Here is a 55,190-nt window from a genome sequence, read left to right as displayed (position 1 = left end):
AGTTCTACGGCAATGCACTGCTGGAGTACGACAACCAGGACATCCGCGTCCTGCCCGCCAAGCAGGAAGACCCCGAGCGCACCAGCGTCGGCATGGAAGTGAAGGACAGCAAGGGCACCGTCTACCCCGTCTCCTACACCATGGTGAACATCGACGGTCAGTGGATGCTGCGTAACGTGATTATCAACGGCATCAACATCGGCAAGCTGTTCCGCGATCAGTTCGCCGACGCCATGCAGAAGAACGGCAACGACCTCAACAAGACCATCGACGGCTGGGCCGAGATCGTGGCGAAGGCCAAGCAGTCCGAGGAAGGCCAGAAGGCTGCCGGTCATGAGTGAGGCGTCTCTGGTCGCGGGGAGCGGCGGGGAGCTCAAGCTCCTCGGCGTCCTCGACTACAGCAGCGGCCCCGCCTTGCGTGAAACCGGTGCCAGGCTGATCCGCGAGCAGGCCGCCGCTGCCCTGGTGGTCGACTGTTCCGGCGTGGAGAAGTCCAGCAGCGTCGGGCTTTCCCTGTTGCTGGCCTTCATGCGTGATGCCCGCAAGGCCGGCAAGACCCTCAGCATCCGCGCGTTGCCCGAGGACATGCGGCAGATTGCCGGTGTATCCGGGCTCGACGCGTTGTTGCCCCTCGAGCACTGATGCCCGAAAGCCCTCCGTCAGGCCCCGCATGCGCGGGGTTCGCAGGCGGGGGGCTTTTTTGTATCATTGCCGACCCGCGCGCACAGGGCGCCGATAGAGGTTGAGCATGCAGGCCGTAGAAGTGAAAAGCCTCCTGGAGGCGAAGTTGCCCGGTACCCAGGTCGAAGTGGAAGGCGAAGGTTGCAACTTCCAGCTGAACCTGATCAGCGACGAACTGGCCGCACTCAGCCCGGTCAAGCGCCAGCAGCAGGTCTATTCGCACCTGAATCCCTGGATCGCCGACGGCAGCATCCACGCTGTCACCATGAAATTCTTCAGCCGCGCCGGCTGGGCCGAGCGTTCCTGACCCCCCGGCGACGAGACTCCCAATGGACAAACTGATTATCACCGGCGGCCAACGCCTCGATGGCGAAATCCGCGTTTCCGGCGCCAAGAACTCGGCCCTGCCGATCCTGGCTGCCACGCTGCTGGCCGATACCCCGGTCACCGTCTGCAACCTGCCGCACCTGCACGACATCACCACCATGATCGAGCTGTTCGGCCGCATGGGCGTGCAGCCGGTCATCGACGAGAAACTCAGCGTCGAAGTGGACGCCAGCACCATCAAGACCCTGGTCGCGCCCTATGAACTGGTGAAGACCATGCGCGCCTCGATCCTGGTGCTCGGCCCCATGGTCGCGCGCTTCGGCCAGGCCGAAGTGGCACTGCCCGGTGGCTGCGCCATCGGCTCGCGCCCGGTCGACCTGCACATCCGCGGCCTTGAGGCCATGGGCGCGCTGATCGACGTCGACGGCGGCTATATCAAGGCCCGTGCTCCGGCCGGTGGCCTGCGTGGTGCGCACTTCTTCTTCGATACCGTCAGCGTGACCGGTACCGAGAACATCATGATGGCCGCCACCCTGGCCAACGGCCGTACCGTGCTGGAAAACGCCGCCCGCGAACCGGAGGTGGTCGACCTGGCCAACTGCCTCATCGCCATGGGTGCGCAGATCCAGGGCGCCGGCACCGACACCATCATCATCGACGGCGTGAAGCGCCTCGGCGGTGCGCGCTACAGCGTGATGCCCGACCGTATCGAGACCGGCACCTACCTGGTCGCCGCGGCCTCCACCGGCGGTCGCGTCAAGCTGAAGGACACCGATCCAACCATCCTCGAGTCCGTGCTGCTCAAGCTGGAAGAAGCAGGTGCCCACATCAGCACCGGCAACAACTGGATCGAGCTGGACATGAAGGGCAACCGCCCGAAAGCCGTCAACGTGCGCACCGCGCCGTACCCGGCATTCCCCACCGACATGCAGGCCCAGTTCATCTCCATGAACGCCGTGGCCGAAGGCACCGGTGCGGTCATCGAGACGGTGTTCGAGAACCGCTTCATGCACGTCTACGAGATGAACCGCATGGGCGCCCAGATCCTGGTCGAGGGCAACACCGCCATCGTCACCGGCGTGCCGAAGCTCAAGGGCGCCCCGGTGATGGCCACCGACCTGCGTGCATCCGCCAGCCTGGTGATCGCCGGCCTGGTCGCCGAGGGCGACACGCTGATCGACCGCATCTACCACATCGACCGTGGCTACGAATGCATCGAGGAAAAACTCCAGCTGCTCGGCGCCAAGATCCGCCGCGTGCCGGGCTAACAAGGGAACCCCATGCTCACCATCGCGCTGTCCAAGGGCCGCATTCTCGATGACACCCTGCCGCTGCTGGCAGAGGCAGGCATCGTGCCCACCGAGAATCCGGACAAGAGCCGCAAGCTCATCATCCCGACCACCCAGGATGACGTTCGCCTGCTGATCGTCCGCGCCACCGACGTGCCGACCTACGTCGAACACGGCGCTGCCGACCTCGGCGTGGCGGGCAAGGACGTGCTGATGGAGTACGGCGGGCAGGGGCTCTACGAGCCCCTCGACCTGAAGATCGCCAACTGCAAGCTGATGACCGCCGGTGCGGTCGGCGCGCCGGAGCCCAAGGGGCGCCTGCGCGTGGCCACCAAGTTCGTCAACGTCGCCAAGCGCTACTACGCCGAACAGGGTCGCCAGGTCGACGTGATCAAGCTCTACGGCTCCATGGAGCTGGCCCCGCTGGTCGGTCTGGCCGACAAGATCATCGACGTGGTGGACACCGGCAACACCCTGCGCGCCAATGGCCTGGAACCCCAGGAACTCATCGCCACCGTCAGCTCCCGCCTGGTGGTCAACAAGGCCTCGATGAAGATGCAGCACGCACGCATCCAGGCCCTCATCGACACGCTGCGCGAAGCGGTCGAGAAGCGACACCGTCACTGATACCCGTTGCCCTCCAGGCCCGTTTCCCGCTCGGGAGCCGGCCTGGCGTGCAGCTCCGGCCCTATCCGTGTCATAGCGAATTTTCTCGGGTGCCCGCACGGTGGGCTTGGTAGTCTAGCGGCGCCCGAGTTAACGCCATTCTTACAAGAGGCTCGCTATGACTGCTCCCATTGCTATCCGTCGTCTCAATGCCGCTGATCCGGACTTCGGTCGACACCTGGATCATCTGCTGAGCTGGGAAAGCGTTTCCGACGAGGCGGTCAACCAGCGCGTCCTCGACATCATCCAGGCCGTGCGTGAGCGTGGCGATGCCGCCGTGGTCGAGTTCACCCAGCGCTTCGATGGCGTGCAGGCCACCACCATGGCGGAGCTGATCCTTCCTCGCGAGCGTCTGGAACTGGCCCTGACCCGCATCACTGCCGAACAGCGCCAGGCGCTGGAGAAGGCCGCCGAGCGGGTGCGCTTGTACCACGAGAAGCAGAAGCAGGACTCCTGGACCTACACCGAGGCCGACGGCACCGTGCTGGGCCAGCAAGTCACCCCGCTGGACCGCGCCGGCCTGTACGTACCGGGCGGCAAGGCGTCCTACCCGTCTTCCGTGCTGATGAATGCCATCCCGGCCAAGGTCGCCGGCGTGGCCGAAGTGGTGATGGTGGTGCCGACCCCCCGTGGCGAGATCAACGAGATCGTCCTCGCCGCCGCCTGCGTGGCCGGCGTCGACCGCGTCTTCACCATTGGTGGCGCCCAGGCCGTGGCCGCGCTGGCCTACGGCACCGAGAGCGTGCCGCGTGTCGACAAGATCGTCGGCCCCGGCAACATCTACGTGGCCACTGCCAAGCGCCACGTCTTCGGCCAGGTGGGCATCGACATGATCGCCGGCCCCTCGGAGATCCTGGTGGTCTGCGACGGTGACACCGACCCGGACTGGATCGCCATGGACCTGTTCTCCCAGGCCGAGCACGACGAGGATGCCCAGGCCATCCTGGTCAGCCCCGATGCCGCGTTCCTCGACAAGGTGGCTGCCAGCATCGACAAGCTGTTGCCGACCATGGAGCGTGCCGAGATCATCCGCACGTCCCTCAGCAACCGCGGCGCGCTGATCCAGGTCACCGACCAGGCCCAGGCCTGCGTGGTGGCCAACCGCATCGCCCCGGAACACCTGGAGCTGTCTGTGGCCGAGCCCGAGGCCTGGCTGCCGCACATCCGCCACGCCGGCGCCATCTTCATGGGCCGCTACACCGCCGAGGCCCTGGGCGACTACTGCGCCGGCCCGAACCACGTGCTGCCGACGTCCGGCACCGCGCGTTTCTCCTCGCCGCTGGGCGTGTATGACTTCCAGAAGCGTTCGTCGATCATCTACTGTTCCGCTGATGGCGCGTCCGAGCTGGGCAAGACCGCTTCCGTACTGGCCCGTGGCGAGTCGCTGACCGCCCACGCCCGCAGTGCCGAATACCGGATCAAGGGGGAGTGAGCATGAGCAAGTTCTGGAGTCCCTTCGTCAAGGAACTGGTGCCCTACGTACCGGGTGAACAGCCGAAGATCGCAAACCTGGTGAAACTGAACACCAACGAGAACCCCTACGGCCCTTCGCCGAAGGCCATCGCCGCGATGCAGGCGGAGCTGGGCGATAGCCTGCGCCTCTACCCGGACCCGAACAGCGACCGCCTCAAGCAGTCCGTTGCCGACCACTACGGTGTGACCACAGCCCAGGTGTTCGTCGGCAACGGCTCGGACGAGGTGCTCGCGCACATCTTCCACGGCCTGTTCCAGCACGGTCGCCCGCTGCTGTTCCCCGACGTGACCTACAGCTTCTACCCGGTCTACTGCGGCCTCTATGGCATTCCCTTCGAGGCGGTGCCGCTGGACGAGCAGTTCCAGATCCGTGTGGAGGACTACGCACGTCCCAACGGCGGCATCATCTTCCCCAACCCGAACGCGCCCACCGGCTGCCTGCTGACCCTGGACGCCGTGGAGGCCCTGCTGAACGGCAGCCCGGACTCGGTGGTGGTGGTCGACGAGGCCTACATCGACTTCGGCGGAGAGAGCGCCATCGCCCTGGTCGACCGCTACCCGAACCTGCTGGTGACCCAGACCCTGTCCAAGTCCCGCTCCCTGGCCGGCCTGCGTGTGGGCCTGGCGGTGGGGCACCCGGACCTGATCGAGGCCCTGGAGCGGATCAAGAACAGCTTCAACTCCTACCCGCTGGATCGCATGGCGATTGCCGGCGCGGCGGCGGCCTTCGATGACCGCGCCTGGTTCGATGAAACCCGCCGGCGCGTCATCCACAGCCGCGAGCAACTGGTGGCGGCGCTCGAAGCCCGTGGCTTCGAGGTGCTGCCGTCAGCAGCGAACTTCGTCTTCGCCCGGCACCCGGGCAAGGATGCCGCGGGCATCGCGGCGGGGCTGCGGGAAAAGGGCGTGATCGTGCGCCATTTCAAGCAGGCGCGCATCGCTCAGTTCCTGCGCATCACCATCGGTACGCCGGAGCAGAACCAGGCGCTGCTGGATGCCCTGGACGCGAGCTGATCGCGAAGCGGTAACGAAAAAGCCGAGGCATGACCTCGGCTTTTTCATGGGCGGACGCTGGCGGCCTCAGTCGTTCTCCGCCGGTGCCACCTGCTGGGGCGGGCGCAGGCCCACCTCCGCCACCAGTTCCAGCAACTTGCCGTTGCGCATCACCTGGATGCTGACCTTCTCGCCGGGCTTGGTGCGGGCCACCTGGTTCATCGAGCGGCGGCCATCGCCTGCCGGCTCACCGTCGATGGCGAGGATGATGTCCCCCGGCAGCAGGTTGGCGCGCTGGGCCGGGCTGTCTCGGTAGATGCCGGCAACCACGATGCCGGGGCGGCCGGTGAGGCCGAAGGACTCCGCCAGCTCCGGTGTCAGCGGCTGCACCTCGATGCCCAGCCAGCCACGGATCACCTGGCCGTGCTCGATGATGGCCTTCATCACCTCCAGGGCCAGCTTGGTGGGGATGGCGAAACCGATGCCCTGGGAGCCGCCGGTGCGGGAGAAAATCGCGGTGTTGATGCCCACCAGATTGCCGGCGGCATCCACCAGCGCGCCCCCCGAGTTGCCCGGGTTGATGGCCGCGTCGGTCTGGATGAAGTCCTCGTAGGTGTTCAGGCCCAACTGGTTGCGGCCCGTGGCGCTGATGATGCCCATGGTCACCGTCTGGCCGACCCCGAACGGGTTGCCGATGGCCAGGGCGACGTCGCCGATGCGGATGGCGTCGGAACGCCCGAGGGTGATGGCCGGCAGGTTGTCGAGGTCGATCTTGAGAACCGCCAGGTCCGTTTCCGGGTCGCTGCCCACCAGGCGGGCCAGGGTTTCGCGGCCATCCTTGAGGGCGACGACGATCTGCTCGGCACCGGCGGTGACGTGGTTGTTGGTCAGCAGGTAGCCCTCGGGACTCATGATCACCGCCGAGCCCAGGCTGGACTCCATGCGGCGCTGGCGAGGCAGGTTGTCGCCGAAGAAGCGGCGGAACTGCGGGTCGTCGAACAGCGGGTGCGCCGGTTTGCTCACCACTTTGGTGGTGTAGAGGTTGACTACGGCGGGCGATGCGCTGTCCACCGCCTCGGCGTAGGACTCGGGGCCGGGGCGCGAGACGCTGTAGCGGGGTGCTTCCTGAAGGTGGACTTCCTGGCGGGGCAGGCCCACCAGCTCGGGGTACTGCTGGATGATCAACAGGGCGACCAGTACGCCGACAAGCAGGGGCCAGCCGAAGAAACGCAGGGCCTTGGACATCGAGGGGAATCCTGAGGGTTGCGAGGGGGGAGAGGCCCCCTTAAGGTGGCGGCCATTATACGGGGCGGCGACGAAGAAAATAGCCGCGCGAAACAGCTTGTGAGGAGAGGCGGATGGCCATCGCACTGACCACCCTGGTGGAAGAAGCGGATCGTTACCTGGGCGCGTCGCGCATCAGCGACTACTGCCCCAACGGGCTGCAGGTGGAGGGGCGCCCCCAGGTACGGCGCATCGTCAGCGGCGTCACGGCCAGCCAGGCCCTGCTGGATGCGGCGGTGGAGGCCGATGCGGACGTGGTGCTGGTGCACCACGGCTATTTCTGGAAGGGCGAGAGCCCCTGTGTCACCGGCATCAAGCAACGCCGGTTGAAGACGCTGCTCACCCACGACATCAGCCTGCTGGCCTATCACCTGCCGCTCGATGTCCACCCTGAGGTGGGCAACAACGTGCAGCTGGCACGGCAGCTCGACATCACCGTGGAAGGCCCCCTCGACCCGAACGATGCCAAGGTGGTCGGCCTGGTCGGCTCGTTGTCCGAGCCGATGGCGGCGCTGGACTTCGCCCGGCGCGTGCGCGACGTGCTCGGCCGCGAACCGCTGCTGGTGGAGGGATCGCGGTCGATCCAGCGCATCGGCTGGTGCACCGGCGGCGGCCAGGGCTACATCGACACGGCCATCGCGGCAGGCGTCGATCTCTACCTCACCGGCGAGGCATCCGAGCAGACCTTCCATAGCGCGCGGGAAAACGATGTCGGTTTCATCGCGGCCGGCCACCACGCCACCGAGCGCTACGGCGTGCAGGCGCTGGGCGAATACCTGGCTCGGCGCTTCGCAATCGAGCACCTGTTCATCGACTGTCCCAACCCGGTTTGAGGTGCTTTCGGCGCCCATTTCCGCGGCTATATAACTAGATCGTTTCGTTCTAACAGGGCGCCTCAATATAAGGAGGCGCTGTGCTAGAGTGCGCGCTCGTCCACGGCCCGAAGGCCGTCGTATAAGACCGAAATCCGTGAGTAGCCATGCTCGATAAACTGACGCACCTGAAACAGCTGGAGGCGGAAAGTATCCACATCATTCGTGAGGTGGCCGCCGAATTCGACAACCCGGTGATGCTCTACTCCATCGGCAAGGACTCTGCCGTGATGCTCCACCTGGCACGCAAGGCCTTCTTCCCGGGCAAGCTGCCGTTCCCGGTGATGCATGTGGACACCCAGTGGAAGTTCCAGGAGATGTACCAGTTCCGCGACAAGATGGTCAGCGAACTGGGACTCGAGCTGATTACCCACGTGAACCCCGAGGGCAAGGCCCAGGGCATCAACCCCTTCACCCACGGCAGTGCCAAGCACACCGACATCATGAAGACCGAGGGCCTCAAGCAGGCGCTCGACAAGTACGGCTTCGATGCCGCCTTCGGTGGCGCCCGCCGTGACGAGGAGAAGTCCCGCGCCAAGGAGCGGGTGTATTCCTTCCGCGACAGCAAACACCGATGGGACCCGAAGAACCAGCGCCCCGAGCTGTGGAACGTCTACAACGGCAAGGTGAAGAAGGGCGAGTCGATCCGCGTGTTCCCGCTGTCCAACTGGACCGAGCTGGACATCTGGCAATACATCTACCTCGAGCAGATCCCGATCGTCCCGCTGTACTTCGCCGCCGAGCGCGAAGTGATCGAGATGAACGGCGCGCTGATCATGATCGACGATGAGCGCATCCTCGAGCACCTGACGCCCGAGCAGAAGGCCAGCATCCAGAAGAAGATGGTGCGTTTCCGCACCCTGGGCTGCTACCCGCTCACCGGTGCGGTGGAGTCCACCGCCCAGTCGCTGCCGGAAATCATCCAGGAAATGCTCCTGACCCGTACCTCCGAACGCCAGGGCCGTGTCATCGACCATGACCAGGCCGGTTCGATGGAAGAGAAGAAACGTCAGGGCTACTTCTAAGGATTCCGCACCATGAGCCACCAATCCGATCTGATCAGCCAGGACATCCTCGCCTACCTGGCCCAGCACGAGCGCAAGGAACTGCTGCGCTTCCTCACCTGCGGCAACGTCGACGACGGCAAGAGCACCCTGATCGGGCGCCTGCTGCATGACTCCAAGATGATCTACGAGGACCACCTCGAAGCCATCACCCGTGATTCCAAGAAGGTCGGCACCACCGGTGACGACGTCGACCTCGCCCTGCTGGTGGATGGCCTCCAGGCCGAGCGCGAGCAGGGCATCACCATCGACGTTGCCTACCGCTACTTCAGCACCGCCAAGCGCAAGTTCATCATCGCCGACACCCCCGGCCACGAGCAGTACACCCGCAACATGGCCACCGGGGCCTCCACCTGCGACCTGGCGATCATCCTGGTGGATGCCCGCTACGGCGTGCAGACCCAGACCCGCCGCCACAGCTACATCGCGTCCCTGCTGGGCATCCGCCACATCGTCGTGGCGATCAACAAGATGGACCTCAAGGACTTCGACCAGGGTGTGTTCGAGTCTATCAAGGCGGACTACCTGCAGTTCGCCGAGCGCATCGGCCTCAAGCCCAGCTCCCTGCACTTCGTGCCGATGTCGGCGCTGAAGGGCGACAACGTGGTCAACCGCAGCGAGCGTTCGCCCTGGTACACCGGCCAGCCGCTGATGGAGATCCTCGAGAGCGTCGAGATCAGTGGCGACCGCAACCTCGATGACATGCGCTTCCCCGTGCAGTACGTGAACCGCCCCAACCTGAACTTCCGTGGCTTCTCCGGCACCCTCGCCAGTGGTGTGGTGCACAAGGGCGACGAAGTGGTGGCGTTGCCGTCGGGCAAGGGCAGCCGTGTCAAGTCCATCGTCACCTTCGAAGGCGAGCTGGAGCAGGCCGGCCCGGGCCAGGCGATCACCCTGACCCTGGAAGACGAGATCGACGTGTCCCGTGGCGACATGCTGGTGCATGCCGACAATCGCCCGCTGGTCAGCGATGCGTTCGACGCGATGCTGGTGTGGATGTCCGAGGAGCCGATGCTCCCGGGCAAGAAGTACGACATCAAGCGCGCCACCAGCTACGTGCCGGGCTCCATCCCCAGCATCACCCACAAGGTGGACGTGAATACCCTGGAGCAGGCCGCTGCCAGCAGCCTGCAGCTGAACGAGATTGCCCGGGTCAAGGTCAGCCTCGACGCCCCCATCGCCCTCGATGGCTACGAGCAGAACCGCACCACCGGTGCCTTCATCGTCATCGACCGCCTGACCAACGGCACCGTCGGCGCCGGCATGATCATCGCCGAGCCTCAGTCCGGCGCGGGCCATCGTGACCCCCTTGGTCACGTCAGCAGCGAGGAGCGCGCCGCGCGCTTCGGCCAGCAGCCGGCCACCGTGCTGTTCACCGGCCTTTCCGGCGCGGGCAAGAGCACCCTGGCCTATGCCGTGGAACGCAAGCTGTTCGATGCGGGACGTGCCGTCTACGTGCTGGATGGCCAGAACCTGCGCCACGACCTGAACAAGGGGCTACCGCAGGATCGTGCAGGCCGCACCGAGAACTGGCGTCGCGCCGCCCACGTGGCGCGCCAGTTCAACGAAGCCGGCCTGCTCACCCTGGCCGCCTTCGTCGCGCCGGATGCCGAAGGCCGCGAGCAGGCCAAGTCGCTCATCGGTCCCGAGCGGCTGATCACCGTCTACGTGCAGGCCTCGCCGCAGGCATGCCGCGAGCGTGATCCCCAGGGACTCTACGCGGCCGGCCAGGACAACATCCCGGGCGAGTCCTTCCCCTACGACATCCCGCTGAATGCCGACCTGGTGGTCGACACCCAGAGCCTGTCGGTGGAGGAGGGGGCCAAGGCAGTCCTCGACCTGCTGCGCAGCCGCGGCCTGATCTAAGCGCCGCTCCACGAAAATGCCCCGCTCAGGCGGGGCATTTTCTTTGGAGCGGGCGTTGAGCTTTGCCCCATGAAGAAGGCCCCGCATGTGCGGGGCCTTCTGTTTGCGGTGCGTTGGATCAGTACTTGCCCTTGAGGCCGAAGCTCTCGTCCAGCGTACCGGGTGAGTCCGGAGCTTTCGGGGCGTAGTCCTTGGGCGCCTCGTTGCTGCGCGGCGGTGTCAGGCGCTCGCGGGTGCCGGGGGCGTCGTCGGCGTGCAGGGCAGCCAGCAGGCGCTGGCGGGTCAGCTCGTCGAGGGCAAGGCGGTTGGCGCCTTCGGACAGGTGTTCCTGGACCTCCTGATAGCTCTGGGTGAGTTTCTTGACCAGGCTGGCGGTGGTGTTGAAGTGGGTGACCACTTCGCTCTGGTAGGTGTCGAAGCGGGCCTGCAGGTCGTCCAGCTGGCGCTGGGTGCGATTGGGGGAGGTGCCCGGCAGCACGCGGGCCACCAGGAAACCGATGCCGATGCCGGCGAGCAGGGCGAGGGCCGGTAACAACCAGGCCGTGAGCGACTGTTCCACGAGTCCTTCCTCTATAAGCGGCTTTGCTTTACGTTAACGGCTCGAATCTGCGCTGTATACCGCGACGCAAGCCCTATGTGGTGCCTAACCAAGACGAGTCGACCCGGCCTGGGGTCACGGAGTTCCCGTTGTCCAATCGTGAAAATCCCATCCTGCTCCAGGGGCCTTGCGGGTCGCTGGAGGCACTTCACCTCGACCTGCCCGACGCCCGTGGGCTGGCGCTGATCTGCCACCCGAACCCCGTGCAGGGCGGGACCATGCTCAACAAGGTGGTCTCCACCCTCCAGCGCACCGCGCGTGATGCAGGCGACGCCACGTTGCGCTTCAACTACCGGGGCGTAGGCGCCAGCGCCGGCAGCCACGACATGATCACCGGCGAGGTGGACGATGCCGAGGCGGCTGCCCGCTGGTTCATCGAGCAGCATCCCAGCCAGCCGTTGACGCTGCTGGGCTTCTCCTTCGGCGGTTTCGTGGCGGCGAGCCTGGCAGGGCGGCTGGAACGCGAGGGTGTCGAAGTACCTCGATTGGTGATGGTGGCCCCGGCGGTGATGCGCCTTGCCGATCCGGCCGAGCTGCCCGAGCGCGCGGCGCTGACGGTGATCCAGCCCGAGGCCGACGAGGTGGTTCCACCCCAGGCGGTGTATGACTGGTGCGCGAGCCTGACACGCCCCCACGAGTTGCTGAAAGTGGCAGAATGCGGCCACTTCTTCCACGGCAAGCTGACCGATCTGAAGGACCTGGTCCTGCCGCGTCTCTGATTCCGAACGAAGTCCGACAAGCGAAAACCATGACCACTCGTATCCTCACCGGTATCACCACCACCGGCACGCCCCACCTGGGCAACTACGCCGGCGCCATCCGTCCCGCCATCGTCGCCAGCCGCGCCAGCGATGTGGATTCGTTCTACTTCCTGGCCGACTACCATGCGCTGATCAAGTGCGACGACCCCGCGCGCATCCAGCGTTCCCGCCTGGAGATCGCCGCCACCTGGCTGGCCTGCGGGCTGGATACCGACAAGGCGACTTTCTACCGCCAGTCCGACATTCCCGAGATCCCCGAACTCACCTGGCTGCTCACCTGCGTCAGCGCCAAGGGCCTGCTGAACCGTGCCCATGCCTACAAGGCCTCGGTGGACAAGAACGTCGAGGCCGGCGAAGACCCGGACGCCGGCGTCACCATGGGTCTGTATAGCTACCCGGTGCTGATGGCGGCGGACATCCTCATGTTCAACGCCCACAAGGTGCCGGTCGGCCGCGACCAGATCCAGCACGTGGAGATGGCACGTGACATCGGCCAGCGCTTCAACCACCTGTTCGGCGCCGGTCGCGAGCTGTTCACCCTGCCCGAGGCGGTGATCGAGGAAGAGGTGGCCACGCTGCCCGGCCTCGATGGTCGCAAGATGTCCAAGAGCTACGACAACACCATCCCGTTGTTCGGCAGCGCCAAGCAGCTCAAGGATGCGATTGCCCGCATCGTCACCGACTCCCGCGCGCCGGGCGAGCCGAAGGACCCGGACAGCGCTCACCTGTTCACCCTCTACCAGGCCTTCGCCACGCCGGAGCAGCTGGCCGCGTTCCGTGCCGAACTGCTTGACGGCCTGGCCTGGGGCGAGGCCAAGCAGCGCCTGTTCCAGTTGCTGGACAACGAGCTGGGCGAGGCCCGCGAGCGTTACCACGCACTGATCGAGCGCCCGGCGGATCTGGAGGACATCCTCCTGGCCGGTGCCGCCAAGGCCCGCAAGACCGCGACGCCCTTCCTCAACGAACTGCGTGAAGCGGTCGGCCTGCGTTCCTTCCGCAGCGCGGTGCAGGGCAATGAAGGCGGCAAGAAGAAGGCGACCAAGAGCGCGCGCTTCGTCAGCTTCCGCGAGGACGACGGCAGCTTCCGCTTCCGCCTGCTGGATGCCGCGGGCGAGCAACTGCTGCTCTCCAGCGCCTTTGCCGACGGCAAGGCAGCCGGCCAGGTGACCAAGCGCCTGCAGGCCGGCGAGACCTTGGATATTCGCGTGGACGGCAATGCCTTCGCGGTGTGGCTGGACGGTGCGGCCGTGGCACAGAGCCCGGCCTTCGCCGACGTTCAGGCCTGCAAGCAGGCCATCGAGCGGCTGCGCGAGGCGCTTGCACCGCAAGACTGAATGCCCGGCGCAAGCCCGCATTCCGGCTGATTGCCAATCAACGGGGCCGTCACTAAAGTGACGGCCCCGTTTTTCCTTGCCTTGCTATCGATCATGACCCCCCTCGAGCGCTATCAGGCCGACCTCAAGCGGCCGGACTTCTTCCACGACGCGGCGCAGGAAAATGCCGTGCGTCATCTGCAGCGGCTCTACGACGATCTGATCGCCGATGAGCGAGCCAAGCCCGGGCTGTTCGGCGGCCTGTTCGGCAAGAAACGCCAGGGACCGGTGAAAGGCCTCTACTTCTGGGGTGGGGTCGGCCGCGGCAAGACCTACCTGGTGGACACCTTCTTCGATGCGCTGCCCTTCAAGCAGAAGATGCGCACGCACTTCCACCGCTTCATGAAGCGCGTCCACGAGGAAATGAAGACCCTCAAGGGCGAGAAGAACCCGCTGACCATCATCGGCAAGCGCTTTGCCGATGAGGCCCGGGTCATCTGCTTCGATGAGTTCTTCGTCTCCGACATCACCGACGCGATGATCCTTGCCACGCTGCTGGAAGAGCTGTTCAAGAACGGCGTTTCGCTGGTGGCCACTTCCAACATCGTCCCGGACGGCCTCTACAAGGACGGCCTGCAGCGCGCGCGCTTCCTGCCGGCCATTGCGCTGCTCAAGGAGCACACCGAGATCGTCAACGTCGACAGCGGCGTGGACTACCGCCTGCGTGCCCTGGAGCAGGCGGAGCTCTACCACTGGCCGCTGGGCCCGGCCTCCGAGGCCAGCCTGAAGGCCAGCTTCAAGAGCCTGCTGCCGGACTGCACCCATGCGCAGGAGGGCGAGATACTGATGGTGGAGAACCGCGAGATCCGTGCCGTGCGCGTCTGCGAAGACGTCGCCTGGTTCGAGTTCCGCGAGCTGTGCGATGGCCCGCGCAGCCAGAACGACTACATCGAGCTGGGCAAGATCTTCCACGCGATCATCCTAGCCAACGTGGAGCAGATGGGGGTGGCCAAGGACGACATGGCGCGTCGCTTCATCAACCTGGTGGACGAGTTCTACGACCGCAACGTGAAGCTGATCATTTCCGCCGAGGTGGAGCTGAAGGACCTCTACAGCGGTGGCCGCCTGAACTTCGAGTTCCAGCGCACCCTGAGCCGCCTGCTGGAGATGCAGTCCCACGAGTTCCTCTCCCGCCCGCACAAGCCCTGAGGCGTGCAGGCATGAAAAAGGGCAGGTCTCGGACCTGCCCTTCTTTCATTTCCGCCTTTCGCGCTCAGCGTTGGGCCACTTCCTTCTCGTATTGCTTGAGCAGTTGCTGCGCGTGGGCCACTTCGAGCGCCTCCATGGCGTTGATGGGCTTGATGGCCACCGCCTTGCGCAGATGTTCCAGCACCTTTTCCTGCTCGTCTTCGCCGTACACGTAGACCAGGGCGTTGGCGTATTCGTAGTGGCCGATGGGCAGGTCGTCCTTGGCGGTGAAGGAGCGGGTGAAGTACTGCTCCATCTTGTCCGCGCTGACCCCGTAGGTCATCTTGCCCACCAGCTTGCCGACCTTGCGGATCACCCCGGCTTCATAGCCGCCATACAGGGCGAGGGCGAAGGGCTGGCGAGGCTGCTTCTTCAGCAGGGCGTCCAGTTCCTCGGGGATCTGGCTGGTGTAGCCGCGTTTGAGCACCACCGGCACCGACAGCTCCTCGCCCAGGCGTGCCTTGGCGTAGACGCGGCCGAACTGGGCCACGGTGTCAGCCTGGACCAGATCGCCGGCCTCGTCGGTGTACGTGATGACTTCCTCCAGCAGGCGGTGTTTCTCGGCCTGGTCGGGGGCGAGGAACATGGCGTAGATCACCTGGGCGAACATCGCCGGCACCTGGCCGCCCACGCCCAGTTCCAGGCCCTTCTTCTTCGCCTGTTCGAAGTCGCCACGGAACATCAGTCGCCAGACGTCCTGCAGGCGCGCGGCGTAGGCCTCTGCTTCCTCGGGCTTGCCGGTGAAGCCGGTGTTGCCGGCTACGGTCATCTCCAGTGCCTTGGGGTTCTGAGTGGCCATGGTCACCACCCAGTCGGCATCGGGGAACGGGTAGTCGGGGCCGAAGCCACGCGTCAGCTGGGGCCAGGCCTGGCGCAGCTTGTCGCCGGAATAGTCGTAGGCGGACTGGTCGTAGGGGAAGGGTTTCCAGCTGTCGTCGGCAGTGGCATGAAGGCTGGCGGCGGCCAGCAGGGCGAGCAGGTAGCGGCGCATGGGAGAGTACCTTTCTTGTTGTTCTGCGCATCCGCCCTCGGGCGGCGAAGGGTCGAGAGCCCGCTAGGGCCTGGCGCGGATCATAAGATGCTCACCCCGGGGGCCAACCCATCCTTGGGATGGCCGCGTCAGTCGCCTTTGTGCTGGAACTGCCGGCGGTACTGGTTGGGCGACAGGGTCGTGTGCTGGCGGAACAGTCGGGCGAAGAAGCTGGCGTCGTCGTAGCCCACTTCGTAGCTGATGGTCTTGATGCTCTTGCGGGTGGCGGAGAGCAGGCCCTTGGCTGTTTCGATGCGTAACCGTTGCAGGTAGTGCAGCGGTTTGTCACCGGTGGCGGCCTGGAAGCGCCGCATGAAGTTGCGGATGCTCATGCCGTGATCCCGGGCCACGTCCTCGAAGCGGAACTTGTCGGCGTAGTGCTCCTCGAGCCAATGTTGGATCTGCAGGATGGTGACGTCCTGGTGCAGCTTCTGTCCGCCGAAGCCGATGCGCCCGGGCGAGTAGCTGCGCTGGACCTCGTAGAGGATGTCGCGGGAGACCGCCTGGGCGATGGAGGCGCCGCAGAAGCGCTCGATCATGTAGATGTAAAGGTCGCAGGCGGAGGTGACGCCGCCGGCGCAATAGAGGTTGTCGGCGTCGGAGAGGTGCTTGTCCTGGTTGAGCTGGACCTTGGGGAAGCGCTCGGCGAACTCACGGAAGAAGCGCCAGTAGGTGGTCGCCTCCTTGCCGTCCAGCAGCCCGGCCTGGGCCATCCAGAACACGCCGGTCGCTTCGCCGCAGATCATGCTGCCGGCGCCGTGCCGCTCGCGCAGCCAGGGCAGTATCTGGGGGTAGCGCGCGCACTGGGCGTCGAAGTCGTCCCAGAACGCGGGGAGGATGATGACGTCGGCGGCATCCAGGGGGCCGTCCACCGGCATGGTCACTTCGCTGAAGCTGCGCACCGGCTGCCCGTCCGGGCTGACCAAGTTGATCTGGAACGCGGGCCTCAGCCCCTGGCCCTGCAGCTTGCTGTAGCGCAGGCTGGCCATGTGGAAGAAGTCCTTGGCCTGCATGAGGGTGGAGGCGAAGACGCCGTCGGTGGCGAGGATGCTCACCCGCCTTAGGGTGGGGGACTGCTGAATGGTCATGGTCTTGTTCTTATTAGGGGAAAGCGGTCATTAGGCGGCTGGATCGTCTTATTTTTTGTCGCAAGTGTCCAGTGTGTGCCAGCGCAGGCCTGTCCTACAGTCGGGGCCTTCTTCGACCGACTGCCCGTGAAGGTGACGCGATGATCCCCAGAACGCTCTTCAGCCCCGAACATGAACTCTTCCGTGACAGCGTGCGCCGTTTCCTCGAAGAGGAGGCCGTGCCTTTCCATCACCAGTGGGAGAAGGATGGGCACGTGGACCGGGCCTTGTGGAACAAGGCGGGGGAGGCGGGGCTGCTCTGCTCCCACATTCCCGAGGCCTATGGCGGCGTCGGGGCCGACTTCCTCTACAGCACGGTGGTGATCGAGGAGATCGGTCGCCTGGGTCTCACCGGTATCGGCTTCTCGTTGCATTCGGACATCGTGGCGCCCTACATCCTTCATTACGGCAGCGAGGAGCAGAAGGAGAAGTACCTGCCGCGCCTGGTCAGCGGCGAACTGGTGACGGCCATCGCCATGACCGAGCCCGGGGCGGGGTCCGACCTGCAGGGGGTGAAGACCACGGCGGTGCTGGATGGCGACTACTACGTGATCAACGGCTCCAAGACCTTCATCACCAACGGGTTCCTGGCCGATCTGGTCATCGTGGTTGCCAAGACCGATCCCAAGGCGGGGGCCAAGGGCACCAGCCTGTTCCTGGTGGAGGCGGATACGCCCGGCTTTTCCAAGGGCAAGCGCCTGGAAAAGGTGGGGATGAAGGCCCAGGACACCTCCGAGCTGTTCTTCCAGGACGTCCGGGTGCCCAAGGAGAACCTGCTGGGCCAGGCAGGCATGGGCTTCGCCTACCTGATGCAGGAGCTGCCCCAGGAACGCCTGACGGTGGGCATCGGGGCACTGGCTTCGGCGGAGGCGGCGCTGAAGTGGACCCTCGACTACACCCGCGACCGCAAGGCGTTCGGCAAGGCCATCGCGGAGTTCCAGAACACCCGCTTCAAGCTGGCGGAGATGGCCACCGAGATCCAGATCGGCCGGGTCTTCGTTGACCGATGCCTGGAGCTGCACCTGCAGCGCAAGCTCGACGTTCCGACAGCCGCGATGCTCAAGTACTGGGGTACGGACCTGCAGTGCAAGGTGCTGGACGAGTGCGTGCAGCTGCACGGTGGCTATGGGTTCATGTGGGAGTACCCGGTAGCTCGCGCCTGGGCGGATGCTCGCGTGCAGCGCATCTATGCGGGCACCAACGAGATCATGAAGGAGATCATTGCCCGTTCGCTGTAAGGCCCCGGGGCCGCCGCCGGGCAGTGCGGCGGACCCTTCCCGCTGGCTCCGGGTCTACCCTGTGTCGATTTTCCGGAGCCTGTTCATGAGTACTTCCCCCTTCGATGACTGGGACGGCAGCGTCCGCCATGCCAAGCGCCTGCAGGGCGAACTGGCTGCGCGGGTGGTGCTGGTGGATGACTTCGCGCCGCTGAAGGTGGTGGCGGGCGTCGACGTCGGCTTCGAGGAGGGTGGACAGATCACCCGGGCCGCTGCGGTGTTGCTGGATGCCGATGACTACCGCCTGCTGGGCCAGGTGGTGGCGCGGGTGCCGACGTCCATGCCCTACGTGCCTGGGCTGTTGTCCTTCCGTGAACTGCCGGCGCTGTTGAAGGCGCTCGCTGGATTGCCGCAGCGGCCGGACTTGGTGTTCTGCGACGGGCAGGGGATCGCCCATCCGCGCCGGCTCGGTATTGCGTCGCACCTTGGCGTGGTGACCGGGTTGCCGACCATCGGCGTGGCGAAGAAGGTGCTGGTGGGGCATCACGCTGAGCCAGGCCTTGCCCGTGGCGAGCATGTGCCGCTGGAGCACGAGGGCGAACAGATCGGCTGGATGCTGCGCAGTCGGGACCGCGTGGCGCCGCTGGTGGTGTCGCCCGGGCACCGGGTGTCGATGAGCAGCGCGCTGGAGCTGGTCTTGCGTGGCTGCCGAGGTTATCGGCTGCCAGAGCCGACCCGGCTTGCGGATCGGCTGGCATCCCGGCGGGGCGACATGCCCGCTGCTGGAGCGGAGACGCTGCCGGGGTTGTTCGGCTAGGTCAGGGAGCGGGGTTCGGCTGGTCGCGATGAATCTCGGCAATCCCCTCCAGTACGGCATCGGGCAGCTTCAGTTCGCTGCTGGCGAGGTTGCTTTCCAGCTGTTCGAGGTCGGTCGCGCCGATGATGTTGCTGGTAACGAACGGCTGGGCGGTGACGAAGGCAAGGGCCATCTGCGCCGGGTCCAGTCCGTGCTCACGGGCCAGGGCGACATAGCGTGAGCAGGCCGCCTTCGCTTGCGGGTTGGTGTAGCGGGTGAAGCGACTGAACCGGGTGATGCGCGCCTGGGGCGGTTGTGCGCCGTTCTCGTACTTGCCGGAGAGCATGCCGAAGGCCAGGGGTGAATACGCCAGCAGGCCGCACTGTTCGCGGATGGCGACCTCCGCCAGGCCCACCTCGAAGGTGCGATTCAGCAGGTTGTAGGGATTCTGGATGGATACGGCGCGGGGGAGCCCGAGACGGTCGGCCAGTTGCAGGAAGGTCATGGTTCCCCAGGGCGTCTCGTTGGACAGGCCGACGTAGCGGATCTTGCCGGCCTTGACCTGCTCGGCGAGTGCTTCGAGGGTCTCCTGCAGGGGCGTGAAGTCTTCGTCCCGGTGGCGATAGCCCAGTTGGCCGAAGTAGTTGGTGCTGCGTTCGGGCCAGTGCAGCTGGTAGATGTCGATCCAGTCGGTCTGCAGGCGCTTGAGGCTGGCGTCGAGCGCAGCGGCGATGTGGTGCCGGTTGTGCTTCAGGTTGCCGTCACGGATGTGGGTGATGCCGTTGCCCGGCCCCGCGACCTTGCTCGCCAGGACCCAGTCAGCCCGATCCCGCCTGGCGGCGAACCAGTTGCCGATGATGGTTTCGGTGGCGCCGTAGGTCTCGGGGCGAGGAGGGACGGGGTACATCTCCGCCACGTCCATGAAGTTGATGCCGTAGGCCTTGGCGCGTTCGATCTGGGCGAATGCCTCGGTCTGGGAGTTCTGCTCGCCCCAGGTCATGGTGCCGAGGCAGAGGCTGCTAACCTTCACATCCGTGCGGCCGAGTTGACGGTATTGCATGGTGGCTCCTCGTCGGGCGAAAGATCGTTATCAAATCAGGTTGAAATTTTTCCTGCAATCGGCATAATTCCGCGGCTTTCTTTGCGGGGATGCCTAGCCTGCCGAGAAGGAAGGCGGGGATGCCTAGCCTGCCGAAAAACCTTTTGCCGTAGCGGACGCGCTGACCCGAGCCCCCGATAGCGTCTGTTTCCGGCTGCCCTGTGTTGCCAGGGCGAGCACTATTCAGTAAGATCCGCCGTCTTATTTTCAGGGCGGCCCCTGAGGCTATAGCGAATGAAGACTTTTACTGCAAAACCGGAAACTGTTAAGCGCGACTGGTATGTCGTCGACGCTGCCGGTCAGACCCTGGGTCGTCTGGCCACCGAAATTGCAAGCCGTCTGCGCGGCAAGCACAAGCCGGAATACACTCCGCACGTTGACACCGGCGACTACATCGTTGTCATCAACGCCGAGCAGATTCGTGTCACTGGTTCCAAGACCACCGACAAGAAGTACTACTCGCACTCCGGTTTCCCGGGTGGCATCAAGGAGATCAACTTCGAGAAGCTGATCGCCAAGGCGCCTGAGCGCGTGATCGAGACCGCGGTCAAAGGCATGCTGCCGAAGAACCCGCTGGGTCGCGACATGTATCGCAAGCTGAAGGTGTACAAGGGTGCCGTCCACCCGCACACCGCTCAGCAGCCCCAAGAACTGAAGATTTAACGGGATAGATTCATTATGTCGGCGACTCAAAATTACGGCACTGGCCGTCGCAAGACTGCAACCGCGCGCGTCTTCCTGCGCCCGGGTACTGGCAAGATCTCCATCAACAATCGCAGCCTGGAGCAGTTCTTCGGCCGCGAAACCGCTCGCATGGTCGTGCGTCAGCCGCTGGAGCTGACCGAGACCGTCGAGAAGTTCGACATCTATGTCACCGTTCTCGGTGGCGGTGTCAGCGGTCAGGCCGGTGCCATCCGTCATGGCATCACCCGCGCCCTGATCAGCTACGACGAGTCCCTGCGTAGCCCGCTGCGCAAGGCCGGCTACGTGACTCGCGATGCCCGCGAAGTCGAGCGTAAGAAAGTCGGTCTGCGTAAAGCGCGTAAGCGTCCGCAGTACTCCAAGCGCTAATACGGCGCTGCAAGAAACGCCCAGGTTCCTTTTGGCCTGGGCGTTTTTTTATGCCTGTGGAAAAGTGGGCTGCGACAGCTTGTCGCACTCCCGAATCCCTAGTGGTTCAAGGCTTTCAGCTGTTTTGTATCCGGCTATTACCTTGTCATCAGAGGGGGTTTTCTTTACCATTTGGCGAATTTTTTGCGCGGCTCGATTTTTACTTAGTAGAGGCCTGAACAACAGGCCGCAAAGCTGATGGGAGACGACTGAATGAGCAATGACGGCGTGAATGCAGGCCGGCGTCGCTTCCTTGTGGCAGCCACATCCGTGGTGGGTGCTGCAGGAGCGGTGGGTGCTGCGATCCCGTTTGTGGGGTCATGGCAACCCAGTGCCAAGGCCAAGGCCGCAGGTGCACCTGTGAAGGTGAACATCGGCAAGATCGACGCGGGCCAGCAGATTGTCGCCGAATGGCGCGGTCAGCCCGTGTTCATCGTGCGCCGCACGGAGGAAATCCTCGGCAATCTGGCCAAGATCCATGACCGCATGGCTGACCCGGAGTCCAAGGCATCCGTGCAACCGACCTACGTCGATCCGCAGAAGCGTTCGATCAAGCCGGAAATTCTGGTGTTGGTCGGTTTGTGCACCCACCTGGGCTGCTCGCCCTCCTTCCGTCCCGAGGTCGCCCCGGCTGACCTGGGTGCCGAGTGGGTCGGTGGTTACTTCTGCCCGTGCCACGGTTCCCGCTACGACCTCGCTGGCCGCGTCTACAAAGCGCAGCCTGCCCCCTTGAACCTGCCGGTGCCACCCCACTCCTACGAGTCGGATGATGTCATCATCATCGGCGTGGACCAGGAGAAGGCATGATGAGCAAATTCATGGAATGGATCGATGCGCGCTTCCCCGCCACCAAGATGTGGGAAGACCATCTGAGCAAGTACTACGCTCCCAAGAACTTCAACTTCTTCTATTTCTTCGGCTCGCTGGCTCTGCTGGTTCTGGTCAACCAGATCCTGACCGGCGTCTGGCTGACCATGAGCTTCACTCCGTCTGCGGAAGAAGCCTTCGCCTCCGTCGAATACATCATGCGCGACGTGGAATACGGGGTGATCATCCGTTACCTCCACTCCACGGGTGCGTCCGCGTTCTTCATCGTGGTCTACCTGCACATGTTCCGCGGCCTGCTCTACGGCTCCTATCAGAAACCCCGTGAGCTGGTGTGGATCTTCGGCATGCTGATCTACCTCGCCCTGATGGCCGAGGCCTTCATGGGCTACCTGCTGCCCTGGGGCCAGATGTCCTACTGGGGTGCACAGGTGATCATCTCGCTGTTCGGCGCGATCCCGGTCATTGGTGACGACCTCACCCAGTGGATCCGTGGTGACTACCTGATCTCCGGCATCACCCTGAACCGCTTCTTCGCCCTGCACGTGATCGCTCTGCCGATCGTGATCCTGGGTCTGGTGGTCCTGCACATCCTGGCGCTCCACGAAGTGGGCTCCAACAACCCGGATGGCGTGGATATCAAGAAGAAGAAGGACGAGAACGGCATTCCGCTGGACGGTATCGCCTTCCACCCCTACTACACCGTGAAGGACATTGTCGGTGTGGTGGTGTTCCTCTTCGTGTTCTGCTTCGTGGTGTTCTTCTTCCCGGAAATGGGTGGGTACTTCCTCGAGAAGCCGAACTTCGAACAGGCCAACCCGTTCAAGACGCCGGCACACATTGCTCCGGTCTGGTACTTCACCCCGTTCTACGCGATTCTGCGTGCGGTACCTGACAAGCTCATGGGCGTCATCGCCATGGGTGCAGCCATTGCGATTCTCTTCGTCCTGCCATGGCTGGATCGCAGCCCGGTGCGCTCCATGCGCTACAAGGGCTGGCTGAGCAAGATCTGGCTGCTGGTGTTCTGCGTTTCCTTCATCATCCTCGGCGTGCTGGGTGTTCTGGCGCCGACCCCGGGCCGTACGCTGGTATCGCAGGTGTGCACCATCCTGTACTTCGCGTACTTCATCCTGATGCCGTTCTACACCAGGATGGAAAAAACCAAACCGGTTCCGGAAAGGGTGACAGGCTGATGAAAAAGCTATTTGCTGCATTTGTTATCGCTCTCCTGCCGGTTGCCGTGTTCGCTTCCGGCGGCGAAGAGGTTGAACTGGATCATGTCGAAATCGACCTGACCGACAAGGCCGCCATGCAGGACGGTGCACGTACCTTCGCCAACTACTGCATGGGCTGCCACGGTGCCAAGTTCCAGCGCTATGAGCGCGTAGCCAAGGACCTGGGCATTTCCGAAGAGCTGATGATGCAAAACCTGGTGTTCACCGGTGCGAAGATCGGTGATCACATGCAGAGCGCCATGAAGCCGAACGACGCCAAGGTGTGGTTCGGTGCAGCTCCGCCGGACCTGACCCTGGTGGCTCGCGTCCGTGGCACTGACTGGCTGTACAGTTACCTGCGTGCCTTCTACGAAGACCCGGCCCGTCCGTGGGGTGTCAACAACAAGGTCTTCCCGAACGTGGGCATGCCCAACGTGCTGGTTGGCCTGCAGGGTCGCCAGGTTGTTGGCTGCAAGCAGGTCCAGGTCGTCGAGCATGGCAAGAAGCAGTTCGACCCGCTGACTGGTGCGCCGATCACCCATGAAGCGTGTGACCAACTGACCATCGTTCCGAAGACCGGCAAGCTGACCGAGGCCGAGTTCGACCAGAAGATCCAGAACCTGGTTACCTTCCTGGCCTACTCCGCTGACCCGAACAAGCTGCACATGCAGCGCATCGGGACCTACGTTCTGCTGTACCTGGCCTTCTTCTTCGTGTTCGCCTACCTGCTCAAACGTGAGTACTGGAAAGACGTTCACTGATCGAACGCTGATGCTGTAACGCGCGCGCCCTGATGGGCGCGCGCTTTTTTTGACCCCGCGTAACTTCAAGCGAGGAGGGCGCCATGGCGGCTATCACCAAGCTGACCTGTTACTCCGACCCCGCGGACCACTACTCCCATCGTGTACGTATCGTCCTTGCCGAGAAAGGCGTTGCCGTGGACATCATCGATGTCCTCAGCGGCCAGTGCCCGCCGAAGCTGATCGAGTCGAACCCCTACGGCACCGTGCCTACGCTTCTGGACCGTGATCTTGCGCTCTATGAGCCGACGGTGGTGATGGAGTACCTGGAAGAGCGCTATCCGCACCCGCCGCTGATGCCGGTCTATCCCGTTGCGCGGGGTAATACCCGGCTGCTCATGCACCGGGTTCAGCGCGATTGGTGTTCGCTGGTTGACCTTGTGCTGGATCCGAAGGCCAAGGACGCTGCCAAGGCGCAGGCCCGAAAGGAGCTTCGGGAAAGCCTTACCGGTGTATCCCCGTTGTTTGCCGACAAGCCTTTCTTTCTCAGTGAAGAGATGAGTCTTGTAGACTGCTGCCTGTTGCCCATCCTCTGGCGTTTGCCGAAGTTGGGTATCGAACTGCCTCGTCCGGCCAAGCCGCTTCTCGAGTATATGGATCGCCATTTCTCGCGGCCGGCTTTCCAGGCGAGTCTTTCGGACGTTGAGCGCGATATGCGTTGAGGTGAATCGATGAAATCCAGTCGTCCCTATCTGGTTCGTGCCCTGTATGAGTGGATCGTCGACAACGATTGCACGCCCCACCTGCTCGTCAATGCGGAGCACGCAGGCGTTCGTGTGCCGCCGGGTTATGCGAGCGACGGCCAGATCGTGTTGAACGTGTCGCCCAGCGCTGTCCGTCATCTGCACATGGACAACGAGGCGGTCAGCTTCGAAGGTCGCTTCGGAGGCGTTGCCCACAGTCTCTATATTCCGAGCGCCGCGGTCATGGCCATCTATGCACGTGAGAACGGGCAGGGAATGGTCTTCGACCTGGAGTCGCCGGTAATGGATGAAGGTGATGGACCTGAAGACGACGGCCCCTCTGGTGACGGCGCGCCGCCTTCGGCAGGTGGTGGTCGACCGGCCGGGCGGCCCAGCCTGAAAGTGGTGAAATAAAAAAAGGCGATCCGATTGGATCGCCTTTTTTAATAGTTGGCGGGTTCAGTTGGTGTATTCGAAGAGCTTGATGATCTTCTGCACGCCGGAAACCCCCTGTACCACGCTGGTGGCCAACCCTGCTTCCTGGCGGCTGACCAGGCCTAGCAGGTAGACGATCCCATTCTCGGTCACCACCTTGATGTTGGAGCTGGGGATCTGGCTGTTGGCGAGCAGTTGGGTGGTGATCTTGGTGGTGATGGCGCTGTCGTTCATGCGCGCCAAGGCCGACGAGTTGGCTCCGACCTGCAGTTCGTTATGAACCTTCTTGACGCCCTGCGCGGTGCGAGCAGCCTGCTCGGCGAGTGCCTTCAGGTTCTGGTTGGGGGTCTGTCCGGCCAGCAGCACCACGCCGTTGAAGCTTGTGACCACGATGTGCGAGTTGGTCTTGAGCTCGGGGCTTGCGGCGTCGATCTTGGCGCGCACCTTCGAGGGGGTGGACTGGTCATCGATGGTCTTGCCGATGGTTCGGCCACCGCAGCCGCCCAGCACGAGGGTGAAAGCCAGAAGGGCCAGGATCAGGGGGGAACGGGTCATTCTTCACTCCCAAACAATTGACGGTCGATCAGGTCGCAGAGGCAGTGGATGGCCAGGAGGTGCACCTCCTGGATGCGTGCGGTGACTTTGGAGGGCACGCGAATCTCGACATCTTCCGGCAGAAGCAGGGACGCCATGCCGCCGCCGTCGCGGCCGGTCAGGGCCACGATGGTCATCTCGCGGTCGTGCGCAGCCTGGATGGCCTGGATAACGTTGGCCGAGTTGCCGCTGGTGGAGATGGCGAGCAGCACGTCGCCCGGTTGACCAAGTGCGCGGATCTGCTTCGAGAAGATTTCGTTGTAGCTGTAGTCGTTGGCGATCGAGGTGATGGTGGAGCTGTCCGTGGTCAGTGCCAGGGCTGGCAGGCTGGGGCGCTCCCGCTCGAAGCGGTTGAGCAGCTCGGAGGAAAAGTGCTGGGCATCGCCAGCGGAACCGCCGTTGCCGCAGGCGAGGATCTTGCCCTCGTTCAGCAGCGCATTGACCATCACCATGCTGGCATGCTCGATGTGGGGGGCCACGACTTCCATGGCGAGCAGCTTGGTGTCGATGCTGGCCTGGAAGAGCTGGCGGATTCGGGGTTGCATGTCCATCGGTATGACCTTCAGTGGAAAGCGACTGTTCAGGTTTCGAAGGCGTTTTTCAGCCAGGTCAGTCGCACGGGTGAGTCGCCATCCATCGAGTCGATGGCGATCACGTCAAATCGGCAAGGGTGATTGGCCCAGCGGGATTCCTTCTGCAGGAAGTACTGCGCCGCACTGATGAGTTTTGCGCGCTTGCGCGCGTCCACGCTTTCCAGTGCTCCGCCCCAGGCTCTGTGCCGCCTGTAGCGGACTTCGGCGAATACTACTGTATCGCCGTCCAGCATGACCAGATCGAGCTCACCACGAGGGCAGCGCCAGTTGCTGGCGAGCAATCGCAGGCCATGCTTTTGAAGGTGTTGGCGGGCGGCGGCTTCCGCTTTTCGCCCGCTGTCTCCGCTCGCGGTCAAGAGTCGCTGTCGGGCAGGCGCTGGACCTGGCCGTCGCGGAATTCTGCCCACGGCAGCTGGCGCTCGACGCGCTGGGATGGCGTCAGGCTGAGTCGGCCGGAGAGGCCGTCGACGCGGCTTTCCGGCAGGGCCTTCAGCTCTGCGAGGCGGGGCGCCAGCCGGTAGGCGTCAACGCCCATGGCGTACAGGCGGCCGAGACTACCGCCGGCCTGGGGCCACTGGCGGTCGACCTGCTGGCGAAGTGGGTCGTCGCGGTTCAGCAGCCAGGGGGTTTCGCAGAAGCGGATACCGCTCAGATCCTGGTACTGGGCCACATCGTTGCCACCGGAATAGAGGTGGGACGTGGCGTAGACCGGCACATCCCCGGCGTACTGGAAGGCCAGCGTGGGTTTGATCTGCTGGGCTTGTTGCGGTGTGGCAGCGAGGAAAATGAAGTCGACGTCCTGGCGGCGGGTCGGCTGGGTGGCGATGGAGGTGCCGAGGGTGCTTTGCAGGCGCTTGGCGCGTGCTTCGCTCTGGCGAAGCTGGAACAGATCAGCGATCTGCTGTGCCAGCTGGACCGGCTGGTCCACGTGCTCGGCCGCTATCAGGCTGCCGCCGGCCTCCTGCCAGCTCTGGCGGAAGGCGGCCAGGACGCGGTCACCCCATTCGCCCCGTGGCACCATGGCGACGGCACGGCGCATGCCGTCCGCCCAGGCGCGGCGTGCCACTTCGCGTGCTTCATCCTCGGCCGCGAGACCGAACTGGAAGAGCTGCGCCGGGCCTTCCTGTCCGGCATCGCTGTAGTTCAGGGCCAGGGTGGTGATGGGCAGATGCTGACGCTCGTTCATCTGCTTGACCAGCGGCTTCTCCAGCGGGCCGACTACCAGTTGCACGCCATCGGCCTGGGCCTGGCGATAGAAGTCGTCGAGCGACGTCAGGTGGGCGCTGTCATAGATCTGGATGGCGGGCGGGTTCTGGCCCGCTTGCTGCGCCTGGTAGTGGGCGGCGAGGAAGCCATCGCGCAGCGCACGGGCTACCGAGGCCAGTGGTCCCTCCTGCGGCAGCAGCAGGGCGATCTTGGTCAGGGGCTGGTTGGCGAGCTCCTTCAACTTGGCCAGCGGTGCCGGCAGCTGTTCGGCTGCCGGGTGCTGCGGATGCTGGCTGCGCCAGGCTTCGATGGCCGCCTGCTGCTGGGAAAGGGTGCCGGCACTGCGAATCGCGCGTGCGAGCTCCATCCATCCTGCCAGGTCGGCGTCGCCGGTCGATTGCAATTGTTCCATGGGCAGGCCGGAGATCAGTGCCCAGATGGCCTCATGGTTCTGCTTCTCAGCTTCGCCATTGAGCAGCGGAGCGATGAAGACGCGCTCGCGTGCTGCGGCAAGGTTCTGCCCGTCCGCTTCCAGAGCGCGTGCGCGTACGAGTTGGGTGCGTACCTGTTGATCGACCGGGAGCTCCGCCAGGCGATCGAGGCTGGGATGACTCAGTGCTTTCAGGGCACTCTTGGGCTGGTTGCGAGCCATCGCCAGTTCGGCTGCAAGCGTGCTGGCGAACACCTGTTGCGCGGGCTTCAGGCCGTCCATCGGGACTTGCTCGAGAATGCGGGCTGCACGACCGATGTCCTGCTGGCGATAAGCCAGGTCCGCAGCCGAAAGTCGCAGCAGGGCGGCTTGTTCGGGTTTGCTCTCTCCGGCCTTTTGCAGGAGCTGCTCGATACTGGCCTGGGGAGTGCGTGGCAGTTCGCCGAGGTTGGACGTGGGCGAGCTGCCACAGGCGACAAGGAGGCCGGCGAGGCAGAGGGCGGAGAGCGGGCGCAGACGAGCGATCATTTAACGATCCCGGTACTAGATCAACGAAGCCCGCGATTGTACCGGAGGGGCGGGCGGGGTGCGATGTCGGTGGCTGGAAACGGGCTACAATGCGCGCCTTTCAGTTTATTCCGAGGTGACCTGTGACTCTTTCCACGTCTTCCGTTGCTGCCGCTCAGCCCGGCAAGCTCTACGTGGTCGCCACACCCATCGGTAACCTCGATGACATCAGCCCGAGAGCCTTGCGCACCCTGCGGGAAGTGGCCCTGATCGCAGCGGAGGATACGCGTCACTCGATCCGCCTCCTGCAGCATTTCGGAATCACCACGGCCCTCGCGGCCTGTCATGACCATAACGAACGTGAGCAGGGCGGCCGCTTCGTGGCTCGGTTGCTGGCGGGAGATGACGTCGCGCTGATTTCGGATGCGGGAACGCCCCTGATCTCAGACCCGGGCTATCACCTGGTACGACAGGTGCGCGCGGCCGGTATCGAGGTGGTACCAGTACCCGGACCCAGTGCGCTGATCGCAGCGCTATCGGCTGCTGGTCTGCCATCCGATCGTTTCATCTTCGAGGGTTTCCTGCCGGCGAAGGCGGCGGCGCGAAGGGGGCGGCTGGAACTATTAAAGGAAGAGCCGCGCACGCTCATCTTCTATGAGGCACCTCATCGCGTCCTGGAGTCGGTCCAGGACATGGCGTCGCTGTTTGGCAAGGATCGCCATGCCGTACTTGCCCGTGAACTCACCAAGACGTTCGAGACGCTGAGGGGGGCGCCGCTCGGTGAGTTGGCCGAATGGATCGCTGCCGACAGCAATCAGCAGCGAGGTGAATGCGTGCTGCTTGTAACCGGTTGGCAGGCTCCTGAAGGAGAAGATGCGATCAGTGGCGAGGCGTTGCGCGTACTGGATCTTCTGCTGGGCGAACTCCCGGTGAAGCGTGCGGCAGCCTTGGCCGCGGAGATCACCGGCGTGCGCAAGAACCTCCTTTATCAGGCCGCACTGGAGCGCCAGGCTGATTCCTGAGCTTGTGTCCTGGGCGGTCTGCCGCTAACCTTCGCGCCGGAGAGTCGATCGGACAGTCGCTGTCCCGTTTCGTTCGCGATTTCGGGAGGGAGGAAAGTCCGGGCTCCATAGGGCAGAGTGCCAGGTAACGCCTGGGAGGCGAGAGCCTACGGAAAGTGCCGCAGAAAATAACCGCCTAAGCGCGCAAGCGCCGGTAAGGGTGAAAAGGTGCGGTAAGAGCGCACCGCACGACTGGTAACAGTTCGTGGCTAGGTAAACCCCACTCGGAGCAAGACCAAATAGGAATCCTTGGCGTGGCCCGCGTCGGATTCGGGTAGGTTGCTAAAGGCTGTCAGTGATGGCAGCCGTAGATGAATGACTGTCCACGACAGAACCCGGCTTACAGATCGACTCTCCACTTTTCCCCACTTTCCCCTCAGAAATACCCCGCCTTGCCTCCTGTCTGAAATTTCAGAAACCCCAACTCTTAAGAAACTACTTTAAGTTTGCATATCAGGGTCATTGTTGGCGCTGATTTTTCATTCCGAAACACACTGAAAAACTCCCTCCGCTTCGCCAAAAAGTTCTCTAAATCACCGTCCCATAAGGAATTTTCCGTTCTGGCGCGCCTTGACGGTGGGGCGGAGCCATTTCTATAGTGTGCGCGAGTGGTGGAAAGTGGGTAGAAGTGGGATTAATTGGTACGGATAGCCTAATTCAGGGGAAGCGCAGCCGTGTTTCGCGGAGCAAATGCCATCAGTCTCGATGCCAAGGGGCGCATCGCGATGCCGAGTCGGTATCGCGACGAGCTTCTTTCGCGTTGTGCTGGGCAGCTCATCGTGACTATCGATGCGGTTGACCGTTGCTTGACCCTCTACCCCCTCCCCGAGTGGGAAATCATTGAAGCCAAGCTTCGCGAGTTGCCTTCCCTGCGTGAAGAAACGCGCCGCCTGCAGCGTTTGCTGATCGGCAACGCGGTTGATCTCGAACTGGATGGCAACGGCCGTTTCCTGGTTCCGCCCCGTCTGCGTGAGTACGCCGGGCTGGACAAGAAAGCGATGCTGGTGGGGCAACTGAACAAATTCCAGATCTGGGATGAAGACGCCTGGAACGCCGTTTCCGACGCTGATCTCCTGGCCATAAAACAACCCGGCGGCCTGCCGGACGAACTGCGTGACCTTATCCTGTGAGCATTGAAAGCAGCTTCCGCCACATCACTGTCCTGCTCGACGAGGCCGTTGAATGCCTCGCTGTGCGTGCGGACGGCTGCTACCTCGATGGCACCTTCGGGCGTGGCGGTCACAGTCGGCTCATCCTTCGGCATCTCGGTAGCGATGGGCGGCTTCTCGGATTCGACAAAGACCCCCAAGCCATCTCCACGGGGCAAGCGCTGGCGGCCGAAGACGGCCGCTTTGTCATTGTGCAGCGCAGCTTTGCCGAGCTTGGCGAGGAGCTCGCCGAGCGCGGGCTGGTCGGCCAGGTCGATGGCGTCCTGCTGGACCTCGGGGTCTCGTCTCCGCAGCTGGATGATGCCGAGCGCGGCTTCAGCTTCCTCAACGATGGCCCGCTGGACATGCGCATGGATCCCGAGCGTGGTCAGAGCGCAGCGCAGTGGATCGCCACGGCGAGCGAAGACGAGATCAGCCACGTGCTCAAGGAGTACGGTGAGGAGCGCTTCGCCCGCCGCATGGCCCGTGCCATCGTGCAGCGACGTGCCGAGCGCCCCTTCGAACGTACCGCCGACCTGGCGGCCGTGATCGCCGCTGCCAACCCGGCCTGGGAGAAGGGCAAGAACCCTGCGACCCGTGCCTTCCAGGGCATTCGAATCCACATCAACAACGAGTTGGGCGATCTCGAGCGCGGCCTGCAGGCTGCGCTGGACAGCCTCGCCATCGGCGGTCGCCTGGTGGTGATCAGTTTCCACTCGCTGGAAGACCGCATCGTCAAACAATTCATGCGCCGCCAGGTCAAGGGCGAGGCGGACAACCTGCCCCGCGACCTGCCCGTGCGCCAGGCCGTGTTCGAGCCGCGTCTGCGACTGCTCGGCAAGCCCCAGTACGCCTCCGAGGCGGAACTCAAGGCCAATCCCCGCTCCCGCAGCGCAGTGATGCGCGTGGCGGAGAAACTGCGATGAGCCGCCTTTTCTCCAAGCCCCTGCCGCGTGGCAGCTTCATCATGTTGCTGCTGTTCGTCGGCGTGCTGCTGTCCGCCATTTCGGTGTCCTACAGCGCCTACTGGAACCGGCAACTGCTCAACAAGCTGTACGCCGAGCTCAGCGTCCGCGACAAGGCCCAGGCGGAGTGGGGGCGCTTGATCCTCGAACAGAGCACCTGGACGGCCCATAACCGCATCGAGTCCCTAGCCACCGAGCAGCTCAAGATGCGCATCCCCGAGCCGGCGGAAATCCGCATGGTGGCTCCATGATGAACCTGGAAGGCGCGCTCTATCCGTGGCGCTTCCGGATCGTCCTCGGGCTGCTTGGCCTCATGGTCGCTGCGATTTCCTGGCGCATCGTCGACCTGCATGTCATCGACCACGATTTCCTCAAGGAACAGGGTGATGCGCGCAGCGTCCGCCACATCCCGATCCCTGCCCACCGCGGCCTGATCACCGATCGCAATGGCGAGCCCCTGGCCGTCAGTACCCCGGTGACGACCTTGTGGACCAACCCCAAGGACCTCATGGCGTTCCGTGACCAATGGCCGGTGATCGCCGGTGCGCTGGGGCAGGACCCACGCATCTTCGCCGAGCGCATCGAGCAGAATGCCAGCCGCGAGTTCCTCTACCTGGCGCGTGGCCTCACGCCCGAGCAGGGGCAGGTGATCCTCGATCGCAAACTCCCGGGCGTATACGCCATCGAGGAGTTTCGTCGTTTCTACCCCGCCGGCGAAGTCACTGCCCATGTGGTCGGCTTCACCGACGTGGATGACCGTGGTCGCGAGGGCGTCGAGCTGTCCTTCGATCAGTGGCTGGCCGGTGTTCCCGGCAAGCGCCAGGTCCTCAAGGACCGTCGCGGACGCCTGATCAAGGACGTCCAGGTCACCCGTAACGCCAAGCCTGGCAAGACCCTCGCGCTGTCCATCGACCTCCGCCTGCAGTACCTCGCCCACCGCGAGCTGCGCAACGCGCTGGTGGAGAACGGCGCCAAGGCGGGCAGCCTGGTCATCGTCGACGTGAAGACCGGCGAAGTGCTGGCCATGGCCAACCAGCCCACCTACAACCCGAACAACCGCCGCAACCTGCTGCCGGCGGCCATGCGCAACCGCGCCATGATCGACGTGTTCGAGCCAGGCTCCACGGTCAAGCCGATCTCCATGGCCGCTGCCCTGCAGAGCGGCCGCTGGAAGCCAGAAGACAAGGTCGAGGTCTACCCCGGTTCCCTGCAGATCGGGCGCTACACCATCAAGGACGTGTCCAAGACCGAGGGCCCGATCCTCGACCTGACCGGCATCCTGATCAACTCCAGCAACGTCGGCATGAGCAAGATCGCCTTCGACATCGGCGGCGAGAACATCTACGACACCATGCGCCGGCTCGGGCTCGGCCAGGATACCGGCCTCGGCTTCCCCGGCGAGCGCGTCGGCAACCTGCCCAACCACCGCGAGTGGCGCAAGGCCGAGACCGCAACCCTGTCCTATGGCTACGGCCTGTCGGTCACTGCCGTGCAGATGGTCCATGCCTACGCCACCCTGGCCAACAACGGCCTGGCGGTCCCGTTGTCGATGACCCGCGTCGACAACCTGCCGAGCGGCTCCCAGGCCATCCCGCCCGAGGTCGCCAAGACCCTGCAGGGCATGCTGCAGCAAGTGGTCGAGGCGCCGCGCGGCGTGTTCCGCGCCCAGGTCCCCGGCTATCACGTCTCCGGCAAGAGCGGTACCGCGCGCAAGGCCAGCGTGGGCACCAAGGGCTACACCCAGAACGCCTACCGCTCGCTCTTCGCGGGCTTCGGGCCGTCCACCAACCCGCGCCTGGCGATGGTGGTGGTGATCGACGAGCCCAGCAAGGCCGGCTACTTCGGCGGCCTGGTATCGGCACCCGTATTCGGCAGGGTCATGGCCGGCGCGCTGCGTCTGATGAACATCGCCCCGGACAACCTGCCCACCGAGGAACAACAGACCGCCAACGCGGCCAGCGGCAAAGGAGGGCGCACCTGATGCCCATGCCATTGAATCAACTGCTTCCCCAGGCGCAGGGTGCTGCGCTGATCCGTGAACTCACCCTGGATAGCCGCAAGGTGCTCCCCGGTGACCTGTTCCTGGCCGTCCCCGGCGGCCAGCACGATGGCCGCCTGCACATCGCCGATGCCCTCGCCCGGGGCGCGGCGGCGGTCGCGTATGAAAGCGAGTCCGCCCCTGATCTGCCTGCGTCTGCCCAGGCCGAACTGATTCCCATCAAGGGACTGGCTGGCCAGCTTTCGGCCATTGCCGGTCGCTTCTACGGCGAGCCCAGCCGTGCGCTGGACCTGGTCGGCGTGACCGGCACCAACGGCAAGACCAGCGTCAGCCAGCTCGTGGCTCAGGCCCTGGATCGACTGGGCGAGCGGTGTGGCATCGTCGGCACCCTCGGTACCGGCTTCCACGGAGAGCTGGAGAGCGGCCGTCACACCACGCCGGATCCCCTTGCCGTCCAGGCCACCCTGGCCCGCCTCAAGCAGGCCGGTGCCCGTGCAGTGGCGATGGAAGTGTCTTCCCATGGCCTGGAGCAGGGGAGGGTGGCAGCGCTCGCGTTCGACGTGGCAGTGTTCACCAACCTGTCCCGCGACCACCTGGACTATCACGGCTCGATGGAAGCCTACGGCGCCGCCAAGGCCCGCCTGTTCGACTGGCCGGACCTGCGCTGCCGGGTGATCAACCTGGACGACGCGTTCGGCCGTGAACTGGCTGGTCGCGAGCACGATGCTCGCCTCATCGGCTACAGCCAGATCGATCCGGAAGCCTTCCTTTATTGCCGCGAAGCCTCATTCGACGACGATGGCGTCCGCGCCCACATCATCACGCCCCAGGGAGAAGGCCTGCTGCGCAGCCCGCTGCTGGGTCGCTTCAACCTGAGCAACCTGCTGGCCGTGGTCGGTGCCCTGCTGGGCATGGGCTACCCCCTGGGCGATGTACTGGCCGTGCTGCCCGAACTGCAAGGGCCGGAAGGCCGGATGCAGCGCCTGGGCGGCGGTGAAAAACCACTGGTGGTGGTCGACTACGCCCACACCCCAGATGCCCTTGAGAAGGTGCTCGAAGCCCTGCGCCCCCACGCGCGCGGCCGCCTGCTCTGCCTGTTCGGCTGTGGCGGTGACCGGGACCGTGGCAAGCGCCCGCTGATGGCTGCGGTGGCCGAGCGTCTGGCCGATGCCGTGCTGGTCACCGACGACAACCCGCGCACAGAAGACCCGGCCCGCATCTTCGATGACATCCGCCCTGGCTTTGCCGAGCCGGCCAATGTCGAGTTCGTCCATGGCCGTGGCACTGCCATTGCGCAGTTGATCGCATCGGCCGGTGTCGACGATGTCGTCCTGCTGGCGGGCAAGGGGCATGAGGATTACCAGGAGATCCAGGGTGAGCGCCTGCCGTTCTCCGATCTCGTCGAAGCCGAACACGCCTTGTCCACCTGGGAGCGCCCATGATCGAAGCCTTCCGCCTCAGCAGCCTGCAGTCCCCCTTGGCGGGGCGGCTCGTTGGCGAAGACGCCACGTTCACCTCGGTGTCCACCGACAGCCGACGTGTCGAGGCAGGCCAGCTGTTCATCGCCCTGACCGGGCCGAAGTTCGACGGCCATGACTATCTGGCTGACGTGGCCGCCAAGGGCGCCGTCGCTGCGTTGGTGGAGCGTGTGGTCGACGGTGTCGGCCTGCCGCAGTTGGTGGTGGCCGATGCCCGCGAGGCCCTCGGGCGACTGGGTGCGCTCAATCGCGACGCCTTCACTGGACGTGTCGCGGCGGTGACCGGTTCCAGCGGCAAGACCACCGTCAAGGAGATGCTCGCCAGCATCCTGCGTACCCAGGGGCCGGTACTGGCTACCCGGGGTAATCTGAACAATGACCTCGGCGCACCGCTGACCCTGCTGGAGCTCGCTCCCGAGCACCGCAGCGCCGTCATCGAGCTGGGCGCTTCCCGCGTGGGCGAGATCGCCTACACCGTTGGCCTCACCCGTCCGCACGTGGCGATCATCAACAACGCCGGTAACGCCCATGTTGGCGAATTCGGCGGGCCGGAAAAGATCGTCCTGGCCAAGGGGGAAATCCTCGAAGGCCTGGCGAGCGACGGCACCGCCGTGCTCAACCGTGACGACAAAGCCTTCGAGACCTGGCGCGAGCGTGCTGCCGGCCGCCCGGTACTGAGTTTTGCCCTGAACGACGCCCGTGCCGACCTACGGGCCGAGTCCATCGTGCGCGACGCCCGCGGCTGCATGGGCTTCCGCCTGGTGGGCGTGGCTGGCGAGGCGGACATCCAGCTCAACCTGCTGGGCCTGCACAACGTGGCCAATGCCCTGGCTGCCGCTGCCGCTGCCCACGCCCTGGGTGTGCCGCTGGTCGGCATCCGCGAGGGGCTGCAGAACCTGCAACCGGTCAAGGGCCGCACCGTAGCGCAGTTGGCGACGAGCGGCATGCGGGTGATCGACGACAGCTACAACGCCAACCCCGCGTCGATGATGGCCGCCGTTGATATACTCGCCGGCTTTTCCGGCCGCACCGTCCTGGTGCTGGGGGACATGGGTGAACTGGGCGAATGGGCCGAACAGGGCCACCGCGACGTGGGGCTCCACGCGCGGGGCAAGGTCAGCTCGCTCTACGCCGTTGGCCCCCTGATGCGCCACGCCGTCGAGGCGTTCGGCGCAGGCGGCCGCCATTTCGCCGACCAGGCCAGCCTGATCGAGGCGCTGTCCGGCGAGCAGGACGCAAACACCACCATTCTGATCAAAGGTTCCCGTAGCGCGGCGATGGACAAGGTCGTCGCGGCCTTCTGCGGGACGGGGGAGGCTCACTAATCATGCTGCTGCTGCTCGCTGAGTACCTGCAACAGTTCTACAAAGGGTTCGGCGTATTCCAGTACCTGACCCTGCGCGGGATTCTCGGCGTCCTGACGGCCCTGTCGCTGTCGCTCTGGCTCGGTCCCTGGATGATCCGCACCTTGCAGATCCGCCAGATCGGCCAATCCGTGCGCAATGACGGCCCGCAATCGCACCTGTCCAAGTCCGGTACCCCCACCATGGGCGGCGCGCTGATCCTCACGGCCATCGGCATCAGCACACTGCTGTGGGCCGACCTGTCGAACCGCTACGTCTGGGTGGTGCTCGCCGTCACCCTGCTGTTCGGTGCCATTGGCTGGGTGGATGACTACCGCAAGGTGATCGAGAAGAACTCCCGTGGTCTGCCGAGCCGCTGGAAGTACTTCTGGCAGTCGGTGTTCGGCATCGCTGCAGCCGTCTTCCTTTATATGACCGCCACCACGCCGGCCGAGACCACCCTGATCCTGCCGCTGGTGAAGGATGTGGGCATCCCGCTGGGTGTCGGCTTCATCGTGCTGACCTATTTCGTGATCGTCGGCTCCAGCAACGCGGTGAACCTCACCGACGGCCTGGATGGCCTGGCGATCATGCCGACCGTGATGGTCGGCGGTGCGCTGGGGATCTTCTGCTACCTCTCCGGCAACATCAAATTCGCCGAATACCTGCTGATCCCCTATGTACCGGGTGCAGGCGAGCTGATCGTGTTCTGTGCCGCCCTGGTGGGCGCCGGCCTCGGCTTCCTCTGGTTCAACACCTACCCGGCCCAGGTCTTCATGGGCGACGTTGGCGCCCTGGCGCTGGGTGCCGCTCTGGGCACCATCGCTGTGATTGTGCGCCAGGAAGTGGTGCTGTTCATCATGGGGGGCGTGTTCGTCATGGAAACCCTGTCCGTGATGATCCAGGTCGCCTCGTTCAAGCTCACCGGCCGCCGCGTGTTCCGCATGGCGCCCATTCACCACCATTTCGAACTCAAGGGCTGGCCCGAGCCCCGCGTGATCGTGCGCTTCTGGATCATCACCGTGATCCTCGTGCTGATCGGCCTGGCCACCCTGAAACTGCGTTGAGGACAGCATGAGCCTGATCGCTTCCGACCACTTCCGCATCGTTGTCGGCCTCGGCAAGAGCGGCATGTCCCTGGTGCGCTTCCTGGCGCGCCAGGGCGTGCCGTTCGCGGTCGCCGACACCCGCGAGAACCCGCCGGAGCTGGCGACGCTGCGCCTCCAGTTCCCGCAGGTCGAAGTGCGTTGCGGCGAGCTGGACGTGGAGTTCCTCTGCCGCGCGCAGGAGCTGTACGTGAGCCCCGGACTGGCCCTCGCCACCCCGGCCCTGCAGGAAGCGGCCAAGCGCGGTGTGAAGTTGTCGGGCGACATCGAACTGTTCGCCCGCCACGCCAAGGCGCCCATCGTCGCGATCACCGGCTCCAACGCCAAGAGCACCGTCACCACCCTGGTTGGGGACATGGCGCGCGCGGCCGGCAAGCGGGTTGCGGTGGGAGGAAACCTCGGTACGCCGGCGCTGGACCTGTTGGCCGATGACATCGAGCTGTACGTGATGGAGCTGTCCAGCTTCCAGCTGGAAACCACCGAGCGGCTGAATGCCGAGGTGGCCACGGTGCTCAACGTCAGCGAAGACCATATGGACCGCTACGCCGACATGCAGGCCTATCACCTCGCCAAGCACCGCATCTTCCGTGGCGCCCGCCAGGTGGTGGTGAACCGTGGCGATGCGCTGTCCCGCCCGCTGGTGGCCGACCAACTGCCGTGCTGGAGCTTCGGCCTGAACAAGCCGGATTTCAAAGCCTTCGGCCTCATCGAGGAAGACGGCGAGAAGTACCTGGCCTACCAGTTCGAGAAGCTCATGCCGGTGCGTGAGCTCAAGGTCCGTGGCGCCCATAACCAGGCCAACGCCCTGGCAGCCCTAGCGCTGGGCCATGCCGTCGGCCTGCCGTTCGAGCCGATGCTGGCTGCGCTGCGGGCGTTCACCGGCCTCGCTCACCGTTGCCAGTGGGTTCGCGAGCTGCGTGGCGTGGCCTACTACGACGACTCCAAGGCCACCAATGTCGGTGCGGCCCTGGCTGCCATCGAGGGCCTGGGGGCCGACATCGACGGCAAGCTGGTGCTGATTGCCGGTGGGGATGGCAAGGGGGCCGATTTCTCCGGCCTGACCGCTCCGGTTGCACGCTATTGCCGCGCCGTGGTCCTGCTGGGGCGCGATGCCGAGTTGATCGCGGCCGCCCTGGGCGATGCAGTGCCGCTGGTCCGCGTGAAGACCCTCGATGAGGCCGTGCAGCGTTGCGCCGAGCTGGCCCGGGAAGGGGATGCGGTGCTGCTGTCGCCCGCCTGCGCCAGCCTCGACATGTTCAAGAACTTCGAAGAGCGCGGGCGCCTGTTCGCCCAGGCTGCGGAGGGGCTGTCCTGATGCTCGCCCGCCTGTTCGCCCAGCAGTCGCCGCTGCGCAACCGCCGCGGCATCGATCTGGACTTCCCGCTCCTGGCAGGTTGTCTGGCGCTGCTCGGCCTCGGGCTGGTGATGGTCACCTCCGCCTCTTCGGAAGTGGCCTCGGCCCTGTCCGGCAACCCGCTCTATCACAGCATTCGTCACCTCATTTACCTGGCCATTGGCGGCGTGGCGTGCATCATCACGCTGCAGGTGCCCATGGCGTTCTGGCAGCGCCACGGTGCGCGCCTGATGCTGGTGGCGTTCGTGCTGCTGATCATGGTGCTGCTGCCGGGCATTGGTCGCGAGGTGAACGGTGCCAAGCGCTGGATCGGCTTCGGCCTGTTCAACCTGCAGCCCTCGGAGCTGGCCAAGCTGTTCACCGTGATGTTCATCGCCGGCTACCTGGTGCGCCGGCAGGACGAGGTGCGCTCCAAGCTCACCGGCTTCATCAAGCCCATGCTGGTGCTCGGCCCCATGGCCGTGTTGCTGCTGGCGGAACCGGACTTCGGGGCCACCGTGGTGCTGGTCGGCTCCTGCATCGCCATGCTGTTCCTCGGTGGCATCAACCTGGTGCGCTTCATTCCCCTGGCTGCTGGGGTGCTGGGCGCCGGCGTGCTGGTGATGACCAGCCAGAGCTACCGGATGCAGCGCCTGACCAACTTCATCGACCCCTGGGCCGACCAGTACGGTGCCGGCTACCAGTTGAGCCAGGCGCTGATCGCCTTCGGCCGTGGCGAGTGGTTCGGCGTCGGCCTGGGCAACAGCATCCAGAAGCAGTTCTACCTGCCGGAAGCCCACACCGACTTCGTGTTCGCCGTGCTGGCCGAGGAGCTGGGCATGGTCGGCGCCCTGGCCACCGTCGCGCTGTTCGTGTTCGTCAGCGTACGCGCGCTGTACATCGGGCTCTGGGCGGAGAAGGCCCGGCAATATTTCTCGGCCTACGTGGCCTATGGCCTGGCGTTCCAGTGGATCGGCCAGGTGCTCATCAACATCGGTGTGAACGTCGGCCTGCTGCCCACCAAGGGCCTGACGCTGCCGTTCCTCAGCTACGGCGGTAGCTCCCTGGTGATCTGCTGCGTCTGCATGGGCCTGTTGCTCCGGATCGAGTGGGAGCGCAGGACCTACCTGGGTAACGAAGACGTGGAGTTCGACGAGAGCGACTTCGCGGAAGAGGAGGTGCGCACATGACCGGCAATGTGCTGATCATGGCCGGCGGCACCGGCGGACACGTCTTCCCGGCGCTGGCCTGTGCCCGCGAATTCCAGGCACGCGGCTACAGCGTGCACTGGCTGGGCACGCCCCGCGGCATCGAGAACGAACTGGTGCCCCAGGCCGGCCTGCCGCTGCACCTGATCCAGGTAAGCGGCCTTCGCGGCAAAGGTATTAAGTCCCTGCTCAAGGCGCCGTTCGAGTTGCTGCGTTCGCTGTTCCAGGCCCGCCGCGTGGTGCGTGAGCTCAAGCCGGTCTGTGTGCTGGGCATGGGTGGCTATGTCACCGGTCCCGGCGGTCTGGCCGCGCGTCTGGCCGGCGTACCGCTGGTGATCCACGAGCAGAACGCGGTGGCCGGTACGGCCAACCGCAGCCTGGCGCCTTTGGCGAAGCGCATCTGCGAGGCATTCCCCGACACCTTCGCGGCCAGCGACAAGCGCCGCACCACCGGTAACCCGGTGCGTGAGGAGCTGTTCCTGGAAACCCCACGTGATGCGCTGGAAGGCCGTCAGCCGCGGCTGTTGGTGCTGGGTGGGAGCCTGGGTGCCGAGCCACTGAACAAATTGTTGCCCGAGGCCCTGGCGCTGGTGTCGGCGGACATCCGCCCGCAGGTGTTCCACCAGGCCGGGAAGAACCACGATCAAGTCACTGCCGAGCGTTACCGCGCGGCAGGGGTAGAGGCCGAGGTTGGCCCCTTCATCAAGGACATGGCCCGGGCCTACGCCTGGGCGGACATGGTGGTGTGCCGTTCTGGTGCGCTGACGGTCAGCGAACTGGCCGCCGCCGGGCTGCCCTCGTTCCTGGTGCCGCTGCCCCATGCGATCGACGACCACCAGTCGCGCAATGCCGATTATCTGGCGAAGGAGGGCGCAGCCTTCCTTCTGCCGCAACATGCCACCGACGCGGCGACTCTGGCCGCGCGGTTGACCGAGGTACTGATGCAACCCGAACGACTCAAGGCCATGGGCGCCATTGCCCGCCGTCTGGCCAAGCCTGCCGCTACCCGCACCGTGGTCGATATCTGCCTGGAGGTGGCCCATGGTTGAGAGCCAGAAAGCCGCTCCCCAGCCGGAAATGCGCCGCATCCGCCGCATCCACTTCGTGGGCATCGGTGGCGTGGGCATGTGCGGCATCGCTGAAGTGCTGCTGAACCTGGGCTACCAGGTCTCCGGTTCCGACCTGAAGGCCTCGGCTGTCACTGCTCGCCTGGAGAGCTTCGGTGCCCAGGTCTTCATCGGCCACCGTGCGGAGAATGCCGAGAACGCCGATGTGCTGGTGGTATCCAGCGCCGTGAACAAGGCCAACCCCGAGGTGGCCGTGGCGCTGGAGCGCCGCATTCCCGTGGTCCCGCGTGCCGAGATGCTCGCCGAGCTGATGCGCTATCGCCACGGCATCGCCGTCGCCGGCACCCATGGCAAGACCACCACCACCAGTCTGATCGCCTCGGTTTTCGCCGCGGGCGGCCTGGATCCGACCTTCGTCATCGGCGGGCGCCTGAACGCCGCCGGCACCAACGCGCAGCTGGGCACCAGCCGCTACCTGGTGGCCGAGGCCGACGAGAGCGATGCCAGCTTCCTGCACCTGCAGCCGATGGTGGCCGTGGTGACCAACATCGACGCCGACCACATGAGCACCTACGGCGGCGATTTCAACAAGCTGAAGAAGACCTTCGTCGAGTTCCTGCACAACCTGCCGTTCTACGGGTTGGCGGTGATGTGTGTGGACGATCCGGTAGTTCGCGAAATCCTGCCCCAGGTCGCGCGCCCGACCGTGACCTACGGCTTCTCCGAAGATGCCGACCTGCGCGCCATCAATGTGCGTCAGGAGGGCATGCGCACCTGGTTCACCGTGCTGCGCCGTGACCGCGAGCCGCTGGAGGTGTCGGTGAACATGCCCGGCAACCACAACGTGCTCAATGCGCTGGCCACCATCGCCATCGCCACCGACGAAGGCATCGACGATGCCGCCATCGTCCAGGGCCTCTCGGGCTTCCAGGGCGTCGGCCGCCGCTTCCAGGTCTACGGCGAGCTGCAGGTCGAGGGCGGCAGCGTGATGCTGGTGGATGACTACGGCCACCACCCCCGCGAGGTCGCGGCTGTGATCAAGGCCGTACGTGGAGGCTGGCCGGAGCGCCGCCTGGTGATGGTCTACCAGCCGCACCGCTACAGCCGTACCCGGGACCTCTACGACGACTTCGTGCAGGTGCTGGGCGAGTCCAACGTGTTGCTGCTGATGGAGGTCTACCCGGCAGGCGAAGAGCCGATCCCCGGTGCCGACAGCCGCCAGCTGTGCCACAGCATCCGCCAGCGCGGCCAGCTCGACCCGATCTACATCGAGCGCGGTGTCGACCTGGCGCCGCTGGTCAAGCCGCTGCTGCGACCCGGCGACATCCTGCTCTGCCAAGGTGCGGGTGATATCGGCGCACTGGCGCCCCAATTGATCCAGAACCCGCTGTTCAGTGGCACCGGCGATGCGGGCGCCGCGAGGAAGGACGCATGACCGACCATCTGAAATCCACCGTTCCGCCGAGCGCGTTCGGCCGTGTGGCGGTGCTCTACGGGGGCCGCAGCGCGGAGCGCGAGGTGTCCCTGAAGTCCGGCTCCATGGTGCTGGAGGCCTTGCTGTCGGCAGGTGTCGATGCCTTCGGGATCGACGTCGGCGACGACTTCCTGCAACGCCTGTCGAGCGAGCGCATCGATCGTGCGTTCATCGTCCTACATGGGCGGGGCGGCGAGGATGGCAGTATGCAGGGCCTGCTGGAATGCCTGGGTATTCCGTATACCGGCAGTGGCGTACTGGCGTCGGCCCTGGCGATGGACAAGCTGCGCACCAAGCAGGTCTGGCACAGCCTTGGCCTGCCCACGCCGCGTCACGCCGTGCTGGCAAGCGTCGAGGATTGTGAGCGCGCTGCAAGGGAACTGGGCTTCCCGTTGATCGTCAAACCGGCCCATGAAGGTTCGAGTATCGGCATGGCCAAGGTGGAAGACGTCGACGCGCTGGTGAATGCCTGGCGTGACGCCAGCCGCTACGACCCCCAGGTGCTGGTGGAGCAATGGATCCACGGCCCCGAGTTCACCATCGCCGTGCTGCGTGGCGAGGTGCTGCCGCCCATCCGGCTGGGGACTCCGCATACCTTCTATGACTACGAGGCCAAGTACCTGGCCAGCGATACCCGCTACCAGATCCCCTGTGGGCTGGACGCCGAGAAGGAAGCCGAGCTGAAGTCCCTGACTGCCCGTGCCTGCGAAGCCGTGGGTACCCAGGGCTGGGCCCGTGCCGATGTGATGCAGGATGCCGAGGGGCGCTTCTGGCTGCTGGAGGTCAACACCGTGCCCGGCATGACCGACCACAGCCTGGTGCCGATGGCCGCGCGCGCCGTGGGCCTGGATTACCAGCAACTGGTGCTGGCCGTCCTGGCCGACAGCGTCGAGGCGCGGGGTTAAGACCATGCGTGGCGCCTCCCTCCGTCACCCGCAACCCGGCCCCATCCGTGCGCCCCAGCGCAAGGATGTACCGCGGGGTGCCAGCCGGTTGGTGGCCAAGGAACCGCTGAGCGTCCGGCTGCCCAAGCCGAGCTTCGGCTTCCTGCGTCGGCTGACCTGGCCGGTGATGCTGGTGGTGCTGGGTTTTGGTGCCTACGAGGGTGCGCAACGGCTGTTGCCTTACGCGGACCGGCCGATTGCCAAGGTCAGCGTGCAGGGCGACCTCAGCTACATCAGCCAGCAGGCGGTGCAGCAGCGGATCGCGCCTTACATCGCGGCGAGCTTCTTCAGCATCGATCTCGCCGGCATGCGTCACGAGCTGGAGCAGATGCCCTGGATCGCCCACGCGGAGGTTCGTCGGGTGTGGCCGGACCAGGTGATGATCCGGCTCGACGAGCAACTGCCCATCGCCCGCTGGGGTGATGAGGCACTGCTGAACAACAAGGGCCAGGCGTTCACCCCGCGTGAGCTGGCCCATTACGAACAATTGCCTCAGCTGTGGGGGCCACAGCGGGCCCAGGAACAGGTGATGCAGCAATACCAGATGCTCAGCCAGATGCTTCGCCCGCTGGGTTTTTCCATCGCCCGGCTGGAGCTTCGCGAACGTGGGAGCTGGTTCCTGTCGACGGGGCAGGGCGTGGAGATACTGCTGGGTAGGGATCACCTTGTGGAAAAGATGCGTCGGTTCATCTCGATCTACGACAAGACGCTGAAAGATCAGATCGCCAACATCGAGCGTGTCGACCTGCGTTACCCCAACGGGCTGGCGGTAGCGTGGCGCACCCCGGTCGAGGCCCCCGCGGCGGCTGTGGCCAGCCGCGCGAATTGAGGAGAAGGTTAGGAACATGGCAAGCGTGCAGAGCGGCAAGATGATCGTCGGCCTGGATATCGGCACCTCCAAGGTGGTGGCGCTGGTGGGCGAGATCGCGGCCGACGGGCAGCTGGAAATCGTGGGCATCGGGACCCATCCGTCCCGCGGGCTGAAGAAAGGCGTGGTGGTGAACATCGAGTCCACCGTGCAATCGATCCAGCGCGCGGTCGAGGAAGCCCAGATGATGGCGGGCTGCCGCATCCACTCCGCCTTCGTCGGTGTGGCGGGCAACCATATCCGCAGCCTGAACTCCCACGGCATCGTCGCGATCCGTGATCGCGAAGTCAGCCCGGCGGACATCGAGCGCGTGCTGGACGCCGCCCAGGCCGTGGCCATCCCTGCCGACCAGCGGGTGCTGCACACCCTGGCGCAGGACTACGTGATCGATAACCAGGAAGGCGTGCGCGAGCCCCTGGGCATGTCCGGTGTGCGCCTGGAAGCCAAGGTGCACGTGGTGACCTGTGCGGTGAATGCGGCGCAGAACATCGAGAAGTGCGTCCGTCGCTGCGGCCTCGAAGTGGACGACATCATCCTCGAGCAACTGGCGTCGGCTTATTCGGTGCTGACCGACGACGAGAAGGAACTGGGCGTGTGCCTGGTGGACATCGGCGGCGGCACCACCGACATCGCGATCTTCACCGAAGGTGCGATCCGCCATACGGCGGTGATCCCGATCGCCGGCGACCAGGTGACCAACGACATCGCCATGGCCCTGCGCACGCCGACCCAGTACGCCGAGGAGATCAAGATCCGCTACGCCTGCGCGCTGGCCAAGCTGGCCGGTGCCGGCGAGACCATCAAGGTTCCCAGCGTGGGTGATCGTCCTCCGCGCGAGCTGTCCCGCCAGGCCTTGGCCGAGGTGGTCGAGCCGCGTTACGACGAGCTGTTCACCCTGATCCAGGCCGAGCTGCGCCGCAGCGGCTACGAGGACCTGATCCCTGCCGGCATCGTGCTGACCGGCGGTACGGCGAAGATGGAAGGGGCGGTCGAGCTGGCCGAAGAGATTTTCCACATGCCGGTGCGCCTGGGCGTGCCGCATAGCGTCAAGGGGCTGAGCGACGTGGTGCGCAACCCGATCTACTCCACGGGCGTGGGCTTGCTGATGTACGGTCTGCAGAAGCAGTCCGATGGCCTGTCCCTCTCCGTGGGGAACAGCTTCAGCGACGAACCGAAGGCACCTGTCCTGGAACGTTTCAAACGCTGGATCCAGGGCAATTTCTGAGTTTGCAGTAGGCGATACAACTAGAAAGGAAGGAGAGGGGAAAATGTTCGAACTCGTAGATAACGTTCCGCAAACAGCGGTCATCAAGGTTATCGGCGTCGGTGGTGGCGGTGGCAACGCCGTGAACCACATGGCCAAGACCAACATCGAAGGCGTGGAATTCATCTGCGCCAACACCGATGCGCAGGCGCTGAAGAACATCGGTGCGCGCACCGTTCTGCAACTCGGCCCGGGCGTCACCAAGGGTCTGGGTGCGGGTGCCAATCCGGAAGTCGGTCGTCAGGCCGCGCTGGAAGACCGCGACCGCATCGCCGAAGTCCTGCAGGGCACCGACATGGTCTTCATCACCACTGGCATGGGTGGCGGTACCGGTACCGGTGCAGCGCCGATCATCGCCGAGGTGGCCAAGGACCTGGGCATCCTGACCGTGGCCGTGGTCACCCGTCCGTTCCCGTTCGAAGGTCGCAAGCGCATGCAGATCGCCGATGAAGGCATCCGCGCGCTGGCCGAGAACGTCGACTCGCTGATCACCATCCCCAACGAGAAGCTGCTGACCATCCTGGGCAAGGATGCGAGCCTGCTGTCGGCCTTCTCCAAGGCAGACGATGTGCTGGCCGGCGCCGTACGTGGCATCTCCGATATCATCAAGCGTCCGGGCATGATCAACGTCGACTTTGCCGACGTGAAGACCGTCATGAGCGAAATGGGCATGGCGATGATGGGCACCGGCTGCGCCAGCGGTCCGAATCGCGCTCGCGAGGCCACCGAGGCGGCCATCCGTAACCCGCTGCTGGATGATGTCAACCTGCAGGGCGCCCGCGGCATCCTGGTCAACATCACCGCCGGTCCGGACCTGTCCCTGGGTGAGTACTCCGACGTGGGCAGCATCATCGAGCAGTTCGCTTCCGAGAACGCCACCGTCAAGGTGGGCACCGTGATCGATCCGGACATGCGCGACGAACTGCACGTCACTGTGGTTGCCACTGGCCTGGGCGCGCGCCTGGAGAAGCCGGTCAAGGTTGTGGACAACACCGTCCAGGCCGCTGCGGCCGTGGCTGCCCCGGCTGCTCCCCAGCGTGCAGAGCAACCGTCGGTCAACTACCGCGACCTGGACCGTCCGACCGTGATGCGCAACCAGTCCCATGGCAACACCGCAGCCGCGGCGAAGCTGAACCCGCAGGATGACCTGGATTACCTGGACATCCCCGCGTTCCTGCGCCGTCAGGCCGATTGATGGAGTCAATCAGCGCTATGTCTGTGATTGGTGTTCAGCAAAGGCCGGTTCTGCTATTATCCCCGGCCATTGTTGAAAACAGTTCGCAACTAGCGCGAAAGCGGCCACAGCCATGATCAAACAACGCACTCTCAAGAACGTCATCCGTGCCACGGGTGTCGGGCTGCACTCCGGGGAAAAGGTCTACCTGACCCTCAAGCCCGCTCCCGTGGACACCGGCATCGTGTTCTGCCGTACCGACCTGGACCCGATGGTCCAGATTGCCGCCTATGCCGAAAATGTTGGCGAGACGACCATGTCCACCAATCTTTTCAACGGCGACGTCAAGGTCGGCACGGTTGAACACCTGCTCTCGGCCATGGCCGGCCTGGGTATCGACAACGCCTACGTCGAACTGTCCGCCGCCGAAGTGCCGATCATGGATGGCAGCGCCGGTCCGTTCGTCTTCCTGATCCAGTCCGCTGGCCTGGAAGAGCAGGACGCACCCAAGCGTTTCATCCGTATCAAGCGTGAAGTGAGTGTGCAGGATGGCGACAAGCGCGCCACCTTCGTTCCCTTCGATGGCTTCAAGGTCACTTTCGAGATCGACTTCGACCACCCGGTGGTCAACGGTCGCACCCAGAAAGCGTCGGTGGACTTCTCCAGCACCACCTTCGTCAAGGAAGTCAGCCGTGCGCGTACCTTCGGTTTCGTGCGCGACCTGGAGTTCCTGCGGTCCCACAACCTGGCACTCGGCGGCAGCGTCGACAACGCCATCGTGGTGGACGAGGACAGCGTGCTGAACGAAGACGGCCTCCGTTACGAGGACGAGTTCGTCAAGCACAAGATCCTCGACGCCATCGGCGACCTGTACCTGCTCGGCAACAGCCTGATCGGCGAGTTCCGTGGCTACAAGTCGGGCCATGCGCTCAACAATCGCCTGCTGCGCGCATTGATCGCCGACAAGGATGCCTGGGAAGTGGTGACCTTCGAGGATGCCAGTACCGCACCGATCTCCTACATGCGCCCGGTAGCGGCCGTGTAAGCAACAATACCTTTCCTTTCTTTCGAGGCCACCCGATGGGTGGCCTCTTTTTTTCCGGATTATTGTCGCCTGGGTAGGAAAGGGTCAGTCCGTCGGACGAGCTCTGGAGGCCAGGCGTTCGAGTGCGGCGCGCAGTCGCGGGTCGCTGATGCCTTCGGCCGTGGATTGCAGACTTTCCGCCGCGTAGGCGGACAACGCAGCGCCCTGAGAGGGGGTGCGCCCAGCGCTTCTGGAAGGTTGCACCTTGAAGATGATTTTCGTTAAGTTCGCGAACTCTTCGAGTGCCTGCAGCTGACGTTGCAGGCGCCGCTGCTGATAACGCAGGCGAGTCGCCCAGTGACCGTCGCTGATGATCAGCAGCAGGCAGCCGTCCCGCCACGATGCCACCCGGCAGTGCTCGCGGGCCGCCGGTTGCAGCTGGCCTTCCAGAACGCGTTGCAGATGGTCGATGCGCTGGGCCTGGTCGAACAGGGCCCTCAGGGGCTTCTCCTCCTTCAGCAAGGCGACGGGGGAACGGGCCGTCAAGGGACGAAAAGACATGGCAGGACGCCTGAAGAATACAGAGCGGGCATGGTAGCAGAAGGCTGCACCAGCGACCCGCCGGATCACATGGGGAAGTCATGCACATCATTTTTCTGAGTCGCGACCGCGGTGCGGCGCGGTCGCTCAGCCTGGACGTTCGCTGGCTGCTGTTGGGCGGCCTGCTGAGCCTCGGGCTGGTGCTCGGCACCGGCGTTGCCCTGGGCTCGTGGATGAACGCGAGCGAGTCGGTATCCGCTGATCCTCGCCTGGCCGATGCGCTCGATGCCCAGCGCAGCGAGATGACCCAGGCCCGCGAGGATGCCCAGCGACAGCTGGATGCCTTCGCCGCCCATATCGCCGAACTCCAGGCCCGCCTCACACGGCTCGATGCCCTGGGCGAGCGTGTCGCCGAGCTGGCCGAACTGGATGCCAGCGAATTCGATTTTTCCCTGGGTGTCGGACAGGGCGGGCCGGAGGATGCACTCGACGCACCGGCCTACCAGCCGCCGCCGTTCATGGAGGTGCTCGACCGGCTCGGTGAGCGGCTGCACAGCCGCGAGCAGCAGTTGGAAGTGCTTGAGCAACTGCTGGGTGAGCGCCGCCTCAACGACGCCACCAGCCCGGCTGGCCGGCCTGTCCGCCAGGGCTACGTGTCCTCCCCATTCGGTGTACGCAGTGACCCGCTGACGGGTCGGCTCAGCCACCACAAGGGTGTCGACTTCGCCGCCAAGGCCGGCAGCGATGTGCTGGCAGTCGGTGCCGGTGTGGTGACCTGGTCGGGCCGCAAGAGCGGCTACGGCAACCTGGTCGAGATCAGCCATGCCGACGGGTACCGGACCCTCTACGCGCATAACCAGCGCAACCTCGTCGAGGTGGGGGATCTGGTGCAGCGTGGACAGGCCATCGCCAAGGTCGGCAGCAGTGGCCGATCCACCGGCGCACACGTGCATTTCGAGGTCACCCGGGATGGCGAAGTCGTCAATCCGACCCTCTATATAGCGCGTTCCACCGACGCGGAATAACGCCGCTTTTCTCCAGAACGAATCCGAGTAGAATGCCCCCTTCGCATGCAGCCATGAAGGCTGCAAGGGCGACTTCGGGAGCGCCCCCCATCCATATATGTGGAAGATCCTTTCGATATGTTTGCGCCTTTGTTGAAGAAACTCTTTGGAAGCAAGAACGAGCGCGAAGTGAAGCGCATGACCAAGGCTGTCCAGGCAATCAACGCCCTGGAAGAGCAGATGGTCGCGCTGAGCGACGAGCAGCTCAGAGCCAAGACCGAAGAGTTCAAGGCCCGGGTGGCCAAGGGCGAAACCCTGGACCAGATCCTTCCCGAAGCATTTGCTGTCGTTCGTGAAGCGGGCAAGCGTGTGATGGGCATGCGCCACTTCGACGTCCAGCTCATCGGCGGCATGACCCTCCACGAAGGCAAGATCGCCGAGATGCGCACCGGCGAGGGCAAGACCCTGGTGGGCACCCTGCCGGTCTACCTCAATGCCATGTCCCGCAAGGGCGTGCACGTGGTGACGGTGAACGACTACCTCGCTCGCCGCGACGCCAACTGGATGCGTCCGCTGTACGAATTCCTCGGCCTCACCGTCGGCATCGTCATGCCCTTCCAGCCGCCGGAAGAGAAGCGCGCCGCCTACGCCGCCGACATCACCTACGGCACCAACAACGAATTCGGCTTCGACTACCTGCGCGACAACATGGCGTTCAGCCTGGAAGACAAGTTCCAGCGCGAACTGAACTTCGCCGTGATCGACGAAGTAGACTCCATCCTCATCGACGAAGCACGTACCCCGCTGATCATCTCCGGCCAGGCTGAGGACAGCTCCCGCCTGTATCAGCAGATCAACACCCTGATCCCGCGCCTGAAGCAGCACGTCGAGCCCGAAGAAGGCAACGTCGTCCAGGAAGGCCACTACACCGTCGACGAGAAGACCCGCCAGGTCGAACTCAACGAACAGGGCCACCAGTACATCGAGGAACTGCTCACCCAGGCCGGCCTGCTGGCCGAGGGCGAGAGCCTCTACTCCGCGCACAACCTGGGCCTGCTGACCCACGTCTATGCCGGCCTGCGCGCCCACACCCTGTTCCACCGCAACGTCGAGTACATCGTCCAGGACGGCCAGATCCTGCTGATCGACGAGCACACCGGCCGTACTATGCCCGGCCGTCGCCTGTCCGAGGGCCTGCACCAGGCCATCGAGGCGAAGGAAAACCTGCAGATCCAGGCCGAGAGCCAGACCCTGGCCTCCACCACCTTCCAGAACTACTTCCGCCTCTACAACAAGCTGGCCGGCATGACCGGTACGGCCGACACCGAGGCGTTCGAGTTCCACAGCATCTACGGCCTCGAAGTGGTGGTCATCCCCACCCACCGCCCGATCGCCCGCAAGGACTTCAACGACCTGGTCTACCTGACCCAGGAAGAGAAGTACGCCGCCATCATCACCGATATCAAGGAATGCCAGGCCACCGGCCGGCCGATCCTGGTGGGTACCGCCTCCATCGACAGCTCCGAGTACGTCTCGCAACTGCTGACCAAGGCTGGCATTGAGCACAAGGTGCTGAACGCCAAGTACCACGAGCGTGAGGCCGAGATCATCGCCCAGGCCGGCCGCCCCGGCGCCGTCACCATCGCCACCAACATGGCCGGTCGTGGTACCGACATCCTGCTGGGCGGTAACTGGGAGGTCGAAGTCGCCGCCCTGGAGAACCCCACCGAAGAGCAGGTCGCCCAGATCAAGGCCGAGTGGCAGAAGCGCCACCAGCAAGTGATCGAGGCCGGCGGCCTCCACGTGATCGCCTCCGAGCGCCACGAATCCCGCCGTATCGACAACCAGCTGCGTGGCCGTGCCGGTCGCCAGGGTGACCCGGGTTCCAGCCGTTTCTACCTGTCCCTGGAAGACAACCTGATGCGCATCTTCGCCTCCGACCGGGTGAAGAACTTCATGAAGGCGCTGGGCATGCAACAGGGCGAGGCCATCGAACACCGCATGGTCACCAACGCCATCGAGAAGGCGCAGCGCAAGGTCGAAGGCCGCAACTTCGACATCCGCAAGCAACTGCTCGAATACGACGACGTGGCCAACGAGCAGCGCAAGGTGATCTACCACATGCGCAACAGCCTGCTGGCGGCCGAGGACATCGGCGACACCATCGCCGAGTTCCGCCAGGACGTGCTGGGCCGCACCATCGACGCCCACATCCCGCCGCAATCGTTGCCGGAACAGTGGGACGTGGCCGGTCTGGAAGCGGCGCTCTACAGCGACTTCGGCATCAAGCTGCCGGTCCAGCAGTGGCTCGACGAAGACGACAAGCTGTTCGAAGACACCCTGCGCGAGAAGATCCTCGAGCAACTGGTGGCTGCCTACAACGAGAAGGAAGAGCTGGCCGGCGCCGAGGCCCTGCGCTCCTTCGAGAAGCAGATGCTGCTGCGCGTGCTGGACGACCTGTGGAAGGACCACCTGTCCACCATGGATCACCTGCGCCACGGCATCCACCTGCGCGGCTATGCCCAGAAGAACCCGAAGCAGGAATACAAGCGCGAGTCCTTTGCCCTGTTCCAGGAGCTGATGGACTCCATCCGCCGCGACACCATCCGCGTCCTCTCCCACGTCCAGGTCCGCCGCGAAGACCCGGCCGAGGAAGAAGCCCGCCTGCGCCGCGAGGCCGAGGAACTGGCCAAGCGCATGCAGTTCCAGCACGCCGAAGCCCCGGGCCTCGACGAGCCTGAAGAGGCGATGGAGGAGGGCGATGTCGCCACCGCTGCCGCCGTGGCGCCGGTTCGCGCCGAGCCCAAGATCGGCCGCAACGAGCCCTGCCCCTGCGGTTCCGGCAAGAAGTACAAGCACTGCCACGGCCAGATCAGCTGACCTGCCCGGCATGACGACAGCGCCGCGACCGGCTTGAGCCGCTCGCGGCGTTTTTACACTGACCCCCTGAACAGCGGCACCCCGCCGCCTGTCCACCTCACGACAAGGAGCGCTTCCATGGCTGTTGGTCTCGGCCCTCTGCCCACCCTCCATCCGGTTCCCGGTTTCGAACTCGGCATCGCCTCTGCCGGCATCAAGCGACCCGGGCGAAAGGATGTGGTGGTGATGCGATGCGCGGAAGGCTCCACTGTCGCCGGTGTGTTCACCCTCAACGCTTTCTGCGCCGCGCCGGTGATCCTGGCTCGCAAGCGCGTTCTCGGCCCGGTGCGCTACCTGCTCACCAACACCGGCAACGCCAACGCCGGCACCGGTGAGCCCGGCCTGGCTGCTGCAGCGCGTACCTGCGCCCGCCTCGCCGAACTGGCCAGCGTGGATGAAAGCGCCGTGCTGCCGTTCTCCACCGGCGTGATCGGCGAGCCACTGCCGGTCGAGAAGATCGAAGCCGTGCTGGGCGATGCCCTGGCGGACCTCTCCGAGAACAACTGGGCGGCGGCTGCCACCGGCATCATGACCACCGACACCCTGCCCAAGGGCGCCAGCCGCCAGTTCGTGCACGACGGCGTCACCGTCACCGTCACCGGCATCAGCAAGGGCGCCGGGATGATCAAGCCCAACATGGCCACCATGCTCGGCTACATCGCCACCGACGCGAAGGTCGCCCAGGGCGTCCTGCAGGACCTGCTGCGCGATGCCGCCAACAAGTCCTTCAACCGCATCACCATCGACGGTGACACCTCCACCAACGACTGCTGCATGCTGGTCGCGACCGGCCGCGCCGCACTGCCGGAGATCACCCAGGCCTCCGGCGAGCTGTTCGCCGCCCTGAAGCAGGCGGTGTTCGAAGTGTGCATGGAAGTGGCCCAGGCCATCGTCCGCGACGGCGAAGGCGCCACCAAGTTCGTCACCGTGCAGGTCAACGGCGGTGGCACCCACCAGGAGTGCCTGGATGTGGCCTACGCCGTGGCCCACTCCCCGCTGATCAAGACCGCCCTGTTCGCCTCCGACCCCAACTGGGGCCGCATCCTGGCTGCGGTCGGCCGTGCCGGCGTGCCGAACCTGGACGTGAGCAAGATCGACGTGTTCCTCGGTGACGTCTGCATCGCCAGCAAAGGCGGCCGCGCGTCGACCTACACCGAAGCCCAGGGCGCCGAGGTGATGGCCCGCGAGGAAATCGGTATCCGCATCGAGCTGGGCCGTGGCAACTGCAACGAGACCATCTGGACCACCGACCTGTCCCACGAGTACGTGAAGATCAACGCCGAATACCGTACCTGACAGCCCGGCATTCCCATCGCTCATGCCCCCATGAGCGATGGGAATTGCCAGGCCTCGGCGGCCCCTCTAGGGTGCGTGTTCGGCCCCTGGAGCAGCCCCTGAGGAGAACGTCATGCCCCTGAACCTGGTGATCGGCAACAAGAACTATTCGTCGTGGTCCCTTCGCGCCTGGCTCGCCATCGAGCTGACCGGCGCCGCCTATGACGAGACCCTCATCCCCCTCTTCCAGCCCGACAGCCGCCAGCGCCTGCTGACCCACTCCCCCACGGGCAAGGTGCCGGTCCTGCTGACCGAGGCCGATGGCGCCATCTGGGATTCCCTGTCCATCGGCGAATACCTCGCCGAGCGTTTCCCCGAGGCGGGCCTCTGGCCCCGCGATGTCGCCGCGCGAGCCCTTGCCCGGTCGGTATGCGCCGAGATGCACAGCGGTTTCATGGCCCTGCGCAGCCACATGCCGATGGACATGGCGCGTCGCCAGGCCCTGGACACGGTGCCGGCGGAGGTAGAGGCGGACATCCAGCGGGTCGTGGCGTTGTGGGCAGAGTGCCGTCGCCGCTTCGGCCAGGGCGGGCCCTACCTGTTCGGCCAGCCGAGCCTGGCGGACGCCTTTTTCGCACCGGTGGCGAGCCGGTTGCGCAGTTATGCGGTGGCGCTGCCGGACGAGGCCGCCGCCTATGTCGAAACCCTCTACCAGTGGCCTGCCTTCCAGCGTTGGTACCAGGCGGCCCTGGAGGAAGCGGAGAGCAGTGAATGAAGCGAGTACACGTAGCGGCAGCCGTGATCCGTGGCGCCGATGGCCGGGTGCTGATTGCCAAGCGCCCGGAGGAGAAGCACCAGGGCGGCCTGTGGGAGTTCCCCGGCGGCAAGGTCGAAGATGGGGAGGCCGTTGAGGCCGCCCTGGCACGTGAGCTGGAGGAAGAGCTGGGCATCCGTGTCGAAGCCGCCCGCCCGCTGATCCAGATCCACCACGACTACCCGGACAAGCAGGTGCTGCTGGATGTCTGGGAGGTCACCGCCTTCTCCGGCGAGCCTCATGGCGCCGAAGGCCAGCCCCTGGCCTGGGTGGAGTCCCGCGACCTGCCCGACTACGCCTTTCCCGCCGCCAACCAGCCGATCATCGCTGCCGCACGGCTGCCGGACCGCTACCTGATCACCCCGGATGGTCTGGAGCCGGCGGAATTGCTGGCAGGCGTGCGGCGCGCCGTGGCCGAGGGTGTTCAGCTCATCCAGCTGCGTGCGCCGAACATGTTCGACCCGCAGTACCGCGACTTGGCGGTGGACATCCAGGGGCTCTGCGCGCGCAAGGCCCAGTTGATGCTCAAGGGACCGCTGGAGTGGCTCGGTGACTTCCCGGCGGCGGGTTGGCACCTGACCGCCGAGCAACTGCGCAAGTACGCCGCCAAGGGACGCCCGTTCCCCGAAGCGCGCTGGCTGGCCGCGTCCTGCCACAGCGAAGAGGAACTGGAGCTGGCGACCCGGATGGGGGTGGACTTCGTCACCCTGTCGCCCGTACAGCCCACCCAGACCCACCCGGATGCGCAGCCCCTGGGCTGGGAGGCCGCGCAATCGATGATCCGCCGCTTCAACAAGCCGGTGTACCTGCTTGGCGGCGTCGGTCCCGATGACCGTGAGCGGGCATGGAAAGCCGGCGCCCAGGGCGTGGCGGGCATCCGTGCCTTCTGGCCCTGCCAAGGCTGAAGAGGGGCAGGGTGGGTGCCATTCTTTGCGCCCACCCATGGATGGCATGACCGTGTCTGCCGATTGATCGCGGGTTCGCGAGCAGAGCTCGCTCCTACGGGGCTTTGAGCCAGATGGCGTCCCAGAGCGGGTAATCGGCAAGCCGGCTGACTAGGCCAGCCCGTAATGGGTTGGCC

Annotated in this window: 55 protein-coding genes and 1 other RNA gene (2 of these 56 cut by a window edge); 45 read left to right on the top strand and 11 right to left on the bottom strand. The window is 64.9% G+C overall.

The genetic code is table 11. From position 1 onward, the window contains the following. From BM198_RS18170 to hisC, 7 genes are all read left to right on the top strand, one after another. Positions 1-341: the 3' portion of an MlaC/ttg2D family ABC transporter substrate-binding protein gene (locus tag BM198_RS18170; protein WP_044409674.1), read on the top strand. Its footprint begins 307 nt before the window's first position; 341 of the gene's 648 nt are visible here — the last part of the coding sequence; its start codon lies beyond the left edge, outside the window; it ends in the stop codon at positions 339-341. Next, positions 334-642, top strand: coding sequence for an STAS domain-containing protein (locus BM198_RS18165; protein ID WP_044409671.1), 309 nt, complete (start codon positions 334-336; stop codon positions 640-642). The genes BM198_RS18170 and BM198_RS18165 overlap by 8 nt, the downstream gene beginning before the upstream one ends. Positions 643-748: 106 nt before the next feature. After that, positions 749-988: a BolA family protein gene (locus BM198_RS18160; protein ID WP_044409669.1), complete on the top strand. Its 240-nt coding sequence runs from the start codon at positions 749-751 to the stop codon at positions 986-988. 22 nt (positions 989-1,010) lie between these two features. Further along, complete coding sequence (gene murA / locus BM198_RS18155) at positions 1,011-2,276, top strand: UDP-N-acetylglucosamine 1-carboxyvinyltransferase (protein ID WP_074971620.1); 1,266 nt, start codon at positions 1,011-1,013, stop codon at positions 2,274-2,276. 12 nt (positions 2,277-2,288) lie between these two features. Next, entirely contained in the window at positions 2,289-2,924 is a 636-nt protein-coding gene (gene hisG, locus BM198_RS18150; protein WP_044409663.1) for an ATP phosphoribosyltransferase, read from the top strand. Positions 2,925-3,081: 157 nt separating this feature from the next. Continuing rightward, positions 3,082-4,395, top strand: a complete 1,314-nt coding sequence (hisD, locus tag BM198_RS18145) for a histidinol dehydrogenase (protein WP_074971619.1) — start codon at positions 3,082-3,084, stop codon at positions 4,393-4,395. 2 nt (positions 4,396-4,397) lie between these two features. After that, positions 4,398-5,450, top strand: a complete 1,053-nt coding sequence (gene hisC / locus BM198_RS18140; RefSeq protein WP_074971618.1) for a histidinol-phosphate transaminase — start codon at positions 4,398-4,400, stop codon at positions 5,448-5,450. A gap of 66 nt (positions 5,451-5,516) precedes the next feature. Here hisC and algW read toward each other — a convergent pair whose 3' ends face one another. Further along, entirely contained in the window at positions 5,517-6,674 is a 1,158-nt protein-coding gene (gene algW / locus BM198_RS18135) for a Do family serine endopeptidase AlgW (protein ID WP_074971617.1), read from the bottom strand. Between the two features lie 113 nt (positions 6,675-6,787). On the opposite strand from algW, the gene BM198_RS18130 reads away from it, so the two are divergent. The 3 genes from BM198_RS18130 (at position 6,788) to cysN (ending at position 10,515) form a co-directional block, all read left to right on the top strand. Next, positions 6,788-7,546: a Nif3-like dinuclear metal center hexameric protein gene (locus tag BM198_RS18130; protein WP_044409652.1), complete on the top strand. Its 759-nt coding sequence runs from the start codon at positions 6,788-6,790 to the stop codon at positions 7,544-7,546. A gap of 146 nt (positions 7,547-7,692) precedes the next feature. Further along, the gene (cysD, locus tag BM198_RS18125; protein ID WP_074971616.1) at positions 7,693-8,610 is read left to right on the top strand and encodes a sulfate adenylyltransferase subunit CysD; all 918 of its coding nucleotides are present in this window, start codon (positions 7,693-7,695) and stop codon (positions 8,608-8,610) included. Positions 8,611-8,622: 12 nt separating this feature from the next. Continuing rightward, entirely contained in the window at positions 8,623-10,515 is a 1,893-nt protein-coding gene (gene cysN, locus BM198_RS18120; RefSeq protein ID WP_074971615.1) for a sulfate adenylyltransferase subunit CysN, read from the top strand. Positions 10,516-10,633: 118 nt separating this feature from the next. On the opposite strand, the gene BM198_RS18115 is transcribed toward cysN, so the two are convergent. Next, positions 10,634-11,074 (bottom strand): Z-ring associated ZapG family protein, encoded by a 441-nt coding sequence (locus BM198_RS18115; RefSeq protein ID WP_044409644.1) that lies wholly within the window; start codon positions 11,072-11,074, stop codon positions 10,634-10,636. Positions 11,075-11,202: 128 nt separating this feature from the next. Here BM198_RS18115 and BM198_RS18110 point away from each other — a divergent pair, with 128 nt between their 5' ends. The 3 genes from BM198_RS18110 (at position 11,203) to zapE (ending at position 14,396) form a co-directional block, all read left to right on the top strand. Further along, positions 11,203-11,832: an alpha/beta hydrolase gene (locus BM198_RS18110; protein WP_074971614.1), complete on the top strand. Its 630-nt coding sequence runs from the start codon at positions 11,203-11,205 to the stop codon at positions 11,830-11,832. Between the two features lie 29 nt (positions 11,833-11,861). After that, on the top strand, positions 11,862-13,208 hold the full coding sequence (locus tag BM198_RS18105; RefSeq protein ID WP_074971613.1) for a tryptophan--tRNA ligase: 1,347 nt from the start codon (positions 11,862-11,864) through the stop codon (positions 13,206-13,208). A gap of 93 nt (positions 13,209-13,301) precedes the next feature. Beyond that, positions 13,302-14,396, top strand: coding sequence for a cell division protein ZapE (gene zapE / locus BM198_RS18100; protein WP_074971612.1), 1,095 nt, complete (start codon positions 13,302-13,304; stop codon positions 14,394-14,396). A gap of 64 nt (positions 14,397-14,460) precedes the next feature. On the opposite strand, the gene BM198_RS18095 is transcribed toward zapE, so the two are convergent. Together BM198_RS18095 and BM198_RS18090 are read right to left on the bottom strand one after the other, a co-directional pair. After that, positions 14,461-15,426 carry a hypothetical protein gene (locus tag BM198_RS18095; RefSeq protein ID WP_044409632.1) on the bottom strand — a complete coding sequence of 322 codons (966 nt, stop codon included), beginning with the start codon at positions 15,424-15,426 and terminating at the stop codon, positions 14,461-14,463. Between the two features lie 128 nt (positions 15,427-15,554). Further along, positions 15,555-16,553, bottom strand: coding sequence for a GlxA family transcriptional regulator (locus BM198_RS18090; protein WP_044409628.1), 999 nt, complete (start codon positions 16,551-16,553; stop codon positions 15,555-15,557). 140 nt (positions 16,554-16,693) lie between these two features. Between BM198_RS18090 and BM198_RS18085 the strand changes: the two genes are divergently transcribed. Then, complete coding sequence (locus BM198_RS18085) at positions 16,694-17,830, top strand: acyl-CoA dehydrogenase family protein (RefSeq protein WP_074971611.1); 1,137 nt, start codon at positions 16,694-16,696, stop codon at positions 17,828-17,830. 85 nt (positions 17,831-17,915) lie between these two features. Beyond that, entirely contained in the window at positions 17,916-18,626 is a 711-nt protein-coding gene (nfi, locus tag BM198_RS18080) for a deoxyribonuclease V (RefSeq protein WP_074971610.1), read from the top strand. A 1-nt stretch (position 18,627) separates the two neighbouring features. On the opposite strand, the gene BM198_RS18075 is transcribed toward nfi, so the two are convergent. Next, positions 18,628-19,665 (bottom strand): NADP(H)-dependent aldo-keto reductase, encoded by a 1,038-nt coding sequence (locus BM198_RS18075; protein ID WP_074971609.1) that lies wholly within the window; start codon positions 19,663-19,665, stop codon positions 18,628-18,630. A 273-nt stretch (positions 19,666-19,938) separates the two neighbouring features. Here BM198_RS18075 and rplM point away from each other — a divergent pair, with 273 nt between their 5' ends. The 7 genes from rplM (at position 19,939) to BM198_RS18040 (ending at position 24,750) form a co-directional block, all read left to right on the top strand. Beyond that, entirely contained in the window at positions 19,939-20,367 is a 429-nt protein-coding gene (rplM, locus tag BM198_RS18070) for a 50S ribosomal protein L13 (RefSeq protein ID WP_074971608.1), read from the top strand. 15 nt (positions 20,368-20,382) lie between these two features. After that, on the top strand, positions 20,383-20,775 hold the full coding sequence (rpsI, locus tag BM198_RS18065) for a 30S ribosomal protein S9 (RefSeq protein WP_044409613.1): 393 nt from the start codon (positions 20,383-20,385) through the stop codon (positions 20,773-20,775). Positions 20,776-21,027: 252 nt separating this feature from the next. Further along, a complete protein-coding gene (gene petA / locus BM198_RS18060) occupies positions 21,028-21,621 on the top strand; it encodes a ubiquinol-cytochrome c reductase iron-sulfur subunit (RefSeq protein WP_044409610.1) in 594 nt (197 codons plus the stop codon). Beyond that, entirely contained in the window at positions 21,621-22,832 is a 1,212-nt protein-coding gene (locus tag BM198_RS18055; RefSeq protein WP_044409607.1) for a cytochrome b, read from the top strand. The genes petA and BM198_RS18055 overlap by 1 nt, the downstream gene beginning before the upstream one ends. Then, positions 22,832-23,614 (top strand): cytochrome c1, encoded by a 783-nt coding sequence (locus BM198_RS18050; protein ID WP_044409604.1) that lies wholly within the window; start codon positions 22,832-22,834, stop codon positions 23,612-23,614. Before BM198_RS18055 ends, BM198_RS18050 begins: the two co-directional genes overlap by 1 nt. 83 nt (positions 23,615-23,697) lie before the next feature. Then, on the top strand, positions 23,698-24,315 hold the full coding sequence (locus tag BM198_RS18045) for a glutathione S-transferase N-terminal domain-containing protein (protein ID WP_074971607.1): 618 nt from the start codon (positions 23,698-23,700) through the stop codon (positions 24,313-24,315). Between the two features lie 9 nt (positions 24,316-24,324). Then, positions 24,325-24,750, top strand: a complete 426-nt coding sequence (locus BM198_RS18040; protein ID WP_074971606.1) for a ClpXP protease specificity-enhancing factor — start codon at positions 24,325-24,327, stop codon at positions 24,748-24,750. 45 nt (positions 24,751-24,795) lie between these two features. Here the strand turns inward: BM198_RS18040 and BM198_RS18035 are convergent, their stop codons facing one another. Genes BM198_RS18035 through BM198_RS18020 form a run of 4 tightly spaced genes read right to left on the bottom strand, consistent with a single transcriptional unit; the run spans position 24,796 to position 28,122 of the window. Continuing rightward, positions 24,796-25,326 carry a BON domain-containing protein gene (locus tag BM198_RS18035; RefSeq protein ID WP_074971605.1) on the bottom strand — a complete coding sequence of 177 codons (531 nt, stop codon included), beginning with the start codon at positions 25,324-25,326 and terminating at the stop codon, positions 24,796-24,798. Then, positions 25,323-25,916 carry a phosphoheptose isomerase gene (locus BM198_RS18030; RefSeq protein WP_044409592.1) on the bottom strand — a complete coding sequence of 198 codons (594 nt, stop codon included), beginning with the start codon at positions 25,914-25,916 and terminating at the stop codon, positions 25,323-25,325. The genes BM198_RS18035 and BM198_RS18030 overlap by 4 nt, the downstream gene beginning before the upstream one ends. Before the next feature lie 29 nt (positions 25,917-25,945). Continuing rightward, complete coding sequence (locus BM198_RS18025) at positions 25,946-26,314, bottom strand: YraN family protein (RefSeq protein WP_044409589.1); 369 nt, start codon at positions 26,312-26,314, stop codon at positions 25,946-25,948. After that, positions 26,311-28,122: a penicillin-binding protein activator gene (locus BM198_RS18020; RefSeq protein WP_074971604.1), complete on the bottom strand. Its 1,812-nt coding sequence runs from the start codon at positions 28,120-28,122 to the stop codon at positions 26,311-26,313. Before BM198_RS18020 ends, BM198_RS18025 begins: the two co-directional genes overlap by 4 nt. A 122-nt stretch (positions 28,123-28,244) precedes the next feature. Here BM198_RS18020 and rsmI point away from each other — a divergent pair, with 122 nt between their 5' ends. The 18 genes from rsmI (at position 28,245) to lpxC (ending at position 47,578) form a co-directional block, all read left to right on the top strand. Beyond that, entirely contained in the window at positions 28,245-29,123 is an 879-nt protein-coding gene (gene rsmI / locus BM198_RS18015) for a 16S rRNA (cytidine(1402)-2'-O)-methyltransferase (protein WP_074971603.1), read from the top strand. Positions 29,124-29,163: 40 nt separating this feature from the next. Continuing rightward, an RNA gene (gene rnpB / locus BM198_RS18010) (RNase P RNA component class A) lies at positions 29,164-29,521 on the top strand. A gap of 315 nt (positions 29,522-29,836) precedes the next feature. After that, complete coding sequence (gene mraZ / locus BM198_RS18005; protein ID WP_044409580.1) at positions 29,837-30,292, top strand: division/cell wall cluster transcriptional repressor MraZ; 456 nt, start codon at positions 29,837-29,839, stop codon at positions 30,290-30,292. Between the two features lie 2 nt (positions 30,293-30,294). Continuing rightward, positions 30,295-31,236 (top strand): 16S rRNA (cytosine(1402)-N(4))-methyltransferase RsmH, encoded by a 942-nt coding sequence (rsmH, locus tag BM198_RS18000; RefSeq protein ID WP_139233656.1) that lies wholly within the window; start codon positions 30,295-30,297, stop codon positions 31,234-31,236. Continuing rightward, positions 31,233-31,526: a cell division protein FtsL gene (gene ftsL, locus BM198_RS17995; protein ID WP_044409576.1), complete on the top strand. Its 294-nt coding sequence runs from the start codon at positions 31,233-31,235 to the stop codon at positions 31,524-31,526. Before rsmH ends, ftsL begins: the two co-directional genes overlap by 4 nt. Continuing rightward, positions 31,523-33,256 (top strand): peptidoglycan D,D-transpeptidase FtsI family protein, encoded by a 1,734-nt coding sequence (locus tag BM198_RS17990; protein ID WP_074971601.1) that lies wholly within the window; start codon positions 31,523-31,525, stop codon positions 33,254-33,256. Before ftsL ends, BM198_RS17990 begins: the two co-directional genes overlap by 4 nt. Further along, positions 33,256-34,716: a UDP-N-acetylmuramoyl-L-alanyl-D-glutamate--2,6-diaminopimelate ligase gene (locus tag BM198_RS17985; protein WP_074971600.1), complete on the top strand. Its 1,461-nt coding sequence runs from the start codon at positions 33,256-33,258 to the stop codon at positions 34,714-34,716. Before BM198_RS17990 ends, BM198_RS17985 begins: the two co-directional genes overlap by 1 nt. Continuing rightward, positions 34,713-36,077 (top strand): UDP-N-acetylmuramoyl-tripeptide--D-alanyl-D-alanine ligase, encoded by a 1,365-nt coding sequence (locus BM198_RS17980; RefSeq protein WP_074971599.1) that lies wholly within the window; start codon positions 34,713-34,715, stop codon positions 36,075-36,077. The genes BM198_RS17985 and BM198_RS17980 overlap by 4 nt, the downstream gene beginning before the upstream one ends. A gap of 2 nt (positions 36,078-36,079) precedes the next feature. Beyond that, positions 36,080-37,162 (top strand): phospho-N-acetylmuramoyl-pentapeptide-transferase, encoded by a 1,083-nt coding sequence (gene mraY / locus BM198_RS17975; RefSeq protein WP_044409566.1) that lies wholly within the window; start codon positions 36,080-36,082, stop codon positions 37,160-37,162. 7 nt (positions 37,163-37,169) lie between these two features. Beyond that, the gene (gene murD / locus BM198_RS17970; protein ID WP_074971598.1) at positions 37,170-38,516 is read left to right on the top strand and encodes a UDP-N-acetylmuramoyl-L-alanine--D-glutamate ligase; all 1,347 of its coding nucleotides are present in this window, start codon (positions 37,170-37,172) and stop codon (positions 38,514-38,516) included. Then, positions 38,516-39,724 (top strand): putative lipid II flippase FtsW, encoded by a 1,209-nt coding sequence (gene ftsW / locus BM198_RS17965; RefSeq protein WP_074971597.1) that lies wholly within the window; start codon positions 38,516-38,518, stop codon positions 39,722-39,724. The genes murD and ftsW overlap by 1 nt, the downstream gene beginning before the upstream one ends. Next, positions 39,721-40,791, top strand: a complete 1,071-nt coding sequence (murG, locus tag BM198_RS17960; protein WP_074971596.1) for an undecaprenyldiphospho-muramoylpentapeptide beta-N-acetylglucosaminyltransferase — start codon at positions 39,721-39,723, stop codon at positions 40,789-40,791. Before ftsW ends, murG begins: the two co-directional genes overlap by 4 nt. After that, a complete protein-coding gene (gene murC / locus BM198_RS17955; protein WP_044409553.1) occupies positions 40,784-42,244 on the top strand; it encodes a UDP-N-acetylmuramate--L-alanine ligase in 1,461 nt (486 codons plus the stop codon). Before murG ends, murC begins: the two co-directional genes overlap by 8 nt. Beyond that, positions 42,241-43,188 carry a D-alanine--D-alanine ligase gene (locus BM198_RS17950; protein ID WP_044409550.1) on the top strand — a complete coding sequence of 316 codons (948 nt, stop codon included), beginning with the start codon at positions 42,241-42,243 and terminating at the stop codon, positions 43,186-43,188. The genes murC and BM198_RS17950 overlap by 4 nt, the downstream gene beginning before the upstream one ends. A gap of 4 nt (positions 43,189-43,192) precedes the next feature. Then, positions 43,193-44,056 carry a cell division protein FtsQ/DivIB gene (locus tag BM198_RS17945; RefSeq protein WP_044409547.1) on the top strand — a complete coding sequence of 288 codons (864 nt, stop codon included), beginning with the start codon at positions 43,193-43,195 and terminating at the stop codon, positions 44,054-44,056. 16 nt (positions 44,057-44,072) lie between these two features. Beyond that, complete coding sequence (gene ftsA, locus BM198_RS17940) at positions 44,073-45,320, top strand: cell division protein FtsA (RefSeq protein ID WP_044409544.1); 1,248 nt, start codon at positions 44,073-44,075, stop codon at positions 45,318-45,320. Positions 45,321-45,363: 43 nt separating this feature from the next. Next, positions 45,364-46,554 carry a cell division protein FtsZ gene (gene ftsZ, locus BM198_RS17935; protein ID WP_044409541.1) on the top strand — a complete coding sequence of 397 codons (1,191 nt, stop codon included), beginning with the start codon at positions 45,364-45,366 and terminating at the stop codon, positions 46,552-46,554. A 112-nt stretch (positions 46,555-46,666) separates the two neighbouring features. Next, a complete protein-coding gene (lpxC, locus tag BM198_RS17930) occupies positions 46,667-47,578 on the top strand; it encodes a UDP-3-O-acyl-N-acetylglucosamine deacetylase (RefSeq protein ID WP_044409538.1) in 912 nt (303 codons plus the stop codon). A gap of 84 nt (positions 47,579-47,662) precedes the next feature. On the opposite strand, the gene BM198_RS17925 is transcribed toward lpxC, so the two are convergent. Further along, the gene (locus BM198_RS17925; RefSeq protein ID WP_074971595.1) at positions 47,663-48,118 is read right to left on the bottom strand and encodes a DciA family protein; all 456 of its coding nucleotides are present in this window, start codon (positions 48,116-48,118) and stop codon (positions 47,663-47,665) included. An 80-nt stretch (positions 48,119-48,198) separates the two neighbouring features. On the opposite strand from BM198_RS17925, the gene BM198_RS17920 reads away from it, so the two are divergent. From BM198_RS17920 to BM198_RS17900, 5 genes are all read left to right on the top strand, one after another. Continuing rightward, complete coding sequence (locus tag BM198_RS17920; protein ID WP_074971594.1) at positions 48,199-49,122, top strand: M23 family metallopeptidase; 924 nt, start codon at positions 48,199-48,201, stop codon at positions 49,120-49,122. A 117-nt stretch (positions 49,123-49,239) separates the two neighbouring features. Then, complete coding sequence (gene secA, locus BM198_RS17915) at positions 49,240-51,981, top strand: preprotein translocase subunit SecA (protein ID WP_074971593.1); 2,742 nt, start codon at positions 49,240-49,242, stop codon at positions 51,979-51,981. A 117-nt stretch (positions 51,982-52,098) separates the two neighbouring features. Then, positions 52,099-53,316, top strand: a complete 1,218-nt coding sequence (gene argJ / locus BM198_RS17910) for a bifunctional glutamate N-acetyltransferase/amino-acid acetyltransferase ArgJ (protein WP_074971592.1) — start codon at positions 52,099-52,101, stop codon at positions 53,314-53,316. A gap of 112 nt (positions 53,317-53,428) precedes the next feature. Continuing rightward, positions 53,429-54,070 (top strand): glutathione S-transferase family protein, encoded by a 642-nt coding sequence (locus BM198_RS17905; RefSeq protein ID WP_074971591.1) that lies wholly within the window; start codon positions 53,429-53,431, stop codon positions 54,068-54,070. Beyond that, complete coding sequence (locus BM198_RS17900) at positions 54,067-55,014, top strand: Nudix family hydrolase (protein WP_074971590.1); 948 nt, start codon at positions 54,067-54,069, stop codon at positions 55,012-55,014. Before BM198_RS17905 ends, BM198_RS17900 begins: the two co-directional genes overlap by 4 nt. A gap of 94 nt (positions 55,015-55,108) precedes the next feature. Here BM198_RS17900 and BM198_RS17895 read toward each other — a convergent pair whose 3' ends face one another. Beyond that, positions 55,109-55,190 carry the 3' end of an REP-associated tyrosine transposase gene (locus BM198_RS17895; protein ID WP_074971589.1) on the bottom strand. Its footprint extends 383 nt past the window's final position, so the window shows 82 of its 465 coding nt (coding positions 384-465); its start codon lies off the right edge, out of view; the stop codon is at positions 55,109-55,111.

Source organism: Metapseudomonas otitidis, from assembly GCF_900111835.1.
Taxonomy (GTDB): Bacteria; Pseudomonadota; Gammaproteobacteria; order Pseudomonadales; family Pseudomonadaceae; genus Metapseudomonas; species Metapseudomonas otitidis.
Note: the sequence above shows the minus strand (reverse complement) of the source record. Positions and strands in the feature narration are given on the sequence as shown.

What these genes read in the sequence shown, in the direction of transcription:
- hisC (WP_074971618.1), top strand. Translation starts at nt 4,398, where the DNA reads ATGAGCAAGTTCTGGAGTCCCTTCGTCAAGGAACTGGTGCCCTACGTA.
- BM198_RS17900 (WP_074971590.1), top strand. Translation starts at nt 54,067, where the DNA reads ATGAAGCGAGTACACGTAGCGGCAGCCGTGATCCGTGGCGCCGATGGC.
- BM198_RS18075 (WP_074971609.1), bottom strand. Translation starts at nt 19,665, where the DNA reads ATGCAATACCGTCAACTCGGCCGCACGGATGTGAAGGTTAGCAGCCTC.
- mraY (WP_044409566.1), top strand. Translation starts at nt 36,080, where the DNA reads ATGCTGCTGCTGCTCGCTGAGTACCTGCAACAGTTCTACAAAGGGTTC.
- BM198_RS17985 (WP_074971600.1), top strand. Translation starts at nt 33,256, where the DNA reads ATGCCCATGCCATTGAATCAACTGCTTCCCCAGGCGCAGGGTGCTGCG.
- BM198_RS18105 (WP_074971613.1), top strand. Translation starts at nt 11,862, where the DNA reads ATGACCACTCGTATCCTCACCGGTATCACCACCACCGGCACGCCCCAC.
- algW (WP_074971617.1), bottom strand. Translation starts at nt 6,674, where the DNA reads ATGTCCAAGGCCCTGCGTTTCTTCGGCTGGCCCCTGCTTGTCGGCGTA.
- BM198_RS18055 (WP_044409607.1), top strand. Translation starts at nt 21,621, where the DNA reads ATGAGCAAATTCATGGAATGGATCGATGCGCGCTTCCCCGCCACCAAG.
- hisD (WP_074971619.1), top strand. Translation starts at nt 3,082, where the DNA reads ATGACTGCTCCCATTGCTATCCGTCGTCTCAATGCCGCTGATCCGGAC.
- BM198_RS18165 (WP_044409671.1), top strand. Translation starts at nt 334, where the DNA reads ATGAGTGAGGCGTCTCTGGTCGCGGGGAGCGGCGGGGAGCTCAAGCTC.
- BM198_RS18160 (WP_044409669.1), top strand. Translation starts at nt 749, where the DNA reads ATGCAGGCCGTAGAAGTGAAAAGCCTCCTGGAGGCGAAGTTGCCCGGT.
- BM198_RS17925 (WP_074971595.1), bottom strand. Translation starts at nt 48,118, where the DNA reads ATGTCTTTTCGTCCCTTGACGGCCCGTTCCCCCGTCGCCTTGCTGAAG.
- rpsI (WP_044409613.1), top strand. Translation starts at nt 20,383, where the DNA reads ATGTCGGCGACTCAAAATTACGGCACTGGCCGTCGCAAGACTGCAACC.
- ftsL (WP_044409576.1), top strand. Translation starts at nt 31,233, where the DNA reads ATGAGCCGCCTTTTCTCCAAGCCCCTGCCGCGTGGCAGCTTCATCATG.
- lpxC (WP_044409538.1), top strand. Translation starts at nt 46,667, where the DNA reads ATGATCAAACAACGCACTCTCAAGAACGTCATCCGTGCCACGGGTGTC.
- ftsA (WP_044409544.1), top strand. Translation starts at nt 44,073, where the DNA reads ATGGCAAGCGTGCAGAGCGGCAAGATGATCGTCGGCCTGGATATCGGC.
- murD (WP_074971598.1), top strand. Translation starts at nt 37,170, where the DNA reads ATGAGCCTGATCGCTTCCGACCACTTCCGCATCGTTGTCGGCCTCGGC.
- BM198_RS18130 (WP_044409652.1), top strand. Translation starts at nt 6,788, where the DNA reads ATGGCCATCGCACTGACCACCCTGGTGGAAGAAGCGGATCGTTACCTG.
- ftsZ (WP_044409541.1), top strand. Translation starts at nt 45,364, where the DNA reads ATGTTCGAACTCGTAGATAACGTTCCGCAAACAGCGGTCATCAAGGTT.
- BM198_RS18045 (WP_074971607.1), top strand. Translation starts at nt 23,698, where the DNA reads ATGGCGGCTATCACCAAGCTGACCTGTTACTCCGACCCCGCGGACCAC.
- nfi (WP_074971610.1), top strand. Translation starts at nt 17,916, where the DNA reads ATGAGTACTTCCCCCTTCGATGACTGGGACGGCAGCGTCCGCCATGCC.
- BM198_RS18090 (WP_044409628.1), bottom strand. Translation starts at nt 16,553, where the DNA reads ATGACCATTCAGCAGTCCCCCACCCTAAGGCGGGTGAGCATCCTCGCC.
- BM198_RS17945 (WP_044409547.1), top strand. Translation starts at nt 43,193, where the DNA reads ATGCGTGGCGCCTCCCTCCGTCACCCGCAACCCGGCCCCATCCGTGCG.
- BM198_RS17950 (WP_044409550.1), top strand. Translation starts at nt 42,241, where the DNA reads ATGACCGACCATCTGAAATCCACCGTTCCGCCGAGCGCGTTCGGCCGT.
- BM198_RS17990 (WP_074971601.1), top strand. Translation starts at nt 31,523, where the DNA reads ATGATGAACCTGGAAGGCGCGCTCTATCCGTGGCGCTTCCGGATCGTC.
- secA (WP_074971593.1), top strand. Translation starts at nt 49,240, where the DNA reads ATGTTTGCGCCTTTGTTGAAGAAACTCTTTGGAAGCAAGAACGAGCGC.
- BM198_RS18030 (WP_044409592.1), bottom strand. Translation starts at nt 25,916, where the DNA reads ATGGACATGCAACCCCGAATCCGCCAGCTCTTCCAGGCCAGCATCGAC.
- petA (WP_044409610.1), top strand. Translation starts at nt 21,028, where the DNA reads ATGAGCAATGACGGCGTGAATGCAGGCCGGCGTCGCTTCCTTGTGGCA.
- rplM (WP_074971608.1), top strand. Translation starts at nt 19,939, where the DNA reads ATGAAGACTTTTACTGCAAAACCGGAAACTGTTAAGCGCGACTGGTAT.
- murC (WP_044409553.1), top strand. Translation starts at nt 40,784, where the DNA reads ATGGTTGAGAGCCAGAAAGCCGCTCCCCAGCCGGAAATGCGCCGCATC.
- BM198_RS18020 (WP_074971604.1), bottom strand. Translation starts at nt 28,122, where the DNA reads ATGATCGCTCGTCTGCGCCCGCTCTCCGCCCTCTGCCTCGCCGGCCTC.
- cysN (WP_074971615.1), top strand. Translation starts at nt 8,623, where the DNA reads ATGAGCCACCAATCCGATCTGATCAGCCAGGACATCCTCGCCTACCTG.
- BM198_RS17980 (WP_074971599.1), top strand. Translation starts at nt 34,713, where the DNA reads ATGATCGAAGCCTTCCGCCTCAGCAGCCTGCAGTCCCCCTTGGCGGGG.
- BM198_RS18095 (WP_044409632.1), bottom strand. Translation starts at nt 15,426, where the DNA reads ATGCGCCGCTACCTGCTCGCCCTGCTGGCCGCCGCCAGCCTTCATGCC.
- BM198_RS18035 (WP_074971605.1), bottom strand. Translation starts at nt 25,326, where the DNA reads ATGACCCGTTCCCCCCTGATCCTGGCCCTTCTGGCTTTCACCCTCGTG.
- BM198_RS17905 (WP_074971591.1), top strand. Translation starts at nt 53,429, where the DNA reads ATGCCCCTGAACCTGGTGATCGGCAACAAGAACTATTCGTCGTGGTCC.
- zapE (WP_074971612.1), top strand. Translation starts at nt 13,302, where the DNA reads ATGACCCCCCTCGAGCGCTATCAGGCCGACCTCAAGCGGCCGGACTTC.
- murA (WP_074971620.1), top strand. Translation starts at nt 1,011, where the DNA reads ATGGACAAACTGATTATCACCGGCGGCCAACGCCTCGATGGCGAAATC.
- ftsW (WP_074971597.1), top strand. Translation starts at nt 38,516, where the DNA reads ATGCTCGCCCGCCTGTTCGCCCAGCAGTCGCCGCTGCGCAACCGCCGC.
- hisG (WP_044409663.1), top strand. Translation starts at nt 2,289, where the DNA reads ATGCTCACCATCGCGCTGTCCAAGGGCCGCATTCTCGATGACACCCTG.
- argJ (WP_074971592.1), top strand. Translation starts at nt 52,099, where the DNA reads ATGGCTGTTGGTCTCGGCCCTCTGCCCACCCTCCATCCGGTTCCCGGT.
- BM198_RS18050 (WP_044409604.1), top strand. Translation starts at nt 22,832, where the DNA reads ATGAAAAAGCTATTTGCTGCATTTGTTATCGCTCTCCTGCCGGTTGCC.
- murG (WP_074971596.1), top strand. Translation starts at nt 39,721, where the DNA reads ATGACCGGCAATGTGCTGATCATGGCCGGCGGCACCGGCGGACACGTC.
- BM198_RS18085 (WP_074971611.1), top strand. Translation starts at nt 16,694, where the DNA reads ATGATCCCCAGAACGCTCTTCAGCCCCGAACATGAACTCTTCCGTGAC.
- BM198_RS17920 (WP_074971594.1), top strand. Translation starts at nt 48,199, where the DNA reads ATGCACATCATTTTTCTGAGTCGCGACCGCGGTGCGGCGCGGTCGCTC.
- cysD (WP_074971616.1), top strand. Translation starts at nt 7,693, where the DNA reads ATGCTCGATAAACTGACGCACCTGAAACAGCTGGAGGCGGAAAGTATC.
- BM198_RS18040 (WP_074971606.1), top strand. Translation starts at nt 24,325, where the DNA reads ATGAAATCCAGTCGTCCCTATCTGGTTCGTGCCCTGTATGAGTGGATC.